This is a genomic window from Streptomyces sp. NPDC000983, from assembly GCF_040299205.1.
Classification (GTDB): domain Bacteria; phylum Actinomycetota; class Actinomycetes; order Streptomycetales; family Streptomycetaceae; genus Streptomyces.
On the sequence record NZ_JBEPBM010000018.1, the window covers coordinates 113,983 to 161,991 of the forward strand.

A 48,009-nucleotide genomic window follows, 5' to 3' on the forward strand; every position below is an offset into this window, starting at 1 on the left:
CCCGGTCCAGCTGGCGGCCGCCCTTGGTCAGCAGGGTCACCGCGGCGCCCGCCACCGCCTCGCCGTCCGCGGTGCGGATGTAGCCGTGGACCGCGGAGGCGCCGCCCTCGGGGGCCGGCTCCGGCGCGGGCTGTTCGGCCGGCTCCACCGCCAGGTGCGGCAGCCGCTTCTCCAGGCCGGCCGGCAGCCACCAGTTGGCGTTGCCGAGCAGGTGCATCGCGGCCGGCACCAGCGCCGTACGCAGGATGAACGCGTCCAGCGCCACGGCGGCGGCCAGGCCGACGCCCGCCATCGCGCCCTCCATGTCGCCGCTGAGGACGAACGCGGAGAACACGCAGATCATGATCAGGGCCGCGCAGTTGATGACCCGGCTGGTCTCCGCGAGGCCCACCCGGACCGCGCGCGCGTTGTCCTTGGTGTGCACCCACTCCTCGTGCATCCGGCTGACCAGGAACACCTGGTAGTCCATGGAGAGGCCGAAGAGCAGCGAGAGCATGATGACCGGCAGGAACGAGGTGATCGGCCCCTCCTTGCCGACGCCGATCAGCTCGGTGCCCCAGCCCCACTGGAAGATCGCCACCAGCACACCGAAGGAGGCGGCCGCCGCGATCAGGTTCATCAGCGCGGCCGTCAGCGGCACCACCAGCGAGCGGAACGCGATCATCAGCAGCAGGAAGCCCAGCGCGATGATGGTCGCGACGAAGTACGGCAGCCGGTCGCCGGTGACCTCGGCGAAGTCCTTGAACACGGCCGTCACACCGCCGACATGGGCCTCGACGCCGGCCTGCGGGATCACCTCGTCGCGCAGCAGGTCGATGAGCCGGTCGGTCTCCTCGGACTGCGGTGACGTGGTCGGCACCACGTTGATCACCGAGACGCCGTTCGCGGGCGGCGCGGCGACCGCCTGGGAGACCCCCTCGGCCGAGCCGATCGCGGCGACGAGCGAGTCGGGCGCCGGCCCGTCCACGACGACCTGGAGCGGGCCGTTGACGCCGGGCCCGAAGCCCTCGGCGAGCAGGTCGTACGCCTGCCGGGTGGTCGTGGTCTCCTGGTGGTTGCCCTGGTCGGTGGCGCCGAGCCGGATCGACAGCACCGGCAGCGCGAGCACCGCCATGACCACCAGGGCACCGGCCGCGATGGTGCGCGGCCGCTTCTGCACGTACGTCGACCAGCGGGCGGCGAGGCCGCTGGCCTCCTCCGGCTCCGGTCCCGTCGCGGCCAGCCGGCGCCGCTGCCTGCGGCTGAGGACACGGGTGCCCAGCAGCCCGAGCAGCGCCGGGAGCAGGGTGATCGCGGCCAGCACGCTCAGCACCACGGTCAGCGAGGTCGCGACGACCACGCCGTCCAGGAACCGCATGTTCATCACCAGCATGCCGGCGAGCGCGATGCACACCGTGCCGCCGGCGAACAGCACCGCGCGCCCGGAGGTGTTGAGGGCCGTCACCGCGGCGTCCTCCGGCCTCATCCCGCGCAGGATGCCCCGCCGGTGCCGGGTGACGATGAACAGCGCGTAGTCGATGCCGACCCCGAGGCCGATCAACGAGCCGAGCAGCGGGGCGACTTCGGGCACGTCGGTGACATGGCTGAGCAGCATCGTGGAGAGCATGCCGGTGCCGACACCGGCGACGGCCACCACGATCGGCAGCAGCATCGCGAACAGCGAGCCGAAGGCCAGGAACAGCACGACGGCCGCGGCGAGGATGCCGACCGCCTCCGCGGTGCCCGCCGGGGGCTCCTGGGTGCGGGCGATCGCCTGACCGCCCAACTCCACCTGGAGTCCGTCCCGTTCGGCCGCCTGCGCGATGTCGACGATCTCCTCGACCGTCTCCTTCGGGATGGCGTTGGCCTGCTCCTTGAAGGTGATCTGGGCGTACGCGATCCGCCCGTCCTCACTGACGGCCGCCGCTCCCGGGGTGCCCGAGTAGGGGTCGGTGACCTCACCGACGCCCTCCATCCCGGCGATCTCCTCCAGCGCCGGCTGGACGCGGGAGCGTACGGCCTCGTCCCGTACGGAGCCCTCGTCGGTCTTCCACACCACCGTGTCGGTGTCCCCGGCCCGCTCCGGGAACGCCTTCTCCATCAGGTCGTACGCGCTCTTGGAGTCCGTGTTCGGCAGGGAGAAGACGTTCGCGTAGTCCGTGCCCGCGGCGGATCCGCCGAAGCCCAGGCCGAACAGTGCCCCCACCCACAGCAACAGGACCACCAGCCGGTGCCGATAGCACCACCGTGCCAATGCAGCCACCCTCAACGCTCCTTCGTCGGTCGTCGGTCGGTCCCCCAGGTCCTGGCACCACAATCGTGGGCGCGGTACGGGCGCGGACATGCGCCGGGCCCGACTCTCAAGGAACTCCAAAGCACGGAAGGTGCCCGGCCGTCGGCACCCGCGCCGATACTGGGGGCATGACAACGGCTGCGGGCACGGTGCTGGTCGTGGAGGACGAGGAGAGCATCGCGGACGTCCTCGCCATCGCCCTGCGCTACCACCGGTTCGAGGTGATGACCGCGGGCACCGTCCGCGAGGCCCTGGCGCTCGCCGGGCGCACCCGCCCCGACGTGGCACTGCTGGACGTGATGCTGCCGGACGGCGACGGCCGCGCCCTCGGCCGCGAACTGCGCGCCCGGCGCCCCGACCTGGCGCTGGTCTTCCTCACCGCGCGGGACTCGCCCGCCGAGATCGTCGGCGCCCTCGGCTTCGGCGACGACTACATCACCAAGCCCTTCGACATCGACGTGGTGATCGCCCGGATCACCGCCGTCCTGCGCCGCACCCGCTCCGCCGACGTCCTCCCCCAGCGCCCGCCGCTGCGCTACGGCGACCTGGAGCTGGACGAGTCGACGTACTCCGTGCACCGCGCGGGCCGCACGGTCGAGCTGACCCCCACCGAGTACGCGCTGCTGCGCTTCCTGGTGCGCAACGGCGGCCGCATCGTGCCCAAGGACCAACTGCTCAGGCATGTCTGGCAGTACGAGCACACCCCGCCGGAGTCGACCGTCGTGGAGACCTACATCAGCTATCTGCGCCGCAAGCTCGACACCCTCGGACCGCCGGTCATCACCACCCGGCGGGGCGTGGGCTACGGACTCGCGTGATGCTCGGGCACGGGTGCCGCAGGCACCGCGGAATCCACTCGCTGCGCGCCAAACTGACGCTCGCCAACGTGGCGTTGCTGGCGCTCGGGGTCGTAGCGGCGACCGCGATCAGCCTGATGACCGCCCGCCACTACCTCCTCGACAAGATCGACTCCGAGCTGCTCTCCACCCGCACCACCCTGGAGAACGCCGGCTTCAGCCTCCGGCAGGTCGAGTCCCTCGGTGAACTCGGCATCGCCATGGACCAGTTCGTCGGGGACGGCGACCAGGGCTTCCCCTCCTCGGCCACCTCGGTGCTCGTCGCCGTGGACGCCACCGGCCGCCCGGTGGCCCTCGGCCCGCTCGAACCGACGCAGCGCCAGCGCGCGATCGCCGCCGCCGCCGGGGACCCCGGTGCGGTCGCCGCCCGCACCGAGCCCCGCGACGTCGACGTGGACGGCACGCCGTACCGGATGATCGGGGCCCGGCTCGCCGACGGCACCCTGGTGCTGATCGCCACCTCCACCGACGCCCTGCACGAGGGCATGGCCAAGGCCATCAAGCTGGACCTGGCCTTCGGGACCGTGCTGCTGGCGCTGCTGGCCTGCGTGACCCTGTTCAGCGTGCGCCGCCACATGCGCCCGCTGGAGGACATGGTGGAGACCTCCTCGGCCATCGCCGAGGGCGACCTGACCCGCCGCGTCCCCTCCAGCCGCGAGGCGACCCTGGAGGTCGAGCAGTTGCGCACGGCCCTGAACTCCATGCTCCACCAGGTGGAACTGGCCTACCGCACCCGCGAGCGCAGCGCCGCCCAGCTGCGCCGCTTCGTCGCGGACGCCTCCCACGAACTGCGCACCCCGCTCTCCGCGATACGCGGCTACCTCCAGCTCTACGACAAGGGCATGCTGAGCGACCCCGACCAGCGCAAACGGGCCTGGGAGCGGGTCATGGCGGAGGCGGACCGGATGGGCCGGCTGGTGGACGAGCTGCTCTGTCTGGCCCGGCTGGACCAGCAGCCCGAACTCCGCTTCCGCAACGTGGACCTGAGCCGTCTGGTCCGGGACGCCGCCGAGGACCTGCGGATGCAGCAGCCGGACCGTCCGCTCACGGTCGCCGCGGAGGGCGCCGTGCTGATCCGCGCCGACGAGTCGGGGCTGCGCCAGGTGCTCGGCAACCTGGTCACCAACGTCCGCGTCCACACGCCCGCCGGGGCGCCGGTCCGCCTGGGCGTGGACCGCGGCGACGGTGTGGTCCGGCTGTGCGTGGCGGACGAGGGGCCGGGGCTGGCCCAGGAGGACGCGCTGCGGATCTTCGACCGCTTCTTCCGGGCGGGCGGCGGCGCGGGAAGCGGTCTGGGCATGGCGATCGTGCAGGGCGTGGTCACGGCGCACGGCGGCGAGGTCGCCGTGGACACGGCGCCGGGGCGAGGGCTGAGGGTGACGGTGACGTTGCCCGCGTGAGCGCCGGGGGCGGGCCCGGCGGCGCCCCTGTCGACGGACGCCGGTTCGCGTCCGGCCCGTCGACGTGGGCCGACATACGCCGCCGGGCGCCGGTTCGCGTCGGGCCCGTCGGTCTCGGCCGGTTCGCGTCAGGCCTGGCGGGAGGCCAGCTGGATCACCGTGATGTCGGACGGCGCGCCCACCCGGGTCGGCGGGCCCCACGCGCCGGCGCCCCGGCTGACGTACAGCTGGGTGTCGCCGTAGCGCTCCAGACCGGCGACCGTCGGGTTGGCCGCGGCGGCGAGGAGGTTGCCGGGCCAGAGCTGGCCGCCGTGGGTGTGACCGGAGAGCTGGAGGTCGACGCCGTACTCGACGGCGTCGTGGATCTGTACGGGCTGGTGGGCGAGGAGCACACAGGCGCGCGCCGGGTCCCGGTCGCCGAGCGCCTTGGCGAAGTCCGGTCCCAGGCCCTCGCTCTCTCCGGCGATGTCGTTGACCCCGGCGAGGTCGAACCAGGGCAGTTCGGTGCGCGCGTTCTCCAGGGGCAACAGGCCCAGCCGGCGCACCTCCTCGACCCACTGCTCGGCGCCGGAGAAGTACTCGTGGTTGCCGGTGACGAAGTAGGCGGGGGCCTTGATCCCGGAGAGCGGGCCCGCCGCCGTACGCAGGTCGGCGACACTGCCGTCGACGAGGTCGCCGACGACGGCGACGAGGTCGGGCTGGGTCGAGTTGATGGTGTCCACGACCCGCTGGGCGAAGCCCCGGCCGAGGACCGGGCCGAGGTGGACGTCGCTGACCACCGCGATGCGGTAGCCGTGCGCCGCGCGCGGCAGTCGGGCGAGCGGCACGGTGACCCGCTTGACGCTCGGCCCGTTCAGGACGCCGTAGGTGCCGGCGCCGACCGTCCCGACGGCAGCGGCGGCGGCCGCGCCGCCGATGACCCGGGAGACGAAGAGCCTGCGGGAGGGACCGGCCGCGGGCGGCGCCGGGTCCTCGGGCGGCGCGGACTCCCCGGAGCCGCCGGACGCGCCGGACGCGCCCGCGGGCACCGTCTCCGGCTGCACCTCCGGCTCCGGCTCCGGCCGGCGGGCCGGTGCCCCGGCCGACGCGCGCCGTTCGAGCCAACGCCGCAGCAGGGGCCGTACGGCCTCCCCCACGAGCAGCCCCAGCAGCAGGTAGATCGAGAGCGCCAGCCACAGGAACCCGGGCCAGGCCAGCACCCGCTGGAGCCAGAACGGCATGCCGGTCCGCTCGCCCACGAGGGCGGCGATCGCCATCAGCCAGCCCCCGGCGATCAGTACCGCGCCCGCGCGCCGCACCCACCCGGACCCGCCGGTCGTGTCACGGAACAGGCGCCGCCACACGTACCAGTTGGCCGTCACCAGGACGGCCAGAACGATCACGATGAAGACGAAGACCACGGCAGTCGTACCCCTGTGTCCCAGTGTCCTGTGCCCGTACGCCTATGCCGTACGCCGCAATGCGCGCAGCCCGCGCAACCCGATGACCCCGACGACCGTCCCCAATACGAAGGAGACGACGGCGAGCGTCAGGTGCACCCAGAAGTACGCGGTCGGGTCGCCCGCGTCGTCGAACGCGAGGCCGCTGCCGTCCTTGGCCAGGTTTTTGACGAAAGTGACCCAGATGACCCAGCTCCACACCCCGAAGGCGAGCAGGAACCAGGAGACAGGGCGGCTGAGCTTCATACCTTCAGTATCACCGCCCTCTGTCTTGTTCCGTGGCCGGGGTGGGGGTCGGGGTAGGAGCCCGGCCGCCGGGCCCTGTACGTTCTCGTCCGTGTCCGCACCCCAGAAGACCAACAGGCGATCGCTGCTGGTCATTTCCGCCGTTCTGTCGTCCCTGGCGCTGACCGCGCCCGTCTCGTACGCGGCGCCCAGCCCGTCACCGACACCGTCCGCCACACCGCCGGCGGGCATGTCGACGGTGGGCGGTGAGCGGCTCGGGCGGGCCGGTACGCAGGTCGAGCTCGCCGACGGCGTGCCGGTGCTGCCCAAGGGCCTGTCGGCGCGGTCCTGGGTGGTCGCCGACGCCGAGTCCGGCGAGGTGCTCGCGGCGCACAACGCGCACTGGCGGCTGGCCCCGGCGAGCACGCTGAAGATGCTCTTCGCGGACACGCTGCTGCCGAAGTTCCCCTCGTCCACCGAGCACGAGGTGGTCCCCTCCGACCTGGCGGACGTCGGGGTCGGCTCCAGCATGGTGGGGATAAAGGAGGGCGAGAAGTACACCGTCCACGATCTGTGGCTCGGGGTGTTCCTGCGCTCCGGCAACGACGCCGTGCACGTGCTGTCGAAGATGAACGGCGGCATCGACAAGACCGTCGAGGAGATGAACGCGCACGCCGAGGAGCTCCAGGCCCTCGACACCCACGCCGTCTCCCCCGACGGCTACGACGCCCCCCGCCAGGTCTCCTCCGCCTACGACCTGACGCTGATCGCCCGTTCGGGGCTGCAGAAGAAGGACTTCCGCGAGTACTGCTCGACGGTCACCGCGAAGTTCCCGGGCGCGACGGAGAAGAACAAGAAGGGCAAGAAGGTCCGCAAGTCCTTCGAGATCCAGAACACCAACCGGCTGCTGAGCGGCGACTCCGACATCTCCGTCTACCAGGGCATCGCCGGGGTGAAGAACGGCAACACCACCAACGCGGGCGCCACCTTCACCGGGGTCGCCGAGCGCGACGGCCGGGTGCTGCTGGTCACCGTCATGAACCCGGAGAAGGACGAGCACAACGAGGTCTACAAGGAGACCGCGAAGCTCTTCGACTGGGGTTTCAAGGCGGCCGGCAAGGTCCAGCCGGTGGGTGAGCTGGTGGCGCCGAGGAGCGCGGCCGAGCCGAGCGCGCAGCCGGGGGCCACCAACGACTCCGGTTCCGGCGCGGGCTCCGGCAAGGACTCCGGTCCCGGGCAGGCCGGCGGATCCGCCGAGAAGCCGGTCGCGGGCGCGGCCGCCGAGGGCGGGTCCAGTGGCATCGGGGTGGCGCTCGCGGTGACCGGCGGGCTGCTGGTGCTGCTCGCCGGTGGCGTGTTCCTGGTCAACCGTCGCTGGCCGCTGCCCGACCTGGTACGTCGTCGCCGCTGACTCCGCTGTCGTCGTCCTGCGGCTCGGCGCTCGGGGTGGCCGTCCAGGCGGCGCAGAACACCACGAGCTTCGCGGTGAAGTTGATCCACAGCAGCAGGGCGACCGGCACCCCGAAGGCGCCGTACATGCTCTTGCCCGCGACGCCCTGGATATAGCCGCTGAGCAGCAGTTTCAGCAGTTCGAAGCCGATCGCGCCGATCAGCGCGCCCACCATCAGGCGCCGGCGCGACGGCTCGACGCCGGGCAGCAGGGTCAGCACGTACAGCAGGAGCAGGAAGTCGGCGAGGACGGCGACCGAGAAGGCGGCGATCCACAGCAGGACGCTGCCCCAGCTCCCCTCGATGCCCAGTTCCTTGACGATCCTGCCGACCAGCGCCGAGGCGACGGTGGAGATGGCGAGGGTGAGCAGCACGGCGCCGCCGAGCCCGACCAGCACGCCCGCGTCCTTGCCCTTGCGCAGGACGGGGTTCTCCTCCGGGTCCTCAAGCTCCCACACCGCGCGCAGGCACTCGCGCATGGAGCCGACCCAGCTGATGCCGGTGACCAGCAGCAGGGCTCCGGCGATGAGACCGATGGTGCCGGCGTTCTGCACCAGCCCGTCGATGTTCAACTGGTCGGAGATGCCGGGCACCTGGTCGGCGATCTTGTCCTCAAGGGTGTCCTGCTGTTCCTGGCTGAGGGTCGCGGCGGCGACGGCGGCGGCCACGGCGAGCATCGGGAAGAGCGCGACGAAGCTGGTGAAGGTCATGGCGGCGGCCAGCTGGGTCCATTTCACCCGGTCCATGCGTTCGTACGACCGCCAGGCGTGCGTGGTCATCAGCCGGGTGGCGAGCGGTCCTACGACGGGGAGCTTTTTCAGCCAGTCCATGATCCAACTCTCCCCTCGTCGCGGAACACCCATGTCCGGGTTCCCCAGAAACGCAGAACAGTCGCCAGTGCCATGCCCACTCCGGCGCCCGAGACCACGTCCGCGCGCGGCGAGGTGAACCCGAGGCCGTAGTGGCTCACGGCCAGGCAGAGCAGTTGTACGGCGGCTCCGGCCAGGTTCACCGCGAAGAAGACCGCGTAGGGGCGCAGCCCGGTGGGTCGGGTGTGCCGGTAGGTGCCGAGGGCGTTGCCGGCGTAGGCGACCGTGCAGCCGGCGGCGAAGGCCAGCGCCTTGGCGGTGAGCGGGTCGAGGCCGGCCGGGCCGCGCAGGGCGACGAACAGGGCGGTGTCGACGGCGTAGGCGAGGAGGCCGGCGGCGGCGAAGCCGAGCAGTTCGCGGCGGGTGGATCGGCCGGTGCGGGCGGGGCGGTCCGCCCTGGTGGGGCGGTCCGCGCGGGCGGGTGTGCTCGCTGATCGGTCGGCTCGGGCGGGTGTGGGGGCGGAAGGCTCCGCCCGTGCGCGCGTGCTCACCAGTTCGCCACCGCCAGGCCGTACATGGCGAGCCACACCAGGCCGATCAGGGCCAGGGCGCGGTCGCCCAGTACGACCTCCTCGGGTTCGCCGGCGGTGCCCCGGTCGGCGAAGACGGCGTACCGGAGGATGGCGAGGACGAACGCGACCACGGACAGTTGCCGCCAGGGCAGCACGCTGGTGTGCGGGACCCCGCCCTCCTCCAGCGCCCACAGGCAGTAGCCGAGGACGGCGACCCCGGCCGCGAGCTGCCAGACGAAGCGCAGGTAGCCGGTGGTGTACTCGGTGAGCAGCGCGCGTGTGGCGCCCGCCTTCCCGGCCATCTGCACGGCCTCGGAGTAGCGCTTGGCCGAGACCATGAACAGCGCGCCGAAGCCCGTGGTGATCAGGAACCAGCGGGAGAGCGGGATGCCGAGCGCGAGCCCGCCGACCATGGCCCGCATCAGGAAGCCGGTCGTGACGACGACCAGGTCGACGACGAGGACGTGCTTGAGGCTGACGCAGTAGGCCAGTTGCATGCCCAGGTAGGCGGCGAGCAGCAGGGCGACCAGCGGGTCGCTCAGCCAGAGGGCGGCGGCCGGCGCGAGGACGGCGAGGGCGCCGCCGACGGCGTAGGCGACGGGTACGGGGACCTGGCCGGCGGCGACCGGGCGGTGCCGTTTGGTGGGGTGGGCCCGGTCGGCCTCGGCGTCGCGGGCGTCGTTGACGAGGTAGACGGCGGCGGCGCAGGCGGTGAAGAGGACGAAGACCAGGGCGAGTTGGCTGAGGGCGCGGCCGGTGAACAGCTCTCCCGCGGCTGCCGGGGCGGCGACGACGAGGACGTTCTTGACCCACTGCTTGGGGCGGGCGGTCCTGATCAGGCCGCGCAGGAGGCCGCCTCGGGGAGCGGGGGCGCCGGTGGCGCGCGGGGGCGTGCGCTGTTCGTGGAGCGCGGACTCTCTGGTGCGCGCGCCGGTGGTCAGGGGCGCCGTCTCAGTCATGGGCGCCGCCGTTCATCCAGCGCGCCCCGGCGCGCGCCGCGAGCGCCCCCAGGGCCGCGCCGGCCGCCACGTCCGAGGGGTAGTGGACCCCGACGACCAGGCGGGAGAGGCACATGGCGGCGGCGAGGGGCGGGAGGGCGGCGGTGACGGCGGTGGCGGCCAGGGCGGTGGCGGGGAGTGCGGTGGCGGGCAGCCCGGTGAGGGCTGTGCGGCCGGCCGTCCCTTCGCTTCTTCCGCGCGCCGCCAGCATGCCGAAGGCGACCGCGGCGGCCGCGGCGGACGTCGCGTGCGAGCTGGGGAAGGAGTGCCGGCCCGCGGTGCGCACCAGGGGTTCGACGTGTGCGGGGCGCGGGCGGCGGACCACCCTCTTCACACCCATGCTGACGACGTGCGCACCCGCGGTGAGCGCCGTCCCGCGCAGCCAGGCGGCCCGTCGCGGGCGGTCGGCGGCGGCGCCCGCGAGGCCCGCCGCCAGCCACAGGGCACCGTGCTCGCCGGCCCGGGACAGGACGCGCGCGGCGCCGGCGACGCGGGGGTCGCGGCCGTACGCGCTCAGCGCGCTGAGGATGCGGTGATCCAGGTGGTCCAAGTGGTCCATGCGGCCCCACTGTTCACCCCGACCCCGCTGGAACTCCGTCAATATTGAGCGACATCCCATTAATCACCCATTTCGGGGAGGAAAGGGATGTTTCATAGCTAATCATCAGCAAAGCGGCGCTACGGTCGCCGACATGCCTGCCGACACTGTCTCCGTCACGGGTTGGGGCCGTACCGCTCCCACCGCCGCCCGGCTGATCCGGCCCCGGACGTACGCGGAGGCCGCGGCGGCCGTCCGCACCTGCGGCGCCCGGGGCGGGATCCCCCGGGGCCTGGGGCGCGCGTACGGGGACGCGGCGCAGAACGCCGGCGGGGCCGTGATCGACATGACGGGCCTGGACCAGGTGCACGCCATCGACGCGGACGGCGGCACCGTCCTGTGCGCGGCGGGCGTCTCCCTGGAGCGGCTGATGCGGGTGCTGCTGCCGCTCGGCTGGTTCGTGCCGGTGACCCCGGGGACCCGCCAGGTCACCGTCGGCGGGGCGATCGGCGCGGACATCCACGGCAAGAACCACCATGTGTCCGGCTCCTTCTCCCGGCACGTCCTCTCCTTCGAACTGCTCACCGCCGACGGCGAGATCCGCAGCGTCGTACGCGGCACCCCGCTGTTCGACGCGACCACCGGCGGCATGGGCCTGACCGGCGTGATCCTGACGGCCACCCTGCAACTGCTGCCGGTCGAGACCTCGTTGATGTCGGTGGACACCGAACGCGCGAGGGACCTCGACGACCTCATGGCCCGGCTCACCGCCACCGACCACCGCTACCGCTACTCGGTCGCCTGGATCGACCTCCTGGCACGCGGCGGCGACACCGGGCGGGCGGTCCTGACCCGCGGCGACCACGCGCCCCTGACGGCCCTGCGCGAGGGCACCCGCGCGCGCAGGGACCCACTCGCCTTCGATCCCGGCCGGCTGCCGTCCCCACCCGCCCTCTTCCCCGAGGGCCTGCTCGGCCGCCGGACGGTCGGCCTGTTCAACGAGTTCTGGTACCGCAAGGCCCCCCGCGCGCGCAGCGGTGAACTCCAGCGGATCTCCACCTTCTTCCACCCCCTCGACGGGGTCCCGCACTGGAACCGCGTGTACGGCCGGGGCGGCTTCGTGCAGTACCAGTTCGTCGTCGGACACGGGCGGGAGGAGGCCCTGTGCCGGATCGTGCGGCGCATCTCGCAGCGGCGCTGTCCGTCCTTCCTGGCCGTCCTCAAGCGCTTCGGGGACGCCGACCCGGGCTGGCTCTCCTTCCCGGTCCCGGGCTGGACGCTGGCCCTGGACATCCCCGCGAACCTCCCCGGTCTGGGTGCGTTCCTCGACGAACTGGACGAGGAGGTGGCCGCCGCCGGCGGCCGTGTCTACCTCGCCAAGGACTCCCGGCTCCGTCCCGAGCTGCTCTCCGTGATGTACCCGCGCCTGGACGACTTCCGCGCGCTGCGCGCCGAGACCGACCCGCGCGGGGTCTTCGCCTCGGACCTCTCCCGCCGCCTCGGTCTCTGACCCTTCCGTCCCTCCAGCCTCAAGGAGCCGTCATGAAGGACGCCTTCGGCCTCCCCCAGTCCCTGCTCGTCCTCGGTGGCACGTCCGAGATCGGGCTCGCCACCGCGCGCCGGCTGATCGCCCGCCGCACCCGCACGGTGTGGCTGGCGGGCCGCCCGACGCCCGCCCTGGAGGACGCGGCCGAGGAACTGCGCGCCCTGGGCGCGACGGTGCACACCGTGGCCTTCGACGCGCTTGACACCGAGTCCCACGAGTGGGTGCTGGGCAAGGTCTTCACCGAGGGCGACATCGACCTCGTCCTGCTGGCCTTCGGTGTGCTGGGCGACCAGGCCCACGACGAGCGGGAGCCGGTGGCCGCGGTGCGCGTGGCGCAGACGAACTACACGGGCGCGGTCTCGGCGGGCCTGGTCTGTGCGCGGGCCCTGCAGTCCCAGGGCCACGGTTCGCTGGTCGTCCTGTCCTCGGTCGCCGGTGAGCGCGCCCGCCGCGCCAACTTCATCTACGGCTCCAGCAAGGCGGGCCTGGACGCCTTCGCGCAGGGGCTCGGCGACGCCCTGTACGGCACGGGCGTCCATGTGATGGTCGTACGTCCCGGCTTCGTGCGCTCGAAGATGACGGCGGGGCTGGAGGAGGCGCCGCTGGCCACCACGCCCGAGGCGGTGGCCACGGCGATCGAGCTGGGGCTCAGGCGCCGCGCCGAGACGGTGTGGGTACCGGGCGCGCTGCGGGTGGTGATGGGTGCGCTGCGGCACCTGCCGAGGGCGATGTTCCGGCGACTGCCGGTTTGAGGGCCGTTGTTCCGGCGGCGGGCGGTCTCTGTTCCGGCGGCGGCTTGAGGGCCGCTGTTCCGCGGCTGCCGGGGTGCGGGAAACGGCCCCGGCAGGACCTAGGCCGTCGGGATCGAGCCCCGGTCGAGCGGGCCGGCCTGGGGCGGGACGACCGCCCCGCCGAAGGCGTACTCGCGCAGCTTGCGCCACACCCCGTCCGCGCCCTGCTCGTACAGCGCGAAGCCGGTGCAGGGCCACTCGGCCTCGTAGTCGGCGAGTTCCGCGAAGGCCCGGTCCATCGCCGCCTCGTCGATGCCGTGCGCGACGGTGACATGCGGGTGGTACGGGAACTGCAGGTCCCGCGCCACGGGCCCGGACGCGTCCCGCACCTGCTTCTGCAACCAGGAGCACGCCTGGGCGCCCTCGACGACCTGGACGAAGACGACCGGTGACAGCGGGCGGAAGGTGCCCGTCCCGGACAGCCGCAGGGGGAACGGCCGCCCCGCGGCCGCGACCTCCACCAGATGCGCCTCGATCGCCGGCAGCAGCGCGGCGTCGACCTCGGTCGGCGGCAGCAGGGTGACATGCGTGGGGATGCCGTGAGCGGCGGCGTCGCCGAAGCCCGCGCGCCGCTCCTGGAGCAGGCTGCCGTGAGGCTCCGGGACCGCGATCGACACGCCGATCGTTACGGTCCCCACGTCATCTCCCTGTCGTCGTGACGGCTGCTGGTGTCGGCCGTCGGCTTTCGACTGTACGGCCACGGCTGTGCCGAGGGCAGGCGCAACCGGAGTGATGTGCAGCGCTCTGCCCGGTGGTACGTCTGTGCGAGGGTGCGCCTCAGTGCTTGGCGGGCAGGAAACCGACGTGGTCGTAGGCCTGCGCCAGCGTCTCGGCGGCGACCGCACGCGCCTTCTCCGCGCCCTTCGCCAGGATCGAGTCGAGCGTCTCCGGGTCGTCCAGGTACTGCTGGGTCCGCTCCCGGAACGGCGTCACGAAGTCGACCATGACCTCGGCGAGGTCCGTCTTGAGCGCACCGTAGCCCTTGCCCTCGTACTTCTGCTCCAGTTCCGCGATTCCCGCACCCGTGAGGGTCGAGTAGATGGTGAGCAGGTTGCTGACGCCCGGCTTGTTCACCGCGTCGTAGCGGATGACGGTGTCGGTGTCGGTCACCGCGCTCCTGACCTTCTTCGCGGTGGCCTTCGGGTCGTCGAGGAGGTTGATCAGGCCCTTCGGCGTGGACGCCGACTTGCTCATCTTGATCGACGGGTCCTGGAGGTCGTAGATCTTCGCCGTCTCCTTGAGGATGTACGGCTTGGGGATCGTGAAGGTCGCGCCGAACCGGCCGTTGAAGCGCTCGGCGAGGTCGCGGGTCAGCTCGATGTGCTGGCGCTGGTCCTCGCCGACCGGGACCTCGTTGGCCTGGTAGAGCAGGATGTCGGCGACCTGGAGGACGGGGTACGTGAACAGGCCGACGGAGGCCCGGTCCGCGCCCTGCTTGGCGGACTTGTCCTTGAACTGGGTCATGCGGGACGCCTCGCCGAAGCCGGTCAGGCAGTTCATGATCCAGGCGAGCTGGGCGTGTTCGGGGACATGGCTCTGGACGAAGAGCGTGCAGCGCTCGGGGTCGAGGCCCGCGGCGAGCAGCTGGGCGGCGGCCAGCCTGGTGTTCGCCCGCAGCTCCGCCGGGTCCTGCGGGACCGTGATCGCGTGCAGGTCGACGACCATGTAGAACGCGTCGTGGGACTCCTGCAGGGCCACCCACTGGCGCACGGCGCCGAGGTAGTTGCCGAGGTGGAACGAGCCTGCGGTGGGCTGGATTCCGGAGAGCACGCGGGGTCGGTCAGAAGCCATGCCCACCATTCTCTCAGGCTCTCGGTGCGATCCGGTACCGGCGGGGATCGGGGCGGAATCGCGTGAGGGATCGGGGCGGAATCGCATGGGAGATCCGGTCGGGATCGCGTGAGGGATCCGGTCGGGATCGTTTGGGAGATCCGGTCGGGATCGTTTGGGAGATCCGGTGGGAATTCGGTGGGCTGCGGGTGGGAACCGATCGGTCTCGGGCGGTGTAACAAGGGTGTGAGGACGCGGGAGGGGGGCCGCATCGTCGATGAGGCCGTGGTGATCGCCCGGGTGCGCTCCGGAGAGCCGGAGGCGTACGCGGAGCTGGTGCGTGCCCATACGGGCATCGCGCTGCGGGCGGCCGCGGCACTCGGCGCCGGTGCGGACGCGGAGGACGTGGTCCAGCAGGCCTTCGTCAAGGCGTACTGCGCGCTGGGGCGGTTCCGGGGCGACTCGGCGTTCCGGCCGTGGCTGCTGTCGATCGTCGCCAATGAGACGAGGAACACAGTGCGGACGGCGGCCCGGCAGCGCACGCTCGCCGGCCGGGAGGCGGCCTTCGCGGAGGCCGAGCCGCTGATACCGGAGTCGGCGGACCCGGCGGTGGCGACACTGCGGACGGAGCGCCGGGCGGCCCTGCTGGCCGCGCTGGAGCTGCTGAGCGAGGAGCACCGCCTGGTCGTGACCTACCGCTATCTGCTGGAGATGGACGAGCCGGAGACGGCCCAGGCGCTGGGCTGGCCCCGGGGGACGGTGAAGTCCCGGCTCAGCCGCGCGCTGCGCAAGCTGGGCAGGCTGCTGCCGGATTTCGAGCCCGGGGAAGGGGGTGAGCAGGATGAGTAACGACGAGCACGGGGGTTTCGGCGGCGGCTTCGGTGACTCCGGTGACCTCGGTGACCTCGGTGACCTCGACGGTGGTCGCGGCAACTCCGGCGGCTTCGGCGGCGGGCGCGGCAGCTCCGGCGGTGACGACGGCTCCGGCGGCGGCCGGGGCGGGCGGGACGGCTCCGGGTTGCCCCGGGAGCTGCGGGCGCTGGGGCGGTCCCTGGACCGGTCGGGGCCGGACGTCGCGGAGACGATGGCCGAGCGGGTGCTTCAGCAGATACTCGCCGAGGGGCTGCCCGCGCCGGTGGCCGAGCCGTCGGCGGCCGGGGAGCGGCTGCGCCGGGCACGCGCGTGGGCGCGGGCGCGGAGGCGGGCGCTGACCGCGGCGCTGTGCGGCGGCCTGCTCACCGTGCTGGTGCTCACACCCCCGGTGCGGGCGGTGGTCCTCGACTGGTTCGGCTTCGGCGGGGTCGAGGTGCGCCACGACCCGTCGGCCCGCCCGTCGGCGAGCGCCGAGGTGCCCCGGTGCGAGCGCGCGGGGTCGATGTCGCCGGGGCAGGCGGCGCGGCGGGCCGGGTTCGAGCCGGTGGTGCCGACGGCGCTCGGGGCGCCGGACGCGGTGACGGTCGACGCGGAGCCGAAGGGGCGGTTCCTGGTGAGCCTGTGCTGGGAGGAGGACGGCCGGGTGATCCGGCTGGACGAGTTCCGGGCGCGGCTGGACATCGGCTTCACCAAGACCGTCCGGGAGCAGCCGGAGTGGATCTCCCTGGGTTCCGGAGGCACCGGGGGCGGGGCGCCGGACCGGCAGGCGCTGTGGTTCGCGCGGCCGCATCTGCTGGGTTTCTGGCTGGTGGACGCGGAGGGTTCCCGGTTCACCCGTGAGGAGCGGACCGCGGGACCGACGCTGCTGTGGACCCACGGCGGGGGCGGGGCGGGGGACGACTCGCTCACGCTGCGGCTGGAGGGGGTGGGGTCCAGGGCCCGGGCGGTGGAGATCGCGGAGTCACTCGAAGAGGGGACCGGATAGTCGGTCCGGGATGGGAACCCCAGCGGGCCGGGCGGTGTACCAGAAGTGACATGCGGCCCGTGGGCGGGCCGCTCGGTACTCGGCTGCTTGGGGGTTCGGATGCGTGGACGAGGGATCGGCGAGGAGAGCGGGTCGCGTCGGCCGGCGGCACTGGCGGGGGCGCTGGCCGTGACGCTGGGGATGCTGCTGTGGGGTGCGGCGCCCGCAGCGGCCGGGGGGCCGACGAGCGCGTTCCTGGCCTCGCCGGAGACCGGGGAGACAGCGGGGCTGTACTACTCGGACCGGGAGTACGGCCGGCTGGACTCCCTGCTGGCGGCGGGCAGGCCCGCGCTTCCGCCCGAGGATGTGACGGCCGACCGGCACATCACCGTCACCTGGCTCATCCATGACACCTCCCCCTGGAAGGTCGACCGGATCTTCCCGGCCACCGAGGGCGAGGACATCTGGGTGTACCGGTCGGCGGACACCACCGAACCGGCGCGGGGCGACTGGCAGCGCGTCCCTGACCCCGGCCCGTTGCGCACCCTGCTGACCGAGGTGGGGATGCTGGGCGAGCCGGACACCGGCGAGGACCTGACGGCCTTCCCACTGCGGGAGACGTACCCGGCGGGGGGTGTCGCGGAGGACCCCGCCGAGCCGGCGGCCGATGAGCCGACGGCCACGGAGGCGCCGGTGACCGGGGCGTCGGTGACCGGGGGCGCGGAGGCGTCGGGGTCGGGCTCGGGTGGGGGCACCGGCTGGTGGTGGGCGCTGCCGGGGGCGGCGGTCGGCGGGGTGCTGGCCCTGGTCCTGCGGCCCTTCGCCGCGCGGCTGCCGCTGGGCGCCGGGGCGATACGCGGCGCGGCGGCCCGCCCGGGTGGGGGGCCGCCGCGTGAGGAGCCGCGCGGGCGGCTCATCGATCTGTGAGCGTCACTGTTCCTTGACAACTGCACAGGGTGTGGACGAGCGGTGCGGCGGTCAGCCGAGGTCGATCTCCGGGTAGAGCGGGAAGCCGGCCACCAGGTCGGTCGCCCGGTGCGAGATCTCCTCGGCGACCTTCGCGTCGAGGACGTGGGCCGCCTTGGAGGGAGCGCCGGACTTGGTGGTGCCGGGCTCCGTGGTGGTCAGGACCCGGTCGATGAGGCCGGCGACCTCGTCCATCTCGGCGGTGCCGAGCCCGCGCGTGGTCAGGGCGGGGGTGCCGATCCGGATGCCGGAGGTGTACCAGGCGCCGTTGGGGTCGGCGGGGATCGCGTTGCGGTTGGTGACGATGCCGGAGTCCAGGAGGGCGGCTTCGGCCTGGCGGCCGGTCAGCCCGTAGGAGGTGGCCACGTCGATCAGGTTGAGGTGGTTGTCCGTGCCGCCCGTCACCAGGGTGGCGCCCCGGCGCATCAGGCCCTCGGCCAGAGCGCGGGAGTTGTCGACGATGCGCTGGGCGTAGTCCTGGAAGGACGGCTGCCGGGCCTCGGCGAGGGCGACGGCCTTGGCGGCCATGACGTGCGGGAGCGGGCCGCCGAGGACCATCGGGCAGCCGCGGTCGACCTGGTCCTTGAGGGAGTCGTCGCACAGGACCATGCCGCCGCGCGGGCCGCGCAGCGACTTGTGGGTCGTGGTGGTGACGATCTGCGCGTGCGGGACCGGGTCGAAGTCGCCGGTGAGGACCTTGCCGGCGACCAGGCCCGCGAAGTGGGCCATGTCGACCATGAGGGTCGCGCCGACCTCGTCGGCGATCTCCCGCATGATCCGGAAGTTCACCAGACGGGGGTAGGCGGAGTAGCCGGCGACGATGATCAGCGGCTTGAACTCGCGGGCGGAGGCGCGCAGCGCCTCGTAGTCCAGGAGCCCGGTCCCGGCGTCGGTGCCGTAGGAGCGCTGGTCGAACATCTTGCCGGAGATGTTCGGGCGGAAGCCGTGGGTGAGGTGGCCGCCGGCGTCCAGGGACATACCGAGCATGCGCTGGTTGCCGAAGGCCTGGCGCAGCTCGGCCCAGTCGGCGTCGGAGAGGTCGTTGACCTGGCGGACGCCCGTCTTCTCCAGGAAGGGGACCTCCACGCGGTCGGCGAGGACGGCCCAGAAGGCGACGAGGTTGGCGTCGATGCCGGAGTGCGGCTGGACGTAGGCGTGCCGGGCGCCGAAGAGCTCCCGGGCGTGCTCTGCGGCGAGCGACTCGACGGTGTCGACGTTGCGGCAGCCGGCGTAGAAGCGGCGGCCGACGGTGCCCTCGGCGTACTTGTCGCTGAACCAGTTGCCCATGGCCAGCAGGGTGGCCGGGGAGGCGTAGTTCTCGGACGCGATCAGCTTGAGCATCTCGCGCTGGTCGTGGACCTCCTGGCCGATGGCGTCGGCGACCCGCGGCTCCACGGCGCGGATGACGTCGAGGGCGGCGCGGAAGGCGGTGGATTCGTGGGAAACGGGCTGCTCGGACAAGTCGGCCTCCGGACGGCGTGGCGTTCAGCGTTCACGGTTCGGCCCAGGCGCACGGCACACAGTCACGACCGGGCCGCTCCCCGATGGTCGGTCCCATCCCAGCGCGCCAGTCACGGCCCGCCGATCAGCCTACCGGGCGCGTCGCGGGGCGAAGGTCCCGCGTCCACGATCCGAGCGAGGATAGGAAGGGGGTCCCCGCTTGTCGTCCGGTGACTCCTGGAGGTCCCGTGAGCACTACGGAAACCCTCATCGCCGCGGCCGAGGCGCACGGCGCGCACAACTACGCGCCGCTGCCCGTGGTCGTCGCCTCCGCCGACGGGGCGTGGATGACGGATGTGGAGGGCCGTCGGTATCTGGATCTGCTGGCCGGCTATTCGGCGCTCAACTTCGGGCACCGCAACCGGCGGATCATCGAGGCGGCGAAGGCGCAGCTGGACCGGGTGACGCTGACGTCGCGGGCGTTCCACCACGACCGGTACGCGGCCTTCTGCGAGCAGCTCGCGCAGCTGTGCGGCATGGAGACGGTGCTGCCGATGAACACGGGCGCGGAGGCGGTGGAGACCGCGGTGAAGACGGCCCGGAAGTGGGGGTACCGGGTCAAGGGCGTGCCCGCGGAGATGGCGAAGATCGTGGTGGCGGGCAACAACTTCCACGGGCGTACGACGACCCTGATCAGCTTCTCGACGGACGCCGAGGCACGGGCGGACTTCGGCCCGTACACGCCGGGGTTCGAGATCGTGCCGTACGGGGATCTGACGGCGATGCGTTCGGCGCTGAGCGAGAACACGGTGGCGGTGCTGCTGGAGCCGGTGCAGGGCGAGGCGGGGGTCGTGGTGCCGCCGGCCGGCTATCTGGCCGCGGTGCGGGAGCTGACGCGGGAGCGGGACGTGCTGTTCGTGGCCGATGAGATCCAGTCCGGGCTCGGCCGGACGGGGCGGACGTTCGCGTGCGAGCACGAGGGGGTCGTGCCGGACATGTACGTGCTCGGCAAGGCGCTCGGGGGCGGGGTGGTACCGGTGTCGGCGGTGGTGTCGTCGTCGGAGGTGCTGGGGGTGTTCCGGCCCGGGGAGCACGGCTCGACGTTCGGCGGGAACCCCCTCGCCTGCGCGGTGGCGCTGGAGGTGATCGCGATGCTGCGGACGGGCGAGTTCCAGGCGCGCTCCGCGGAGCTGGGCGCGCATCTGCACCGTGAACTGGCCGCGCTGGCCGACAGCGGGCGGGTGACGGCGGTGCGGGGGCGCGGTCTGTGGGCCGGTGTCGACGTCGCCCCGCGGTACGGGACGGGGCGTGAGGTGTCGGAGCGGCTGATGGACCGGGGTGTGCTGGTGAAGGACACCCACGGTGCGACGATCCGGATCGCGCCGCCGCTGGTGATCGGCAAGGAGGACCTGGACTGGGGTCTCGCGCAGCTCGCGGCGGTGCTGGAGGACTGAGGGCCGCCTGCCTCCGGCGTCCTAGAGGATGACGTGGGGCAGGAAGCGGGCGTACTCGTCGGTGATCAGGCCCGCCGACTCGCGGATGCCGAGGCCGGCCGACTCGTCCTGGACGACCCAGGCGCCGAGGACGGCCCGGTTGCCGTCGAAGTCGGGCAGCGGGGCCAGCTCCTGGTAGCAGCAGGGCTCGTCGCGGACGGCGGGGTCGGTGCCCGGCTCGTGGACGGTGACGCCGGCGCCCTCGCGGCCCAGCAGCGGTTTGGCGACGTAGCCGGTGGTGCGGGCGAGGTCGCGGGGGCCGTCGAGGTGGGCGGCCAGGAGGTTGGGGTGGCCGGGGTAGAGCTCCCAGAGGATCGCCAGCAGCGCCTTGTTGGACAGGAGCATCTTCCAGGCGGGTTCGATCCACAGGGTCGTGCCGGTGCCGCCGCCGTTGTCGAGGGTGTCCAGGACGTGGCCGGCGAAGCGGTCGGTGGTCAGCCACTCCCAGGGGTAGAGCTTGAAGCAACTGCGGATGAAGCGGAGCCGGTTGTCGACGAAGCGGCCCGAGAGGCGCTCCCAGCCGATCTCCTCCATGGAGATCCAGTCGGTGTCGAGTCCGGCCTGTTCGGCGGTCTCCTTGAGGTAGGCGACCGTCATGAGGTCCTCGCCGAGTTCGTCGGCGGAGGAGTGCGCGAAGTACAGGGGGCTGCCCGGCGGGAGGAGTCCGGCCTGCTTCTTCCAGGCGGCGACGAGGCGTTCGTGGAGGGAGTTCCACTGGTCGGCGCCGGGGAAGCGCTCCTCCATCCAGAACCACTGCGGGGAGGCCGCCTCGACCAGGGAGGTGGGGGTGTCGGCGTTGTACTCCAGCAGCTTCGCCGGGCCGCGGCCGTCGTACCGCAGGTCGAAACGGCCGTAGAGGGAGGGGAGTTCGGCGCGGCGCTGCCATGCCTCGGTGACCGCGCGCACCAGGCGCGGGTCGGTGATGCCGAGGTCGGCGAAGCGTCCGGTGGTGACGATGTGCTCCGCGGCCGTCAGGCACATGCGGTGGAGTTCCTCGACGACCTCCTCCAGCGCCTCGACCTCCTCCAGGGAGAAGACGTAGTAGGCGCTCTCGTCCCAGTAGGGACGCAGGGAGCCGTCGGGGTGGCGGGTGAGGGGATAGACCAGGCCCTGGTCCTCGACGGTGCGCTGCCAGTCGGGGCGGGGGTCGATGGTGCGGCGTTCCATGGGCGGGTGTCCGTGACGGGCCGGGCGGGGCTCAGCCGCCGCCGCTGCCGGACCCCGAGCAGCCGAAGCCGCCGCGGTCGACGGCCTCGCTGCGGCTGAAGGTTCCGTAGTCGGCGCGGCCGCCGTCGACCTCGGCCTCGTAGTACCAGGCGGCGTCGGCGGTGTCCGTGCCGCGCTTCTTCTTGCCGCTCTGGCCGTAGGAGCTGCCCGAGGAGCCGGAGTTGCAGTTCCGGTCGGCGATGACCTTGTAGCCGTCCCAGGTGTAGCTGTCGCGGTCGACGCAGCGGCGGTCCGGTTCGGAGCCGCAGGAGGTCAGGGCGGCCGCGACGACTCCCATGCCGCCGAGCACGACCGTGCTGGAGCGCAGTCTGCGCTTCGCCTCTGCCATGTGGTCTCTCCCCCGTGTCCCTCGGCTGGGCGATCACCTTACGGCAGCACCCTGCACAGGGCTTCCAGGGCCCCTGTCCAGGCATGGTCGGGCGGCGTTCCGTAGCCGACGACCAGGGCGTCGAGGGGTTCGGCGGTCGCCCGCTCGTGGCGGAAGTGGGCCAGGCCGTGCAGGGACAGGCCCTGCCAGTGCGCGGCCTGGACGACGGACGTCTCGGTGCCGGGCGGCAGGCGCAGCACGGCGTGCAGACCGGCCGCGATGCCGGAGACGCTGACCTCGGGGGCGTGTTGGGCGAGGGCGGCGGTCAGGGCGTCCCGGCGCCGGCGGTAGCGCAGTCGGGCGGCTCGGACATGGCGGTCGTAGGCGCCGTGGGTGAGGAAGTCGGCCAGGGTCAGCTGGTCGATGACCCCGCAGGTGTCCACGTCGCCCTTGGCCGCGGTGACCTCCTCCACCAGTTGGGCGGGCAGGACCAGCCAGGCCAGCCGCAGGCCGGGGGCGAGGGACTTGCTGGCGGTGCCGAGGTAGACGACGTGCTCGGGGTCCAGGCCCTGGAGGGCGCCGACGGGCTGGCGGTCGTAGCGGAACTCGCCGTCGTAGTCGTCCTCCAGGATCAGTCCGCCGGTGCGCACGGCCCAGTCGACGACGCTCGCGCGCCGGTCGCGGTGCAGGACGGCGCCCATCGGGAACTGGTGGGCGGGGGTGAGCAGTACGGCTCCGGCTTGCCCCATGTCGGCGGGGTCCGTGCCGAGTTCGTCGAACGGGAGGGGTTCGGTGGCCAGGCCGGTGCGGTTCAGGACGGTGCGGTGCTCGGGGAGGCCGTAGGACTCGACGGCGACGGTGCGGGCGCCGCGGGCGCGCAGGACGGTGCCGATCAGGCGCAGGCCGTGGGCGAACCCGGCGCACACGACGATGCGTTCGGGGTCGGCGCGCACGCCCCGGGCGCGGGAGAGGTAGGCGGCCAGGGCGGTGCGCAGTTCGGTCCGGCCGCGCGGGTCGCCGTAGCCGAGGACCTCGTGGGGGGCGGCGTTCAGGGCGCGGCGGGCCGCCTTGAGCCACTCGGCGCGGGGGAAGGAGGAGAGGTCGGGTGTGCCGGCGGTGAGGTCGAGGGCGGGGCGGGGGCGGGGGCGGCGGATCGGGGCGGTCGCCGCGGCGGGGGCGGAGCGGCCCTCGGCGACGTGGGTGCCCGAGCCGCGGCGGGCGGTCAGCCAGCCCTCGGCGACGAGGTCGGCGTAGGCGTCGGCGACGGTGTTGCGGGCGATGCCGAGGTCGGCGGCGAGGGAGCGGGACGACGGCAGCCGGGTGCCCGGGCCCAGCCGGCCGGTGCGGACGGCCTCGCGCAGCGCGTCGGTCAGGCCCCGGCGCAGGCCGGGTCCGGCCGTCGGCTCCAGGTGGAGGTCGATGCCCAGCGCGCCCGAAGTGGCCCACGTATCCGCCATGGAAATGGACCATACCCCTGGGCCTTTGGATTCATAGGGTCGAGGGCATGACGACGACCGCGGATCACACCGCCACCACCGCTGCCACGACTGCTGCCGCACCTGAGACCGCCCCCGAAGAGGCCCCCCGGATGAAGTGGGCCGAGCACGCGCCCGAGGTCTACAAGGCCATGGTCCGGCTGGACGCCGCCGCCCGGCGGGGCCTGGACCCGAAGCTGCTGGAACTGGTCAAGATCCGTGCCTCGCAGCTCAACCACTGCGCGTTCTGCCTGGACATGCACAGCAAGGACGCGCTCGCGGCCGGTGAGAGCGTGGAGCGGATCGTCCAGCTGTCCGCCTGGGAGGAGTCGGCGCACTTCTACACCGAGCGGGAGCTGGCGGCGATCGCCCTGACCGAGGCCGTCACCGTCCTCACGGACGGTTTCGTGCCGGACGAGGTGTACGAGCGGGCCGCCGGCCTCTTCGAGGAGCCGGAGCTGGCGCAGCTGATCGCCGCAATCACGGTGATCAACGCCTGGAACCGGTTCGGTGTGACCTGCCGGATGGTGCCGGGCCACTACACCCCGGGCCACCGGTGACCGCCCCGGTCGACGTCTTCCGGGCCCTGCACCGGCGCGGGGCGGGGGACGGTCCGCTGGTGCTGCCCGGGCCCTGGGACGCGGCGAGCGCGCGGGCGCTGGAGGAGGCCGGGTATCCGGCGCTGGCCACGCCCAGCGCGGGGGTCGCCGCCTCGCTCGGGTACGAGGACGGGCGGACGCCGGGCGGGGAGATGTTCGCGGCGGTCGCGCGGATCGCGCGGTCGGTGGACGTGCCGGTGTCGGCGGACGTGGAGGGCGGGTACGGGCTGGCGCCCGAGGAGCTGGTGGAGCGGCTGCTGGAGGCGGGCGTCGTCGGGTGCAACCTGGAGGACTCCGAGGCGGGGGCGCTGAAGGATCCGCGGGAGCACGCCGAGTGGCTGGCGGCGGTGTGCGCGGCCGCCGGGGGCCGGCTGTTCGTCAACGCGCGCGTCGACACCTTCATCCGCGGTGTCGAGGATCCTGGGGAGGCCCTGGAGCGGGCCGCGCTGTATGTCGCGGCGGGCGCCGAGTGCGTGTATCCGATCGGGGCGCCCCTCGCGGTGCTGCCGCTGCTGAGGGCCGGGATCGACGGGCCGATCAACATGGCGGCCGGGGTGGGCCGGGGCCCCTCGCCCGCGGAGATCGGGGAGCGGGGGGCCACGCGGATCACGTTCGGGCCGGGGTTGCAGCGGCGGGCGGCCGAGGGGATCGCGGCGCTGCTGCGGTGAGCGTCAGGACAGCCACGGCCGCCAGGTGTCCTTGTGGCTGTCCACCCACTTCCTCGCGGCCTCCTCGGGGCTCAGCCTCTGGTCGGCGATCATCAGGGAGACCGCGTTCTGGTCCTCGGTCGTCCACTTGAACCTCTTCAGGAAGGCGGCCGCCTCGCCGCCGTCCTCGGCGAAGTCCGCGTTGAGGTACTTCTGGAGCGGGGTGTGCGGGTAGGCGCAGGCCACCTTCTCCGGGTCCGCGTCGCAGCCCTCCTTGTAGGCGGGCAGCTTCACCTCGGTCATGGGGACCTCCTCGAAGAGCCACTGGGGGGCGTACCAGTAGGTGAGGAAGGGTTTGCGCTCCTTGGCGAACTGTTTGATCTGGGTGATCTGGGCGGCCTCCGAACCGGCGAACACCACCTGGTAGTCCAGGTTCAGGTTCTTCACCAGTGCCTTGTCGTTGGTGACGTAGGAGGGCGAGCCGTCCATCAGCTGGCCCTTGCCGCCGCTCTCGGGGGTCCGCATGGCGTCGGCGTACTTGTCGAGGTTCTTCCAGTCGGTGACGTCGGGGTGCTGTTTCGCGAAGTACGTGGGGACGTACCAGCCGATGTGGCCGGTGACGCCGAGGCCGCCGCCGTTCACGATCGTCCGCTTGTCCTCGACGTAGCGCTGCTCCTGGTCGGGGTGGCCCCAGTCCTCCAGGATCGCGTCGACCCGGCCCTGGCTGAGCGCGTCCCAGGCGGGGACCTCGTCGATCTGGACGGTGTCGACGCGGTAGCCGAGTTCGTGTTCCAGCAGGTACTGGGCGACGGCGACGTTGGCCTGGGCGCCGACCCAGGACTGCACGGACAGAGTGACGGTCCGGGCGCCCCGGGCGTTCGCGAAGGGCGACGCCTGGGTGGTCATGTCGGCGGCGCCGCAACCGGTGAGGAGGACCAGCGCGCCGAGCGCTGCGGTGGTGGTTCGAATCCGCATGTCAGGCTCCCTTCTCCTGCTTCGTCGGCTGGGTCACCCGGTCGAGCGTCAGGCCCAGGCAGACGATGGCCGCGCCGGCCACCAGTCCGGTCGCCAGATCGCCCTGGGCGAGGCCGAAGACGACGTCGTAGCCGAGGGCACCGCCGCCGACCAGGCCGCCGATGATGACGACCGCGAGGACCAGGACCACGCCCTGGTTGACGGCGAGCAGCAGGGAGCGTCGGGCGAGCGGCAGTTGGACCTGCCACAGCTGCTGGGCGGGGGTCGCGCCGAGCGAGCGGGCGGATTCCAGGGCCGCGGGGTCGACCTGGCGCAGGCCCTGCGCGGTGATGCGGACGACGGCGGGCAGCGCGTAGACGACGGCCGCGGCGACGGCGGGGGCGCGGCCGACGCCGAACAGGGCGACGACCGGGATGAGGTACACGAACTGCGGCATCGTCTGGAGGACGTCCAGGACGGGGCGCAGGGCGCGTTCCACTCGGTCGCTGCGGGCCGCGGCGACGCCGGTCGCGAAACCGAGCACCAGGGTGACGGCGACGGCGGCGAGCACCTGGGAGAGGGTGTCCAGGGACGGCTCCCACACGCCGAGGACACCGATCGCGGCCATGGCGAGGGTCGCGGTGAGCGCGGTGCGCCAGGTGCCGATCAGCCAGGCGAGGGCGGCGACGACGAGCAGGACGGCCCACCACGGCAGCCATTGGAGGCCGTCGCGCAGGGGGTCCAGGACCCAGGTGGTGAAGTGTCCGGCCCAGTCGGCGGTGCCGCCGATGACGGGGACTCCGGAGTAGAGGTGGGCAGTCATCCAGTCGACGGCCCGGTTGACGGGGTCGGCGATGTTCAGCACCCGGGCTTCGGGCCAGTCGAGGCGGTCCGTGAGCCGTCCGGCGACGGCGACGGCCAGCGCTGCGACCAGGGCGTAGGGCCAGGGCGAGCGGGCGGTGCGCCCGATGCCCGTGCGTTCGGTGGGCGTGTGGTCCGTGGGCGTGCGGTCGGGGCGCTCGCCCGCGGCGGCCGTGACGCGGTCCAGGACGACCGCCATCAGCACGATCGGGATGCCGGCCGCCAGGGCCGCGCCGACGTCCACCGAGGCGAGGGCCTGGTAGACGCGGTCGCCGAGGCCGCCGGCGCCGATGACGGAGGCGATCACCGCCATGGACAGCGCCATCATGATCGTCTGGTTGACGCCGAGCAGGATCTCCTTGCGGGCCAGCGGGATGCGGGCGGTGAACAGGCGCTGGCGTGCGGTGGCGCCGAGGGAGTCGACGGCCTCCAGTACCTCCGGGTCCGCGCCGCGCAGGCCCAGGGCGGTGAGGCGGGCCATGGGCGGGGCGGCGTAGACGACGGTGGCGAGGACGGCCGCGGGGACACCGATGCCGAAGACCAGGACGACCGGGAGGAGGTAGGCGAAGGCCGGGAGGACCTGCATGGTGTCCAGGACCGGGCGCAGGGCTCGGTCCGTCCGGGGCGAGAGGCCGGCGGCGAGGCCGAGGAGCGCGCCGACGGCGACGGACGCGAGGACGGCGACGGCCATCAGGGCGAGGGTCTGCATGGCCGGTACCCACATGCCGAGGGTGCCGCAGGCCAGGAGGGCGGCGGCGGTGCCGAGGGCGAGCCGGGGGCCGGCGACGCGCCAGGCCACGAGGGCGCCGAGCGCGGTGACACCGGCCCAGCCGGCGGCGAGGAGGAACAGGTAGACGGCGCGGACGGCCAGCACGACGCCGTTGCTGACGTGGCCGAGGAAGTACAGGAACAGGGGGTGGCTGTCCCTGTTGTCGATGATCCAGGTGCTGGTGTCCGTGAGGGGGGTGGTGAGGTCGACGGTGAGGGCGGTCGGCCAGGTGCCGCTGGCCCAGCGGGCGTGGGCGAGGGGAACGAGGATCGCGGCGACCAGGATCAGCAGGGCGAGCTTGGTGGCGACCCTGTTCCTCAGCAGGCGCGGCAGGGTGCGGGGGGTGGGTGCGGTGATCGTCGCCATCAGACCGACTCCGGGGTGGTGTCGCCGTGGGGTGCGGACGGCTTGCCGCGCTGGGCGGGCGCGGACGGCTCGCCGCGCTGGGCAGGCGCGGACGGCTTGCCGCGCTGGGCAGGCGCGGACGGCTCGCCGCGCTGGGCAGGCGCGACCCGCTCACCGCGCGGGGCGGGTGCTGCTGCGTCCACCCGTGCCGTCCCAGCGGCACGGCTGCCCGCAGCTGGGGAGGTCGCTTCGGTCACGTTCGCTATGACGGCCAGCAGTGCCTGGGAGTCCACCACTCCCAGGCAGCGGCCCTTGTCGACGACCCGGGCCGGGGTGCCCGCTCGGGCGACGGCCTCGATCGCTTCCGAGACCGTCGCGGTCGGGGGGATCGCGGGGCCGCTGCCCGCCTCGTCCGCGGTGGCGGGGCGCATCGCGGTGCGGACGGTGATGACCTGTTCGCGGGGGACGTCGCGGATGAACGCGCGGACGTAGTCGTCGGCCGGGGAGGCGACGATCTCCTCGGGGGTGCCGAGCTGGACGACCGCGCCGTCGCGCATCAGGGCGATACGATCGCCCAGCTTCAGGGCCTCGCTCAGGTCGTGGGTGATGAAGACCATGGTGCGGCCCTCCTCGCGGTGCAGGCGGACGACCTCCTCCTGCATGTCCCGGCGGATCAGCGGGTCCAGGGCGCTGAACGGCTCGTCGAAGAGCAGCACCTCGGGGTCGGCGGCCAACGCCCGGGCCAGGCCGACGCGTTGGCGCTGGCCGCCGGAGAGCTGGCCGGGCCGACGCCGCTCCATGCCCTCCAGGCCGACCTTCGCGACCACCTCGGCGGCGCGCGCACGCCGCTCGGACCGGCCGACGCCCTGGATCTCCAGGCCGTACGCCACGTTGTCGAGGACCGTGCGGTGCGGGAGCAGGCCGAAGTGCTGGAAGACCATCGCGGCGCGGTGGCGGCGCAGTTCGCGCAGCCGGGAGCGGTCCATGGCGCGGACGTCCTCGCCGTCGATGGCGATCGTGCCGGCCGTCGGTTCGATCAGCCGGGTCAGACAGCGCACCAGGGTGGACTTGCCGGAGCCGGACAGGCCCATGACCACGAAGACCTCGCCCTTGCGGACGTCGAAGGAGACGTCCCGGACCGCCGTCGTGCAGCCGGTGCGGGCGCGCAGGTCGGCGGGGTCGAGCGCGGCGAGGCCGGGGTCGGCGGGGACCCGTTCCGCCTTGGGGCCGAAGACCTTCCACAGGCCCTCCACGGAGAACACGGGGGTGGTCATCGCATGTCACCGCCGATCAGGTCGACCGCGCGCTCGCCGACCATGAGCACGCCGATCATCGGGTTCACGGCGGGCATGGTCGGGAAGACGGAGGCGTCCGCGATGCGGATGCCCTGGAGTCCGCGGATCCGCAACCGCGGATCCACCACGGCGAGTTCGTCGTCGGCCGCGCCCATGCGGCAGGTGCCGGCGGGGTGGTAGACGGTGTGGGCGACCTTGCGGGCGTACTCGCTCAGCTCGGCGTCGCCGACGACCTCCGGGCCCGGGCACACCTCGCGCTTGAGCCAGCCGGCCAGTGGCTCGGACCGGGCGATCTCGCGGGCGATGCGGATGCCGTCGACCAGGGTCCGGCCGTCGTAGTCGTCCTCGTCGGTGAAGTAGCGGAAGTCCAGGGCGGGTTTGACCGAGGGGTCCGGGCTGGTCAGGAAGAGGCGGCCGCGGGACTTCGGCTTGGGGATGTTGGGGGTCATCGAGACGCCGTGCTCGGGGCGTTGGTAGCCGAGGCGCTCGGGGTTGTCGGTGAACGGGATCTGGTAGAAGTGGAACATCAGGTCGGGGCCCGCGTGTTCGGGATCGCGGCGCACGAAGAGGCCGGCGTCGGAGTCCATCGCGGAGTTCTCGGGGATGGGGCCGTGGGTCTCCCAGACGATCACCGACTCGGGGTGGTCGAGCAGGTTCTCACCGACGCCGGGCAGGTCGAGGGTCACGGGTATGCCGAGCGCCTCCAGGTCGGCGCGGGGGCCGACGCCCGAGTGCAGCAGCAGGCGCGGGGAGTCCACGGCGCCGGCGCACAGCAGGACCTCGTTGCGGGCCCGGACGAGGAACTCGGTGCCGTCCGCGGCGCGTACGTGCACGCCCTCGGCGCGGGTGCCGTCGAAGCGGAGCCGGTAGGCCCAGGTCTCCAGCAGGACCGTGAGGTTGGGGCGTTCGTCCATCACCGGGTGCAGGTACGCCACCGAGGCGGAGGAGCGCTTGTTGTCCTCCGGGTGGTAGGCGAGGTCGAAGAAGCCGACGCCCTCGCTGAACGGCTTCTCGTTGAAGCCCTCCACGCGCGGGACGCCCAGCGCCGACCGCGCGGCGTCGACGAAGTCGCGGGCGATGGCGTTCCGGTCCTTGTCGTCGACGGGGACGATGTTGTTGAGCAGCCGGGCGTAGTACGCCTCCATCGGCACGGCGCCCCAGCCCTCGGCACCGGCGGCCTCCCACTCGTCGAAGTCGGACGGCAGCGGCTTGAACGCGATGAGGGTGTTGTGGGAGGAGCAGCCGCCGAGGACGCGGGCGCGGCTGTGCCGGATGTGGGAGTTGCCGCGCGGCTGTTCGGTGGTGGGGTAGTCGTAGTCCAGTTCGCCGCCGAGCAGGCCCATCCAGCGGCGCAGGGTCAGCACGTCGTCCCGGCCGACGTCGCTGGGGCCGCCCTCGATGACGGCGACGGTGACATCGGGGTTCTCGGTCAGCCGGGAGGCGATGACGGAGCCCGCGGTGCCGCCGCCGACGACGACGTAGTCGTAGACCTGCGGGTCCTCGGCGCCTCTGGGGCGCTCGGAAGTGGTCTCGGTCGTGGCTGCTGTCATGGGCTGCTCCAGGGAGGTGCGGGAGGGGACGGGGTCGACCGGGGCGCGCCGGGAGGTCGGACCGGCGGGCCGGGGCGGGCCGGGGCGGGCCGGGGCGGGCCGGGGCGGTCAGCCCGCGAACCAGCGGACGGGCTTCGGCGCGAGGTTCTGGTAGACGTGCTTGGTCTCGCGGTACTCGGCGAGTCCGGCGGGGCCCAGTTCGCGGCCGGTGCCGCTCCTGCCGAAGCCGCCCCACTCCGCCTGCGGGAGGTAGGGGTGGAAGTCGTTGATCCAGACGGTGCCGTGGCGCAGCCGGCCGGCCACGCGCCGGGCGCGGCCCGCGTCGGCGGTCCAGACGGCGCCGGCGAGGCCGTACTCGGTGTCGTTGGCGAGCGCGACGGCCTCGTCCTCGGTGCGGAAGGTCTCCACGGTGAGGACCGGGCCGAACACCTCCTCGCGGACGACGCGCATCCCTCGGTGGCAGGCGTCGAGCACGGTCGGCTCGTAGAAGTAGCCGTCGCCGAGGCCCTCCGGGCGCCGGCCCCCGGTGCGCAGGACGGCGCCCTCCTCCAGCGCGGAGGCGACGTACGCCTCGACCTTGGCGCGCTGCCCGGCGGAGACGAGGGGGCCGCACTCGACGCCGTCGTCGGTGCCGCGGCCGAGGCGGATCAGCGCGGCGCGGCGGGCGAGTTCGGCGACGAAGCGGTCCCGGAGGGACTCCTCGACGATCAGCCGTCCGCCGGCCGAGCAGACCTGACCGCTGTGGATGAAGGCCGCGTTGAGGGCCTGGTCGACGGCGGTGTCGAAGCCCTCGTCGGTGGCGCAGGCGTCGGCGAAGACGACGTTGGGGTTCTTGCCGCCGAGTTCGAGGGCGACCTTCTTCACCGAAGGGGCCGCCGCCTGGGCGACCTTGACGCCGCTGGCCAGGCCGCCGGTGAAGGAGACGAGGTCGACGCCGGGGTGCTCGGCGAGCCGGGCGCCGACCGAACCGCCGGGCCCGGTCACGATGTTGGCGACTCCGGCGGGCAGGCCCGCCTCGGCGAGCAGGCCGATCAGCGCGACGGTCGTCAGCGGGGTGATCTCGCTCGGCTTGACGACGAAGGTGTTGCCCGCGGCGAGCGCCGGCGCGATCTTCCAACTCGCCTGGAGCAGAGGGTAGTTCCAGGGGGTGATCAGGGCGCAGACGCCGACCGGCTCGTGCACGACGACGCTGTGGACGTCGGGCGAGCCGGCGTCCACCACACGGCCCGGGGACTCGGCGGCGACGAGGTCGGCGAAGTAGCGGAAGGCGTCGGCGACGCAGTCGATGTCGACGCGGCCCTCTTCCAGGGTCTTGCCCGCGTCGCGGCTCTCCAGCAGGCCGAGTTCCTCGCGGTCGCGGACCAGGAGGTCGGCGACGCGGCGCAGGAGGGCCGCGCGTTCGGCGACGGGGGTGCGTGGCCAGTCGCCCTCCTGGAAGGCGCGCCGGGCGGCCTCGACCGCGAGATCGGCGTCCTTCTCGTCGCCTTCCGCGACCACGGCGAAGGGCCGGGCGTCCGCCGGGTCGAGGACGTCGCGGGTGGCCCCGGAGAGCGCGTCCCGCCATGCGCCGTCGACGTGGATCGTCCGTCTGTCGTGCTGCTGCCTGGCCATGATCGGTATTGCCTTCCGTTCCTGTTCGGCGCCCCTGAGTCACACGGGTGAGTCCTCCGGGGACCGGCTCCGCCTGCCCGGGCCCGCCGCCCGCATGCGCAGAGGGCCGTCGAAAGTGGGCCGCGTCACTGAACATGCGGACAAAAAAGGCGAAACGTACGCTGTGTGGGTGACGCGCGGGTGACCCGCACCACGGAGGTGACGGCATGGCCGCAAGGGCTCTGATCCCGGTCGCGCTGGGCGCGGCACTGCTGCTGGCGCCGACGGTCCCGGCGGCCGCCGCCGAGGACCCCACCGCGCAGGAGCTGGCCGACGAGGCCGAGCGGAACCTCCGTGAGGCGGACTCGGTCCGTCTGAGGCTGACGGACCGCAGCGAGGGCACCGAGACCGGCACGACCCAGCCGACGTCGATGGACCTGGCCCTGGACCGGTCCGGCAACTGCGCCGGGACGATGGAGATGGGCGCGGACGGCGGCAGCGTCGAGATCGTCAAGCGGGGCGACGAGGTGTGGCTGAAGCCGGACACCGCGTTCTGGAAGGCGCAGGCGCCGGGCGATGAGGGCGAGGCGATGGCCGAGCTGTTCGACGGCCGCTACATCCACGGCTCCACGGACGACGCGCTGCTCAAGGGCATGGCCGACACCTGCGACCTGCGCAACTTCCAGCGGGACACCGGCTCCGGCTCCTCGCCCGGGATCACCTCGCTGAAGAAGGGCGAGGAGACCACCCGGGGCGGCGCGGACGTCTTCCCGCTCACCGGCGAGGTGGACGGCGCACGGACCACGCTCTACGTCACGGCCGACTCGCCGCACCTGCTGGTCGAGGCCACCCAGCGCGACGAGGACACGAACGTACGGCTGAGGTTCTCCGACTACGACGAACCGGTGCCCTCCCGGACCCCGTCCCCGGACGACTCGGTGGACGTGGACCGGCTCCAGGAGGAGCTGCAGAGCATCTAGGCCGGGTCGGACTGTGGGCGCCGCGTGGCAGGCCGGGTCAGACCGCGGGCCTGCGTGTGGCGCGGCCGCCCTTGGAGACGACGGTGGTGACGTTGACGTACCTGCTGAGGCGGTACGTCTTCAGCGGGCTGCCGCTGACCAGCTCCTTGTAGACGGCGGCGGCCCGGCCGGTGAGGCACTGGCGGCGGGGGGTGAAGTCGGCCCGGGTGAACTGGATGACGGCGTCCCGGCGGCCGAGGCTGACGGGCTGGTGGTAGTAGCCGAAGCGGAACGGCTTGACGGGCTTGGCGCGCAGCAGCCGCGCCACGGTGTCGGCGGTGTACTGGGCGGTGGGCAGCCCGCTCTGGCAGGAGCCGTGCAGCTCGCCCCAGGCCAGGCGCACCGCGACGGCGTCACCCACGGCATGGATCTCGGGGTGGGACACGGACCGCAGTGTGCCGTCGACGACGATCAGACCGCGCTCGTCGGTGGCGATCCCGGCGTCGGCGGCGAGGACGGGGGCCTTGACTCCGGTGGTCCACAGACAGGCGTCGCCCTCGACGCGCCGGCCGTCGGCCAGTTCCACGGCGTCGGTGAGCACCTTGGTGACGCGGGCACCGGTGACGACGGTGATGCCGAGCCGGTCCAGCGCGCGGCGGAGATGGGCGCGGGCCCTGGGCCCCATCGTCGTACCGGGCTCGTCCGGGCTGATCAGCGTGACCCGTACCGCGGGCCGGGCCTCCGCGATCTCGGTGGCCGCCTCGATGCCGGTGAGACCGGCGCCGCACACGGTGACGGTGCCGCCGACGGCCGCGACTTCGGTGAGCCGGGCGGCGAACCGACCCGCGGCCTCCACGCCGTTGAGGGTGAAGGCGTGCTCGGCGGCGCCGGGGACCCGGCCGGTGTCGGTCGAACTGCCCAGCGCGTAGACGAGGGTGTCGTAGCCGAGGGGTGTGGTGCCGTCGACGGTGACGGTCCGGCTCCCGGGGTCGATGGCGGTCGCGGTGCCCTCGACGAACCGGACGCCGGTGCCGGCGAGCAGCTCGGTGATGCGGTGCTCGGCGAGCGTCTGCCCGGCGGCGACCTGGTGCATCCGCAGCCGCTCCACGAACCGGCCCGACGGGTTGACCAGGGTGATGCGCACGCCGGTCCGGCGGGTGCGGTGGGCGAGCCGGACGGCGGTGAACATACCGGTGTAGCCCGCGCCGAGAACGACGATGTGGCGGCCGTCGGTCATCTCTGTCTCCTCTGCTGGGCACCGGCTCCGGCGCCGGTGACGCCCATGGGACAGCCGGCCCGGCACGGTTGTGACCGCCGGCCGGTATGACCCGGGTCACACCCGTGGCCGGCCCGAGCCGGCGCCCCGTCACCCGCAGTCGGTGTCCGCCGGGCAGAAGGAGGTCAGGGCGGTGGTCAGGGGTGCGCGGATCCGGTCGGGGGCCAGGTCCTCGGGGCCGGTGGCGCGGATCGCGTACGGCGTGCCGTCCGCGGCGCGGAAGCGGTGGTCGACGACGAGGCGGGGGCCCTTGTCCCGGTCGTCGTAGCGGTAGGTGAGTTCCGCGAAGTCCGGGCCGGAGTCCCGGGCGAGGACCTGGTAGCCGGCGCGGCTCTCGAAGCCGTACCCGGGGTCGGTCTCGGCCCGCGTCAGCGACTCCTCGACGCTCGCCTCCGTGATCCGGAAGATCTGCAGCTGACGGCCGTCGCCGGGGGCGTCGTAGAAGACCACCGGAGCCGCCTCGCCCGGCTGCTGACGGCGGATCCAGTCCTCGGGGACGAAGAGGACGTAGCCGACGGGGTCCTCGGCACGCCGGTAGCCGGACGGGGGTTCCTCCTCGTCAGGGGGCGAGCTCTGCGGGGCGGGCGACGACCGCGGGGGCGGGCCGGTGGTGACGGTCGTGTCCGTGGCGGTGGGCGGGGCCGCCGCGGCGGGGCTGCCGCCGCCGTCGTCCCTGATCAGGGTCCACACCCCGGCGCCGACACCCGCGCCGAGGACGACCGCGGCCAGCAGCGCCAGGAGCACCCGCCGGGGGCGCGGGGCATCAGGCGGAGGAGGCGGGGGCGGGGGCGGGGGCGGTGTGTACGGGGACGCTCCGTGGATCTGCGTCTCGGCCGTGGACCAGGGCGGTACGGCGCCGTCCGGCCGGCGTGCCGACCAGGGGGCCTGGCCCTCTTCCTCGCTCGGCCCGTGTCCCCATCCGCTCATCGCGAAGCCCCCGAATCGCCGTACCGGGTAACGCAGTTCGACGGTAACGGCAGAACGGGCCACAGGCCCCGTTCCGGCGGAAACCGGAACGGGGCCTGTGCGGGTGGTGCGATGCTGCCGGGCTCAGATGAGGCCGAGGGCGCGGACCGCCTCGCGCTCCTCCGCGAGCTCCGCGACGGAGGCGTCGATGCGGGTGCGGGAGAACTCGTTGATCTCCAGGCCCTGGACGATCTCGTACACGCCGTCCTTGGTGGTGACGGGGAAGGAGGAGATGAGGCCCTCCGGCACGCCGTAGGAACCGTCGGACGGGATGCCCATGGAGACCCAGTCGCCGTCGGCGGTGCCGTTGACCCAGGTGTGGACGTGGTCGATGGCGGCGTTGGCGGCGGAGGCGGCCGACGAGGCGCCACGGGCCTCGATGATGGCGGCGCCGCGCTTGGCGACGGTCGGGATGAAGTCCTCGGCCAGCCACTTCTCGTCGTTGACGACCTCGGCGGCGTTCTTGCCGGCGATGGTGGCGTGGAAGATGTCCGGGTACTGGGTGGCGGAGTGGTTGCCCCAGATGGTGAGCCGCTGGATGTCGGCGACCGTGGAACCGGTCTTCTTCGCGAGCTGGGTCAGCGCGCGGTTGTGGTCCAGGCGGGTCATCGCGGTGAAGCGCTCGGCCGGTACGTCCGGGGCGGCGGCCTGGGCGATCAGGGCGTTGGTGTTGGCCGGGTTGCCGACGACGAGGACCTTGATGTCGTCCGCGGCGTGGTCGTTGATGGCCTTGCCCTGCGGCTTGAAGATGCCGCCGTTGGCCTCCAGGAGGTCGCCGCGCTCCATGCCCTTGGTGCGCGGGCGGGCGCCCACGAGGAGGGCGACGTTGGCGCCGTCGAAGGCGACGTTCGGGTCGTCGCTGATCTCGATGCCCTGAAGCAGCGGGAACGCGCAGTCGTCCAGCTCCATGGCCGTGCCCTCGGCGGCCTTCAGCGCCGGGGTGATCTCCAGCAGACGCAGCTTGACCGGCACGTCCGCGCCGAGCAGCTGGCCGGAGGCGATGCGGAAGAGCAGGGCGTAACCGATCTGGCCGGCCGCGCCGGTGACGGTGACGTTCACGGGAGTGCGGGTCATGGCGTTCTCCGTATGACAGCAGGCGGTGGGGCGTCCCTGCCCCTGGGGTACGGGATCCCGTCCGCCCCGGTTTGTCACCGGTGCCAGCCGCGATGATCGATCACGGATACGTTTGATCGATCTCTTGGCGTCAAGAGAGATCCAGCGGTCAGGCTATCGCGCATCCGGGATCCCGGACGTCCGGGTCGGTGTGGCCCAGCCCACAGCCCCTCGAAAGGGGCGGCCGCCCGGCCCGGAAGGGGGGACACGGACGGCCGCCAAGTGGGGGTACCGAACAGCCGGACTCCCGTGGGGGTACAGAGCGCGTGCCCCCATTCCGGGCAACTATTCCTCCGCGCCCGAGACGACCGTGGCCGAGGAGCCCGAGAAGCCGGCGCCGCAGGCAGCCGCACCCGCGGCCGCCGACGACGCCCAGGCCCCACAGGGGGCCACCCGCACCAAACAACGAAACCAGCACGGGTGGTGCGGTTGGGAACAACAAGGCCGAGGGCGAAGCCGAGGCCGCAGCCCCGCCCCGCCCCCAGCGGCAGCGTTACGGCGTGCACCCCTTCTCGCCCGCGGCCAGCGTCACGCAGGCCTTCGCATCGCCGGCGTCCTTCACCGCGACCATCGGGGTGTACGCGATCGTGTCGCCGGTGACCGTGATGGCCCCCGTCTCCTCGGCCTTGCCCGCCGTCACCCGGACCTCGTCACCCTCGGCCCCCTGCGTGATGCGACCCCAGGCCGCCCCGCAGGTCTCGCTGTAGCGGACCTCGACCACCGTCGTGCCCACGGTCGCGGTCTTCGCGGTGGTCACCAGGTCGCCGCTGCACCCCATGGCCTCGGCGTCCTTGCCGGTGCACGAGGCTCCGCTGCACTCGACGCCCGGCGGCAGGTCCGCCTCCTTGGTGACCGTCGGCGACGGGGACGGTCCGCCGCCCTCGTTCTCCTTGCCGCCGGGATCCGTGAGGTAGAGCGCCAGGGCCACCACGACGAGCACGCCCACGACGCCCACGAGGAACATCGTCAGCCGCCGCTTGCCCCGGCTCTCGCCCGACCGCCCGCGACCCCTGCCCGAAGGACCCGAAGGACCCGCGGGCCCCGAGGACGCGCCGTAGGACGGGGCGGGCCCGGCCCCGGACCCGGAGGAAGGACTCGGCGAGGCCGTCGGCCTCGCCCCCGTCCGGGAGGGCCCCTGGTAACCGGCCAGCCCCCAGGAGTTGGTGCCCGAGGACGCGCCGTCCCCGGCCTCCTCGGCCGCGTCCCGGACGGAGCCGGCGTCCCGGCCCCCCTCCGGCGCGGACGTGGCGGTGTGCGGCGGCACCGTGGGCGCGACGCCCGCCGGACCCGCCACCCCGGGCGTCGCCGTGGCGCTGGCGCCCCTGCGGGCCGCCCGGCCGCCGCCCTTGGCGTTCGCCGGAGGCGTGCCGAACTCCCCGAGCGCGGCACGCGCCTGGGAGATCCGGATCGCCTCCATCGTCATGTCGTGGCGCATCTCCGAACGGCTCCACGCCCGCTCGGCCAGCTCCCACATCGTCGTGAGATGGACCGGATTGGTCCCGGTGACCTCCGCCAGCGCGACGATCGCGCCCTTCGGCGCGAGCAGCCGGCCGTTCAGATACCGCTCCCAGGACGTCTTGCTGTAGCCCGTGCGGTCGGACACTGCCGCCACACTGAGGCCACTGCGGTCCACGAGCCTGCGCAACTGGCTCGCGAACTCCCTGACTTGCGGATCCAGTTCGTCCGGCAAGTCCTTCCAACGAGGCATCGCTTCCCCCCTCTTCCCCCGGTCCGTGCTGTTCGTTCCCCCGCGCGGGCCCTCTGCCGAGTCCCGATGTGGCTACCCACAGGGATGCGCCCGGTCAGGATCTCAGTTCCCGGGGTGGGGGCGCACAGGAGTGTCGGAGGCCGCGGGCATGCACCGTCGCACGCCCACCGGGCCGGGGTCCAGTCTTCCACCGACCCGTCCCCCTCGGCCGCTCTCCCCCTGGTGAAACCGCCGACAGCCGTTCGAGACGCCCCGGACCGTCCCGATTGGCCACGCTAGCCCGACTGTCGAACGACTTCGCTCCAAATCCGCAAACTTGTCAACACATCGCCACACAGGACGCACATATGCCGTCACAGAGAGCACACAGGGAACCGGTTCCCGCGAGGGTCTCAACCGAGTGCGTACGCTCCGCCCAGCACCGTCAGCACCAGGAGCAGGGTCAGCCCCGCGGCGGCGAGAAGCAGCCGGCGCGGCCAGTCGACGGAGGGCGGCCCCGCGGCGGGCGGGGCCTCCCACCACGGCACGGTCGGATCATCCTCGTACCCGTCGCCCAGCGCCGCGCCCCCGTACGCCTCCCCCAGCACCACGCCTCCGTACCCCTCGCCCGGCGCCTCCCCCTCCGCCACTCCCCTGGGCCCCGCCGTACGCGGCCACACCTGCACCGCCAGCTCCCAGCGCACGACGAACCGCTCGGCGTCCGGCCCCGACTCCCCCGCCACCCGGCACAGCGCGTCGACCGCCTGCCTGGGCGGCGGCTGGACGGCGTTGAGATAGCGCTGCCACGAGGACTTGCTGTACGCGGTGCGCGCGCCCAGCGCGACCAGGCTGAGCCCGGTGCGGTCCTTCAGGAGCCGTAGCTGGGTCACGAAGTGCCGCACCTCCGGCGGCAGTTCGTCCGGCAGTGGCTGCCAGTCGCCCATCGCCCACCTCCCGGCACATTCGGCTCCCCGCCCCGACCGAGTGACGACGGCGGCCCGCGTGTCGGTTCCGCCGGACGGCCCGCTGTGGCACGCCACGGACACCTCGGCGGAACGGTCACCGCTGTGCCACAGCGCCCGGCCGGCCGTTGTCCGGGGCCTTCGCCGCGCGGGAAGGTGGACGCACGGCGGCGGCCCGTCCTTGCTCGGGGGAGAGGACGGGCCGCCGTCGTGCGTATTACGGAGGAGTCAGTTGCTGACCGTGAAGTGCAGGGTGTCCTTCAAGAAGGGGATCTCCAGCCACGGCTTCGGCTGCACCATCATCGCCAGCAGCACGATCGCCGCGCCCAGCACGCCGTACGTGACGATGTCGGTGAAGCGGGAGCGGACGGCGAGCATGCCGACGTCGGGCAGCAGCCAGCGCAGCGCCCCGCCGGCCAGCAGGGCGACGCCGATCAGCAGGGTGCCCAGGCGGAAGGTGTCCAGGGCCGTCAGCAGCAGGCCGAGCGCGACCAGCGCCAGGACCAGCAGGATCGGCCACTGCCGGGCGGGTGCCGGGGCGTCACCGGGTGCCGCCCGGCCGCCGCCCTCGGGCCGTGCGGTGTCCCGGGTGAACAGCGGGAAGCGGCGGGTGGTCCGGCGCGGCCTGCCCTCGGCGTCCGGGGCGCTGACCGGGTCCGTGACCTCGATCTCGTCCTCCTGCTCCGGGGGCCGTTCAGCCGACACTGCGCTCCGCCGCCTCGACCACGTTGACCAGCAGCTGGGCCCGGGTCATCGGGCCGACGCCGCCGGGGTTGGGGGAGATGAATCCGGCCACCTCGCGCACGTCCGGGTGGACATCGCCGACGATCTTGCCCTCGGCGCTGCGGGAGACACCGACGTCGAGGACGGCGGCGCCCGGCTTGACGTCCTCGGCGCGGATCAGATGGGCGGAACCGGCGGCGGCGACGATGATGTCGGCGCGCTTGAGGTGGGCCGACAGATCACGGGTGCCGGTGTGGCACTGGGTCACGGTGGCGTTCTCGCTGCGCCGGGTGAGCAGCAGCGGCATCGGCCGGCCGATGGTGACTCCGCGGCCGACGACCACGACCTCGGCTCCCTTGATCTCCACGCCGTAGCGGCGCAGCAGGGTCAGGACGCCGTTGGGGGTGCAGGGCAGCGGGGCCGGCTCGTTGAGGACGAGGCGGCCGAGGTTCATCGGGTGCAGGCCGTCGGCGTCCTTGGCGGGGTCCATCAGTTCCAGGATGCGGTTCTCGTCGATGCCCCTGGGCAGCGGCAGCTGGACGATGTAGCCGGTGCAGTCGGGGTCCTCGTTCAGCTCCCGTACGACGGCCTCGATCTCCTCCTGGGTGGCGGTGGCGGGCAGTTCGCGCTGGATGGAGGCGATGCCGACCTCCGCGCAGTCGCGGTGCTTGCCCGCGACGTACTTCTGGCTGCCGGGGTCTTCCCCGACCAGGATCGTGCCGAGGCCGGGCGTGACGCCCTTCTCCTTCAGCGCCGCCACGCGGGCGGTCAGATCGGACTTGATCGCGGCTGCGGTGGCCTTGCCATCGAGAATCTGGGCGGTCATGACCCCATCCTCGCGGATGACCGGGTCCCGGTTCCAATCCGGGTCCCCGGGCGGACACCCCGCCCGGTCCGCACATGATCAGCGATGTTGCACTTGCACAACACATAGCGATTGCGGCTGGACAACGAACCGGCCACTGAAGAACGATTGTCGACACAGTGCCGCGGGCAGTACCGGGGGGACGAACCGCATCTGTTGAACCCTCCTCCGAGACCGTGCCGCTCGTCGTCCCCTGCACCATCCAACCGGAGGAAGATCGCCATGAGTTTCGGCGAACCGAACAGCCCCTACGGCCCCCCGCCCCAGCAGCCCCAGGCCCCCGGCTACGGCTACCCGAACCAGGCACCGCCCGGAGTCCCCCCGCAGGGCTACGGCGCCTACCCTTCGGCCCCTCCGGTGCCGGGCGGTTACGGCTACCCGCCGGTCGGACCCGCCCAGATGCCCGGCATCACGCGTGCCGCGCAGATCATGCTCGGCGTCATCGTGCTGGCGCACGCGGTCATCGCGGGTCTGTACGCCTACACGCTGACGCGGTGGGACGAGACGATCGCCGAGGCCGGTATCGACGGCAGCTCCCAGGCCGAGGAGATCGCGGACCTCGGCAAGGGCATCATCGTCTTCCTCCTCGGCCTCGCCGCGGTCTTCGCACTGCTCGGTCTGGCGCTGGTGTTCCAGTACGCGAAGGGCGGCAACGGCGTCCGGGTCTGCTCGATCGTGTACGGCTCCTTCGCGATCATCACCGGCATCTTCATGATCGCCGCGTGGGGCATCGGACTGCTGATCATCGTCGTGGCGATCCTGCTGATCGTGTTCGCGGCGAAGCGGGCCAGCGCGGAGTGGTTCAACCGGCCCCGGTTCTGAACCGCCCGCCCGCCCGGGCGCGTTGCCTGACGAAACGGCCCCTGGCCCTCCTTCGGGGAGGACCAGGGGCCGTTTCACGGGCCGGCCGTCGGGGCGGCCCCGGAAGGCCGCCCCGACGGTCGTACCGCTGCCCGCTCAGTGGAAGAAGTGCCGGGTCCCCGTGAAGTACATCGTCACGCCCGCCTTCTTCGCGGCTTCGACGACCTGCTCGTCGCGGACCGAGCCGCCGGGCTGGACCACGGCCTTCACGCCGGCCTCGGTGAGGATCTCCAGGCCGTCGGGGAAGGGGAAGAACGCGTCGGAGGCGGCGTAGGAGCCCTGGGCGCGCTCGGTGCCGGCCCGCTCGACCGCGAGCTTCGCGGAGTCGACGCGGTTGACCTGGCCCATGCCGACGCCCACCGAGGCGCCGTCCTTGGCGAGCAGGATGGCGTTGGACTTCACCGCGCGGCAGGCCCGCCAGGCGAAGGCCAGCTCGGCGAGTTCGGCGGCGGACAGCGCCTCGCCGGTCGCGAGGGTCCAGTTCGCCGGGTCGTCGCCGTCGGCCTGGAGGCGGTCGGTGACCTGGAGGAGCGCGCCGCCGTCGATGGCCTTGACCTCGACCGGGGCGGCCGGGGCCTCGGGGCAGCGCAGGACGCGGATGTTCTTCTTCTTGGTGAGGGCCTCCAGGGCCCCCTCCTCGTAGTCGGGCGCCACGATGACCTCGGTGAAGATCTCCGCGACCTGCTCGGCCATCTCCTTGGACACCGGGCGGTTGACGGCGATCACGCCGCCGAACGCCGACAGCGGGTCGCAGGCGTGCGCCTTGCGGTGCGCCTCGGCGACGTCCGCGCCGACCGCGATACCGCACGGGTTGGCGTGCTTGATGATCGCGACGGCCGGCTCGTCGTGGTCGTACGCGGCACGGCGGGCGGCGTCCGTGTCCGTGTAGTTGTTGTACGACATCTCCTTGCCGTGCAGCTGCTCGGCCTCGGCGAGCCCGCCGGACTCGGAGGTGTACAGCGCGGCCGGCTGGTGCGGGTTCTCGCCGTAGCGCAGGGTGTTCTTGCGCTCCCAGGTCGCGCCGAGGAAGTCGGGGAACCGGGACTCGTCGACGGGCGCGTACTCCGAGGCGAACCAGCTCGCCACGGCCACGTCGTACGCCGCCGTGTGCTGGAAGGCCTCCGCCGCGAGCCGCTTGCGGGTGACCAGGTCGAACCCGCCGTCCTTGACGGCTCCGAGCACGTCGGCGTACCACTCGGGGCTGGTGACGACCGCGACCGACGGGTGGTTCTTGGCGGCGGCGCGGACCATGGAGGGGCCGCCGATGTCGATCTGCTCGACGCACTCGTCGGGGGTGGCGCCGGAGGCGACGGTCTCGCGGAACGGGTAGAGGTTGACGACGACCAGGTCGAACGGCTCGACGCCCAGCTCGGCCAGCTGCCGCCGGTGGTCCTCCAGGCGCAGGTCGGCGAGGATGCCCGCGTGGACCCTCGGGTGCAGCGTCTTGACGCGGCCGTCCAGGCACTCGGGGAAGCCGGTGAGCTCCTCGACCTTGGTGACGGGGACGCCGGCGGCGGCGATGCGGGAGGCGGTGGAGCCGGTGGAGACGAGGGCCACGCCCGCCTCGTGCAGGCCGCGCGCGAGCTCCTCCAGCCCGGTCTTGTCGTAGACGCTGACGAGCGCCCGGCGAATCGGCCGCTTGTTGCTCTCGGCGGTCACTGGATAACTACCTTTCGTCCCTCAATGCGATAGCCGTTGCGGGCGAGCCGCCCCACGACCTCGACGAGCAGCCTGCGCTCGACTTCCTTGATGCGCTCGTGCAGAGCGCTCTCGTCGTCCTCGTCCCGGACCTCGACCACGCCCTGCGCGATGATCGGCCCGGTGTCGACGCCGTCGTCGACGAAGTGGACGGTGCAGCCGGTGACCCGGGCGCCGTACGCGAGTGCGTCACGGACGCCGTGGGCGCCGGGAAAACTGGGCAGCAGGGCGGGGTGCGTGTTGACGAACCGCCCGCCGAAGCGCGCGAGGAACTCCTTGCCGACGATCTTCATGAACCCGGCGGAGACGACGAGGTCGGGCTCGTGGGCCGCGACGGCCTCGGCGAGCGCCGCGTCCCACGCGTCCCGGCTGTCGAAGTCCTTGACCTTGCGCACGAAGGTCGGGATCCCGGCGCGCTCGGCGCGGGCCAGCCCTTCGATCCCCTCGCGGTCCGCGCCGACGGCCACGATCTCGGCGCCGTAGGCCCCGGTGCCGGTCTCGGCGATGGCGTCGAGCAGCGCCTGGAGGTTGGTGCCGGATCCGGAGACCAGCACGACAAGGCGCTTGGCAGCCACAGCGGGGGCCTTTCTCGGGGGTACGTCGGTGCGGTGGCCGGAGTCCGGACGTCGTTTGTACGTTCGTACGAATGCTTCGGGCTCCCGGATACGGGGAAGCCTACGAAGCGGCCGACCGCCAGCAACGATACCGGCACACCGGGCAGCCCCCACGGGACGGGGGCGTGGCCGGAAGGTAGCGTCTGGGAGGGACCGGGTCGGGAACGCCGTTCGTGGACGGTGCGTTCACAGGGTGACGGATCTGGTTCCGCTCGGCAGTGCCCGTACTTGTCAGCCGTAATCACCTAGGGGAAGACGCCCACTTTGATGCCGGACCGCAGCCTGCGACTGCTCACGCTCCCCCCGCAGTCGGTGCAGGGAAGGGAGCGCCTCGGCGTACTGCTGCGCGAGCGGCCCGCCTCGCCGCCGGACGCGCCGTCGGGCGGCGACAACGGCGACGAGCGGGGGGACGCCTCGAAGCCCGCGGACGACAACCCCTTCGCCCCGCCCGCGGAGGGCACCCCGGACCGGCCGTGGCAGCCGCGGCGGCCGGCGTCGGGCGACGACGGCCGGAACTCGTCCTGGGGCGGGCGGTGGAGCGACCGCCAGCCCCGCCGTTCCTCCGGCAACTTCGGCGACCGGCCCGGCACCGGCCCGGACGGCCCGAACAACAGCGGCAACGGCAACGGCGGCCCCGGCACGGGGATGCGCTGGGACCCCACGGACCCGGCCCAGCGACGGGGGCGGTACGCCCTGCTGTGCGGCATGTGGGCGTTCTTCTTCGCGCTGTTCAGCTGGCCGTCGGTCGCCCTGATGCTGGGCGCGCTGGCCATGTACTGGGGCATCAGCTCCCTGCGCGCCAAGCCGCGCGGCGCCGACCCCGACAACCCGGCCCCCGCACAGACGGGCCGCCCCCAGACCACGGCGGCGATCAGCGGCCTGGTCACTGCCTCACTGGCCCTGGCCCTGGTGGCAGCGGGCTTCACGGCAAAACTGGTCTACAGCGACTACTACACCTGCACCGCGGACGCCCTGACCAACGAAGCGAAGCAGTCCTGCGAAGACCACCTCCCCAAGGAACTCCGGGGAATCCTGAGCACAGACAGCTGACCCACGCGCGAGGCCGGGGCGAGACCCCATCCAGCCCGTCCGCCTCCCAGGCAACGGCCGAGGCGAGACCCCATCCAGCCCGTCCGGCGTTTGAGGACGAGGCCCTTTCGGGGCCGAAGCGGGGGTCCGGGGGCGGCAGCCCCCGGGGTCGGGACGGGAAGGGGCGGCGGGGGCGAGAACCCCCCTCACCCGGCATCCGCCGCGTCCCCCCGCCCGGACGCCTCCCGCAACGCCGCCCACCGAGCCTCACGCGCCGCGTCATCGACACCCCAGGCCCGCACCTCCGGCTCCGGCCCGCCATCGGGCTCGGCAGGCAACAGGTCGTACGGCCCGCCGTCCGAGCCGTCATCGACAACACCCTCGGCAACCTCCGTACCCCCACCCCCACCCCCACCCTCACGCCGCCACGAGAACCGCGCACCCCACCCACGCTCGGCTTCGTCGGCCCCGGCACCGGAACCACCGCCCTCCTCCCCCACCCGAGGCTTCCCGACCCGCGCCCTCGGCCCCTCGGCCACCCCCCGGCACCCCCACCCCCGCACCCCCACAGCCACAGGCACGGCCACCCCCGCCCCCCACACCAGCACCGCCACCCCCACCTGCCACCACACCGGCCCGAAGCTCGCAAGAGACGCCACCCCGAGCGGCCCGCCCGCAACCCCGGCCAGCAGCGCCACCCCCGCCGCCGCCAGCCCCACCGCCCCCAGAGTCACGCCCGCAGTCCGCCCCCGCGACCACACCTCAGCACCACCACGCCCACCACGCCCACCACGCCCGCCACGCCCGCCACACCCCGCCCGCCCCACGAACCACCCCACGGTCACCCCCGCCGCCACCGGCACCGCCCCGGCCGCCCAGTTGACCCAACCCCCCGCCCCCTCCTCCGGCACCGCCGCCAGCAACGGAAACGGCGGCAGCAACGCGGCGGGCGAGGAGGACAGCGGCCCCACGACATGCCCCGCGCCCAGCGAGAACCCGGGCCCCAGCGAGTACGCCGTCGCCCACACCGCCGCGTTCGGCATCAGCGTCAGACACAGCAGCAGTACGGCGAACTGCCCCGAGAACCCCTCCGTGACCCGCAGGAACGACTCCCGCGCAGCGCCCCCGTGCCAGACCAGCGCCACCGCGAGGAGCAACGCCCCGCCCCCGACGAGCACGGCCACCCCCGCCCCCGCCGCCCGTACCGCGGTGTCGAGCCGGGCCCGGGCGGCCGGCCCGACGAAGGGCCGCCGTACACCCGCCGGCATCAACAGCAGCACCTCGTCCACGGCGTCCCGCGGCCGTCCGTAGGCGGTCCAGACCCCCGCCGCTGCGGCCACCGCGACGACGAGCGGCACGCACACACCGGTCCACACCCAGTCCGGCCGCAGCGTCCCGCCCGCCGCGTACCAGGCGGCGGCCCCGCCGACGGCGAGGTAGCCGGCCACGACGCCCGCCCACGCCGTACGCCCGGAGACGGGTTCGCGCTCCCCCTCCCCGCTGAACACGTCACCCGCGTCCCCTTCCGCCGCGTCCCCCTCGACCGCGTCCCGCGCCGCTCGGAAGGCCAGCCAGACCGGCAGCGCGAGCAGCAGCAGCGGGGTGACGCCGACCGGCGCCGGCGCCCCGGACAGCGTGTCGGTGCGGATCAGCTCGGCCCCGTGGGCCAGCAGCCACAGCCCCGCCGCCACATGCAGCGCTCCCCCCGGCCCGCTGTCCGGGTACGGCGAACTGATCCACAGCATCATCACGAGGACGGCGAACGCGCCCAGCCCCAGCCAGGCGGCGACCGCGCCCCCCAGGAGGCCGGCGACCAGCCCCGGGGAGCGGTCGCGCAACCGGCTGAGCAGGGACGACAAGGGCGATCGGCGAGCGGTCATCTGGATCACGCCGCCATGCTCCCAACGACACGCGCTTTACGGGCGTAACAGGCGAACTTCCGCTGTGTCGCTCAATATACGTTTATGTTCTTTTCTGTACGAAGGGGCACCCTGTGACGCAGAGCCCGGCATCCCCGCTCCCCCCGCCCAAGGAACGCCGACGCCTGCGCGAGGCACGTTCGTTGACGCAGGCTCAGGTCGCGGCGCGGGTCGGTGTCACCCGGGAGACGGTGCGCGCGTGGGAGACCGGCCGTACGACTCCACGGGGCCGCAAGAGGGAGGCGTACGTGAGACTGCTGGGCGAGACGGCCGCTCAGGAACCGTCGGCCAGGCCCGAGGTGGAGGCGGAACGGGAGGCCCTCCCCGCAGGAAGTGGCGCGTCCGCATCTCCCGTGGAGCGGCCGCACCAGCCGGAGGCGCTCGACCGGAAGCCCCTGCCCGCGTCCACCGCCGCCACCCTGACGCCCGCTCAGGCGTTCGACGCGCTCTACGCGTTCTGCGCGCCCTCCCTGGTGCGCCAGGCCTATCTGCTCTCCGGGCGGCGGGAGCTGGCCCGGGAGTCGGTGGAGCGGGCCTTTCAACTCGCCTGGCAGCGCTGGCCGGAGGTGGCCGTCGACCCCGACCCGGCCGGCTGGGTGCGGGCGACGGCGTACGAGTACGCGCTCTCCCCCTGGCACCGTTTCCGCCCCCGCTACCGCCACCCCGAACCGCCGCCGGCGAACGCCTCCGACCGGGCGCTGCTGGAGGTGCTCCTCACGCTGCCGCCGCCGTACCGCCGCACCCTGCTGCTCTACGACGGGGTGGGGCTCGACCTGCCGGACACGGCGGCGGAGACGGAGGCGAGCACGCCCGCGGCGGCCAACCGGCTGCTGCACGCCCGCGAGGCGGTGGCCGAGCGGCTGCCCGAACTCGCCGACCCGGCCGTGCTCCACCGCCGACTGGCGGAGACGGCGTCCGCCGAGCGTCTGCGCGCGGCCAAGCCGCCGACGGTCCGCACCGGGAGCGAGCGCCGGGCCACCTTCTGGACCCGCGCCGCCATCGCCTTCACCGTCGCCCTGATCGGCACCACAGCGCTGAGCCTGCGCACGGCGCCGACCCGGTACGAGCCGCCGGTCGCCCCGGGCGCCACGGTCCAGGGCGTGCCGCCGAACGTGGCGCCCGGCCCGCTGTCGGAGAAGGAGCAGGAGCTGCGGAAGAAGCTGCGCGAGGAGACCGTGAGCGGCCCGGACCGGCTGGTGCCGCAGCTGCGCTGAACGGGACGGCGCCGAACGGGACGGTCGAACGCCGATGGGCCCGTCCCCCGTGCGGGGGACCGGGCCCGCGGGGGTCGACCGGGAAAGGCAGGCGCAGTGGAA

Annotated in this window: 43 protein-coding genes and 1 riboswitch (1 of these 44 only partly in view); of the genes, 15 read left to right on the top strand and 28 right to left on the bottom strand. The window is 73.2% G+C overall.

The window, feature by feature from the left end; all coding sequences use genetic code 11:
• A protein-coding gene (locus ABT296_RS21815; protein WP_351929861.1) for an MMPL family transporter crosses the window boundary here: on the bottom strand, window positions 1-2,233 show its 5' portion. The gene continues 173 nt to the left of window position 1, outside the view; 2,233 of the gene's 2,406 nt are visible here — the first part of the coding sequence; the start codon lies at window positions 2,231-2,233; its stop codon lies off the left edge, out of view.
• A 167-nt stretch (window positions 2,234-2,400) separates the two neighbouring features.
• Between ABT296_RS21815 and ABT296_RS21820 the strand changes: the two genes are divergently transcribed.
• Both ABT296_RS21820 and ABT296_RS21825 read left to right on the top strand, forming a co-directional pair.
• Window positions 2,401-3,090, top strand: a complete 690-nt coding sequence (locus tag ABT296_RS21820) for a response regulator transcription factor (RefSeq protein ID WP_351929776.1) — start codon at window positions 2,401-2,403, stop codon at window positions 3,088-3,090.
• Window positions 3,090-4,529: a sensor histidine kinase gene (locus ABT296_RS21825; protein ID WP_351929778.1), complete on the top strand. Its 1,440-nt coding sequence runs from the start codon at window positions 3,090-3,092 to the stop codon at window positions 4,527-4,529. Before ABT296_RS21820 ends, ABT296_RS21825 begins: the two co-directional genes overlap by 1 nt.
• A 128-nt stretch (window positions 4,530-4,657) precedes the next feature.
• On the opposite strand, the gene ABT296_RS21830 is transcribed toward ABT296_RS21825, so the two are convergent.
• Window positions 4,658-5,929, bottom strand: coding sequence for a metallophosphoesterase (locus ABT296_RS21830; RefSeq protein WP_351929780.1), 1,272 nt, complete (start codon window positions 5,927-5,929; stop codon window positions 4,658-4,660).
• A gap of 42 nt (window positions 5,930-5,971) precedes the next feature.
• Window positions 5,972-6,349, bottom strand: a complete 378-nt coding sequence (locus ABT296_RS38745; RefSeq protein ID WP_502977299.1) for an SCO4848 family membrane protein — start codon at window positions 6,347-6,349, stop codon at window positions 5,972-5,974.
• Here ABT296_RS38745 and ABT296_RS21840 point away from each other — a divergent pair.
• On the top strand, window positions 6,306-7,604 hold the full coding sequence (locus ABT296_RS21840; protein WP_351929784.1) for a D-alanyl-D-alanine carboxypeptidase family protein: 1,299 nt from the start codon (window positions 6,306-6,308) through the stop codon (window positions 7,602-7,604). The two genes, ABT296_RS38745 and ABT296_RS21840, sit on opposite strands and share 44 nt — an antisense overlap.
• On the opposite strand, the gene ABT296_RS21845 is transcribed toward ABT296_RS21840, so the two are convergent.
• The 4 genes from ABT296_RS21845 to ABT296_RS21860 all read right to left on the bottom strand — a co-directional run bounded on the left by ABT296_RS21845 (window position 7,558) and on the right by ABT296_RS21860 (window position 10,580).
• Complete coding sequence (locus ABT296_RS21845) at window positions 7,558-8,472, bottom strand: YihY/virulence factor BrkB family protein (protein WP_351929786.1); 915 nt, start codon at window positions 8,470-8,472, stop codon at window positions 7,558-7,560. The genes ABT296_RS21840 and ABT296_RS21845 overlap by 47 nt on opposite strands.
• A complete protein-coding gene (locus tag ABT296_RS21850) occupies window positions 8,460-8,864 on the bottom strand; it encodes a GtrA family protein (protein ID WP_351929863.1) in 405 nt (134 codons plus the stop codon). The genes ABT296_RS21845 and ABT296_RS21850 overlap by 13 nt, the downstream gene beginning before the upstream one ends.
• Window positions 8,865-8,998: 134 nt before the next feature.
• Window positions 8,999-9,982 (bottom strand): decaprenyl-phosphate phosphoribosyltransferase, encoded by a 984-nt coding sequence (locus tag ABT296_RS21855; RefSeq protein WP_351929788.1) that lies wholly within the window; start codon window positions 9,980-9,982, stop codon window positions 8,999-9,001.
• Entirely contained in the window at window positions 9,975-10,580 is a 606-nt protein-coding gene (locus ABT296_RS21860; RefSeq protein WP_351929790.1) for a phosphatase PAP2 family protein, read from the bottom strand. Before ABT296_RS21860 ends, ABT296_RS21855 begins: the two co-directional genes overlap by 8 nt.
• A gap of 133 nt (window positions 10,581-10,713) precedes the next feature.
• On the opposite strand from ABT296_RS21860, the gene dprE1 reads away from it, so the two are divergent.
• Together dprE1 and dprE2 are read left to right on the top strand one after the other, a co-directional pair.
• Window positions 10,714-12,069 (top strand): decaprenylphosphoryl-beta-D-ribose oxidase, encoded by a 1,356-nt coding sequence (gene dprE1 / locus ABT296_RS21865; protein ID WP_351929791.1) that lies wholly within the window; start codon window positions 10,714-10,716, stop codon window positions 12,067-12,069.
• A gap of 32 nt (window positions 12,070-12,101) precedes the next feature.
• Window positions 12,102-12,857 (top strand): decaprenylphospho-beta-D-erythro-pentofuranosid-2-ulose 2-reductase, encoded by a 756-nt coding sequence (gene dprE2, locus ABT296_RS21870; protein WP_351929793.1) that lies wholly within the window; start codon window positions 12,102-12,104, stop codon window positions 12,855-12,857.
• A 98-nt stretch (window positions 12,858-12,955) separates the two neighbouring features.
• Here dprE2 and ABT296_RS21875 read toward each other — a convergent pair whose 3' ends face one another.
• The gene (locus tag ABT296_RS21875; RefSeq protein WP_351929795.1) at window positions 12,956-13,534 is read right to left on the bottom strand and encodes a 2'-5' RNA ligase family protein; all 579 of its coding nucleotides are present in this window, start codon (window positions 13,532-13,534) and stop codon (window positions 12,956-12,958) included.
• Between the two features lie 139 nt (window positions 13,535-13,673).
• The gene (trpS, locus tag ABT296_RS21880) at window positions 13,674-14,687 is read right to left on the bottom strand and encodes a tryptophan--tRNA ligase (protein ID WP_351929797.1); all 1,014 of its coding nucleotides are present in this window, start codon (window positions 14,685-14,687) and stop codon (window positions 13,674-13,676) included.
• Window positions 14,688-14,912: 225 nt separating this feature from the next.
• Between trpS and ABT296_RS21885 the strand changes: the two genes are divergently transcribed.
• The 3 genes from ABT296_RS21885 (at window position 14,913) to ABT296_RS21895 (ending at window position 17,430) form a co-directional block, all read left to right on the top strand.
• Window positions 14,913-15,515, top strand: coding sequence for an RNA polymerase sigma factor (locus ABT296_RS21885; RefSeq protein WP_351929799.1), 603 nt, complete (start codon window positions 14,913-14,915; stop codon window positions 15,513-15,515).
• On the top strand, window positions 15,508-16,524 hold the full coding sequence (locus ABT296_RS21890; RefSeq protein ID WP_351929801.1) for a hypothetical protein: 1,017 nt from the start codon (window positions 15,508-15,510) through the stop codon (window positions 16,522-16,524). Before ABT296_RS21885 ends, ABT296_RS21890 begins: the two co-directional genes overlap by 8 nt.
• Window positions 16,525-16,623: 99 nt before the next feature.
• On the top strand, window positions 16,624-17,430 hold the full coding sequence (locus tag ABT296_RS21895) for a hypothetical protein (RefSeq protein ID WP_351929803.1): 807 nt from the start codon (window positions 16,624-16,626) through the stop codon (window positions 17,428-17,430).
• Window positions 17,431-17,481: 51 nt separating this feature from the next.
• Here the strand turns inward: ABT296_RS21895 and ABT296_RS21900 are convergent, their stop codons facing one another.
• On the bottom strand, window positions 17,482-18,930 hold the full coding sequence (locus ABT296_RS21900) for a glycine hydroxymethyltransferase (RefSeq protein ID WP_351929805.1): 1,449 nt from the start codon (window positions 18,928-18,930) through the stop codon (window positions 17,482-17,484).
• A 34-nt stretch (window positions 18,931-18,964) separates the two neighbouring features.
• A riboswitch (ZMP/ZTP riboswitch) is annotated at window positions 18,965-19,054 on the bottom strand.
• A 103-nt stretch (window positions 19,055-19,157) separates the two neighbouring features.
• Between ABT296_RS21900 and rocD the strand changes: the two genes are divergently transcribed.
• Window positions 19,158-20,363, top strand: a complete 1,206-nt coding sequence (gene rocD / locus ABT296_RS21905; protein WP_351929807.1) for an ornithine--oxo-acid transaminase — start codon at window positions 19,158-19,160, stop codon at window positions 20,361-20,363.
• A gap of 21 nt (window positions 20,364-20,384) precedes the next feature.
• Here rocD and ABT296_RS21910 read toward each other — a convergent pair whose 3' ends face one another.
• Genes ABT296_RS21910 through pdxR form a run of 3 tightly spaced genes read right to left on the bottom strand, consistent with a single transcriptional unit; the run spans window position 20,385 to window position 23,393 of the window.
• The gene (locus ABT296_RS21910) at window positions 20,385-21,569 is read right to left on the bottom strand and encodes a glutathionylspermidine synthase family protein (RefSeq protein ID WP_351929809.1); all 1,185 of its coding nucleotides are present in this window, start codon (window positions 21,567-21,569) and stop codon (window positions 20,385-20,387) included.
• 31 nt (window positions 21,570-21,600) lie between these two features.
• Complete coding sequence (locus ABT296_RS21915; protein ID WP_351929811.1) at window positions 21,601-21,957, bottom strand: hypothetical protein; 357 nt, start codon at window positions 21,955-21,957, stop codon at window positions 21,601-21,603.
• A 38-nt stretch (window positions 21,958-21,995) separates the two neighbouring features.
• The gene (pdxR, locus tag ABT296_RS21920; protein ID WP_351929813.1) at window positions 21,996-23,393 is read right to left on the bottom strand and encodes a MocR-like pyridoxine biosynthesis transcription factor PdxR; all 1,398 of its coding nucleotides are present in this window, start codon (window positions 23,391-23,393) and stop codon (window positions 21,996-21,998) included.
• Window positions 23,394-23,440: 47 nt separating this feature from the next.
• Between pdxR and ABT296_RS21925 the strand changes: the two genes are divergently transcribed.
• Both ABT296_RS21925 and ABT296_RS21930 read left to right on the top strand, forming a co-directional pair.
• A complete protein-coding gene (locus tag ABT296_RS21925; protein WP_351929815.1) occupies window positions 23,441-23,971 on the top strand; it encodes a carboxymuconolactone decarboxylase family protein in 531 nt (176 codons plus the stop codon).
• Window positions 23,968-24,678, top strand: coding sequence for an isocitrate lyase/PEP mutase family protein (locus tag ABT296_RS21930; protein WP_351929817.1), 711 nt, complete (start codon window positions 23,968-23,970; stop codon window positions 24,676-24,678). Before ABT296_RS21925 ends, ABT296_RS21930 begins: the two co-directional genes overlap by 4 nt.
• A 3-nt stretch (window positions 24,679-24,681) precedes the next feature.
• Here the strand turns inward: ABT296_RS21930 and ABT296_RS21935 are convergent, their stop codons facing one another.
• The 5 genes from ABT296_RS21935 to ABT296_RS21955 all read right to left on the bottom strand — a co-directional run bounded on the left by ABT296_RS21935 (window position 24,682) and on the right by ABT296_RS21955 (window position 32,042).
• The gene (locus ABT296_RS21935) at window positions 24,682-25,632 is read right to left on the bottom strand and encodes an ABC transporter substrate-binding protein (protein ID WP_351929818.1); all 951 of its coding nucleotides are present in this window, start codon (window positions 25,630-25,632) and stop codon (window positions 24,682-24,684) included.
• A gap of 1 nt (window position 25,633) precedes the next feature.
• A complete protein-coding gene (locus ABT296_RS21940; protein ID WP_351929820.1) occupies window positions 25,634-27,607 on the bottom strand; it encodes an ABC transporter permease in 1,974 nt (657 codons plus the stop codon).
• Window positions 27,607-28,860 (bottom strand): quaternary amine ABC transporter ATP-binding protein, encoded by a 1,254-nt coding sequence (locus ABT296_RS21945; RefSeq protein WP_351929822.1) that lies wholly within the window; start codon window positions 28,858-28,860, stop codon window positions 27,607-27,609. The genes ABT296_RS21940 and ABT296_RS21945 overlap by 1 nt, the downstream gene beginning before the upstream one ends.
• Window positions 28,857-30,431, bottom strand: a complete 1,575-nt coding sequence (locus tag ABT296_RS21950) for a GMC family oxidoreductase (RefSeq protein WP_351929824.1) — start codon at window positions 30,429-30,431, stop codon at window positions 28,857-28,859. The genes ABT296_RS21945 and ABT296_RS21950 overlap by 4 nt, the downstream gene beginning before the upstream one ends.
• Before the next feature lie 108 nt (window positions 30,432-30,539).
• On the bottom strand, window positions 30,540-32,042 hold the full coding sequence (locus ABT296_RS21955; protein ID WP_351929826.1) for an aldehyde dehydrogenase family protein: 1,503 nt from the start codon (window positions 32,040-32,042) through the stop codon (window positions 30,540-30,542).
• A gap of 206 nt (window positions 32,043-32,248) precedes the next feature.
• Here ABT296_RS21955 and ABT296_RS21960 point away from each other — a divergent pair, with 206 nt between their 5' ends.
• Window positions 32,249-33,001, top strand: coding sequence for a LolA-like protein (locus ABT296_RS21960; RefSeq protein WP_351929828.1), 753 nt, complete (start codon window positions 32,249-32,251; stop codon window positions 32,999-33,001).
• 37 nt (window positions 33,002-33,038) lie between these two features.
• On the opposite strand, the gene ABT296_RS21965 is transcribed toward ABT296_RS21960, so the two are convergent.
• The 7 genes from ABT296_RS21965 to ABT296_RS21995 all read right to left on the bottom strand — a co-directional run bounded on the left by ABT296_RS21965 (window position 33,039) and on the right by ABT296_RS21995 (window position 40,533).
• Window positions 33,039-34,217, bottom strand: a complete 1,179-nt coding sequence (locus ABT296_RS21965) for an NAD(P)/FAD-dependent oxidoreductase (protein ID WP_351929830.1) — start codon at window positions 34,215-34,217, stop codon at window positions 33,039-33,041.
• A 129-nt stretch (window positions 34,218-34,346) separates the two neighbouring features.
• Window positions 34,347-35,183 (bottom strand): serine/threonine kinase C-terminal domain-containing protein, encoded by an 837-nt coding sequence (locus ABT296_RS21970; RefSeq protein WP_351929831.1) that lies wholly within the window; start codon window positions 35,181-35,183, stop codon window positions 34,347-34,349.
• 123 nt (window positions 35,184-35,306) lie between these two features.
• A complete protein-coding gene (locus tag ABT296_RS21975) occupies window positions 35,307-36,296 on the bottom strand; it encodes a malate dehydrogenase (protein WP_351929832.1) in 990 nt (329 codons plus the stop codon).
• A gap of 532 nt (window positions 36,297-36,828) precedes the next feature.
• On the bottom strand, window positions 36,829-38,043 hold the full coding sequence (locus ABT296_RS21980) for a helix-turn-helix domain-containing protein (protein WP_351929834.1): 1,215 nt from the start codon (window positions 38,041-38,043) through the stop codon (window positions 36,829-36,831).
• Window positions 38,044-38,435: 392 nt separating this feature from the next.
• Window positions 38,436-38,966: a helix-turn-helix domain-containing protein gene (locus tag ABT296_RS21985; RefSeq protein ID WP_351929835.1), complete on the bottom strand. Its 531-nt coding sequence runs from the start codon at window positions 38,964-38,966 to the stop codon at window positions 38,436-38,438.
• 246 nt (window positions 38,967-39,212) lie between these two features.
• On the bottom strand, window positions 39,213-39,689 hold the full coding sequence (locus tag ABT296_RS21990; protein ID WP_351929837.1) for a DUF3017 domain-containing protein: 477 nt from the start codon (window positions 39,687-39,689) through the stop codon (window positions 39,213-39,215).
• The gene (locus ABT296_RS21995) at window positions 39,679-40,533 is read right to left on the bottom strand and encodes a bifunctional methylenetetrahydrofolate dehydrogenase/methenyltetrahydrofolate cyclohydrolase (RefSeq protein WP_351929839.1); all 855 of its coding nucleotides are present in this window, start codon (window positions 40,531-40,533) and stop codon (window positions 39,679-39,681) included. Before ABT296_RS21995 ends, ABT296_RS21990 begins: the two co-directional genes overlap by 11 nt.
• A gap of 261 nt (window positions 40,534-40,794) precedes the next feature.
• On the opposite strand from ABT296_RS21995, the gene ABT296_RS22000 reads away from it, so the two are divergent.
• Window positions 40,795-41,394, top strand: coding sequence for a hypothetical protein (locus ABT296_RS22000; protein ID WP_351929841.1), 600 nt, complete (start codon window positions 40,795-40,797; stop codon window positions 41,392-41,394).
• Window positions 41,395-41,529: 135 nt separating this feature from the next.
• On the opposite strand, the gene purH is transcribed toward ABT296_RS22000, so the two are convergent.
• On the bottom strand, window positions 41,530-43,092 hold the full coding sequence (gene purH, locus ABT296_RS22005) for a bifunctional phosphoribosylaminoimidazolecarboxamide formyltransferase/IMP cyclohydrolase (RefSeq protein ID WP_351929843.1): 1,563 nt from the start codon (window positions 43,090-43,092) through the stop codon (window positions 41,530-41,532).
• The gene (purN, locus tag ABT296_RS22010; RefSeq protein ID WP_351929845.1) at window positions 43,089-43,706 is read right to left on the bottom strand and encodes a phosphoribosylglycinamide formyltransferase; all 618 of its coding nucleotides are present in this window, start codon (window positions 43,704-43,706) and stop codon (window positions 43,089-43,091) included. The genes purH and purN overlap by 4 nt, the downstream gene beginning before the upstream one ends.
• Window positions 43,707-44,012: 306 nt before the next feature.
• Here purN and ABT296_RS22015 point away from each other — a divergent pair, with 306 nt between their 5' ends.
• Window positions 44,013-44,795, top strand: a complete 783-nt coding sequence (locus ABT296_RS22015; RefSeq protein ID WP_351929847.1) for a hypothetical protein — start codon at window positions 44,013-44,015, stop codon at window positions 44,793-44,795.
• 185 nt (window positions 44,796-44,980) lie between these two features.
• Here the strand turns inward: ABT296_RS22015 and ABT296_RS22020 are convergent, their stop codons facing one another.
• Entirely contained in the window at window positions 44,981-46,654 is a 1,674-nt protein-coding gene (locus ABT296_RS22020) for a cell division protein PerM (protein ID WP_351929867.1), read from the bottom strand.
• 113 nt (window positions 46,655-46,767) lie between these two features.
• Here ABT296_RS22020 and ABT296_RS22025 point away from each other — a divergent pair, with 113 nt between their 5' ends.
• Window positions 46,768-47,907: a helix-turn-helix domain-containing protein gene (locus ABT296_RS22025; protein ID WP_351929849.1), complete on the top strand. Its 1,140-nt coding sequence runs from the start codon at window positions 46,768-46,770 to the stop codon at window positions 47,905-47,907.
• Window positions 47,908-48,009 lie beyond the last annotated feature (102 nt).

Coding starts and splice junctions, on each gene's coding strand:
- ABT296_RS21820 (WP_351929776.1), top strand. CDS start 2,401: ATGACAACGGCTGCGGGCACGGTGCTGGTCGTGGAGGACGAGGAGAGC.
- ABT296_RS21825 (WP_351929778.1), top strand. CDS start 3,090: ATGCTCGGGCACGGGTGCCGCAGGCACCGCGGAATCCACTCGCTGCGC.
- ABT296_RS38745 (WP_502977299.1), bottom strand. CDS start 6,349: ATGACCAGCAGCGATCGCCTGTTGGTCTTCTGGGGTGCGGACACGGAC.
- ABT296_RS21845 (WP_351929786.1), bottom strand. CDS start 8,472: ATGGACTGGCTGAAAAAGCTCCCCGTCGTAGGACCGCTCGCCACCCGG.
- ABT296_RS21855 (WP_351929788.1), bottom strand. CDS start 9,982: ATGACTGAGACGGCGCCCCTGACCACCGGCGCGCGCACCAGAGAGTCC.
- ABT296_RS21860 (WP_351929790.1), bottom strand. CDS start 10,580: ATGGACCACTTGGACCACCTGGATCACCGCATCCTCAGCGCGCTGAGC.
- dprE1 (WP_351929791.1), top strand. CDS start 10,714: ATGCCTGCCGACACTGTCTCCGTCACGGGTTGGGGCCGTACCGCTCCC.
- dprE2 (WP_351929793.1), top strand. CDS start 12,102: ATGAAGGACGCCTTCGGCCTCCCCCAGTCCCTGCTCGTCCTCGGTGGC.
- trpS (WP_351929797.1), bottom strand. CDS start 14,687: ATGGCTTCTGACCGACCCCGCGTGCTCTCCGGAATCCAGCCCACCGCA.
- ABT296_RS21890 (WP_351929801.1), top strand. CDS start 15,508: ATGAGTAACGACGAGCACGGGGGTTTCGGCGGCGGCTTCGGTGACTCC.
- ABT296_RS21895 (WP_351929803.1), top strand. CDS start 16,624: ATGCGTGGACGAGGGATCGGCGAGGAGAGCGGGTCGCGTCGGCCGGCG.
- ABT296_RS21910 (WP_351929809.1), bottom strand. CDS start 21,569: ATGGAACGCCGCACCATCGACCCCCGCCCCGACTGGCAGCGCACCGTC.
- ABT296_RS21915 (WP_351929811.1), bottom strand. CDS start 21,957: ATGGCAGAGGCGAAGCGCAGACTGCGCTCCAGCACGGTCGTGCTCGGC.
- pdxR (WP_351929813.1), bottom strand. CDS start 23,393: ATGGCGGATACGTGGGCCACTTCGGGCGCGCTGGGCATCGACCTCCAC.
- ABT296_RS21925 (WP_351929815.1), top strand. CDS start 23,441: ATGACGACGACCGCGGATCACACCGCCACCACCGCTGCCACGACTGCT.
- ABT296_RS21935 (WP_351929818.1), bottom strand. CDS start 25,632: ATGCGGATTCGAACCACCACCGCAGCGCTCGGCGCGCTGGTCCTCCTC.
- ABT296_RS21940 (WP_351929820.1), bottom strand. CDS start 27,607: ATGGCGACGATCACCGCACCCACCCCCCGCACCCTGCCGCGCCTGCTG.
- ABT296_RS21945 (WP_351929822.1), bottom strand. CDS start 28,860: ATGACCACCCCCGTGTTCTCCGTGGAGGGCCTGTGGAAGGTCTTCGGC.
- ABT296_RS21950 (WP_351929824.1), bottom strand. CDS start 30,431: ATGACAGCAGCCACGACCGAGACCACTTCCGAGCGCCCCAGAGGCGCC.
- ABT296_RS21955 (WP_351929826.1), bottom strand. CDS start 32,042: ATGGCCAGGCAGCAGCACGACAGACGGACGATCCACGTCGACGGCGCA.
- ABT296_RS21960 (WP_351929828.1), top strand. CDS start 32,249: ATGGCCGCAAGGGCTCTGATCCCGGTCGCGCTGGGCGCGGCACTGCTG.
- ABT296_RS21965 (WP_351929830.1), bottom strand. CDS start 34,217: ATGACCGACGGCCGCCACATCGTCGTTCTCGGCGCGGGCTACACCGGT.
- ABT296_RS21970 (WP_351929831.1), bottom strand. CDS start 35,183: ATGAGCGGATGGGGACACGGGCCGAGCGAGGAAGAGGGCCAGGCCCCC.
- ABT296_RS21975 (WP_351929832.1), bottom strand. CDS start 36,296: ATGACCCGCACTCCCGTGAACGTCACCGTCACCGGCGCGGCCGGCCAG.
- ABT296_RS21980 (WP_351929834.1), bottom strand. CDS start 38,043: ATGCCTCGTTGGAAGGACTTGCCGGACGAACTGGATCCGCAAGTCAGG.
- ABT296_RS21985 (WP_351929835.1), bottom strand. CDS start 38,966: ATGGGCGACTGGCAGCCACTGCCGGACGAACTGCCGCCGGAGGTGCGG.
- ABT296_RS21995 (WP_351929839.1), bottom strand. CDS start 40,533: ATGACCGCCCAGATTCTCGATGGCAAGGCCACCGCAGCCGCGATCAAG.
- ABT296_RS22000 (WP_351929841.1), top strand. CDS start 40,795: ATGAGTTTCGGCGAACCGAACAGCCCCTACGGCCCCCCGCCCCAGCAG.
- ABT296_RS22015 (WP_351929847.1), top strand. CDS start 44,013: ATGCCGGACCGCAGCCTGCGACTGCTCACGCTCCCCCCGCAGTCGGTG.
- ABT296_RS22020 (WP_351929867.1), bottom strand. CDS start 46,654: ATGACCGCTCGCCGATCGCCCTTGTCGTCCCTGCTCAGCCGGTTGCGC.